Origin of the sequence: Halobaculum rarum, assembly GCF_040025155.1 — an archaeon.
In the GTDB taxonomy this organism is placed as follows: domain Archaea; phylum Halobacteriota; class Halobacteria; order Halobacteriales; family Haloferacaceae; genus Halobaculum; species Halobaculum rarum.
On sequence record NZ_CP157275.1, the window covers coordinates 998,862 to 1,052,392 of the forward strand.

The following is a 53,531-nucleotide window of genomic DNA, read 5'->3' on the forward strand; positions in this document are numbered from 1 at the left end:
CGAAGACGCAGGCGGCGCTGTTGGAGGCGATGGAAGAGGAGCAGGTGACCGTCGACGGTACCACCTACGAGCTGCCGGAGCCGTTCTTCCTCATCGCGACGCAGAACCCCGTCGAGCAGGCCGGCAACTTCCCGCTTCCGGAGGCACAGCTCGACCGGTTCACGGTGAAAACGTCGATGGGCTACCCCGATCTCGACGGGGAGATCGAACTCCTGCGCCGGCGTGCCGGCCGCGGCGAACAGGACCCCAGCGTCGAGCCGGTGCTCGACGAGGAGCGGGTGCTCGGCGCCCGCGAGGCACCCGAATCCGTCCGCGTCCACGACGACCTGCTGGAGTACATGGCCGCCGTGACGCGCGCCACCCGGGGGGACCGCCGCGTCGCGGTCGGGGTGTCGCCGCGGGGCACCCAACGCCTCTTCGAGGCGGCCCGCGCGGCGGCGACGCTCGACGGGCGAGCGTTCGTCACGCCGGACGACGTGAAGCGCGTCGCGACTCCGGTACTCGCGCACCGGCTGGTGCTCACGCCGGACGCGAGCGTCGACGACGTGGCGAAAGTCGACGTGCTCCGGGCGGTGCTCGACCGCATCGAGGTTCCGACTGTCAGCGACGCCGAAGCGGCTGAATAGCCAGGCGAACGCCACACAGTCGAGTTACCGTACCGCGCTCACCAACGCGATCGCCCCGACCAGCAGGAACACCAGCGCGACGACCGGCTGCCCCCCGGCGGCGGCGACGTAGACGCCGAACGACACCGCCGCGGCGACGGCGCCGACGGCGACGGAACCGGCGGCGTGAGTCGCGACGTTTCTGGTCGCGTCCGTCTCGCGCCCGAGTTGCTCGCCCAGGCCGACCGCGTGCTCGCCCAGATCCCACGACAGCGCCGCCGCGAGCCCGCCGACCAGGAGCGGTCCCGGTCCGGCGCTCGAGAGCCCGCCGGCCAACAGGACCCCCGCGACCAGCGCCGTCGCGCCCGCGCCGAGCACGCGACGCGACCCCGCCAGCGTGCCGATCGTGACGAGCGCGACGCCCGCGACCGCGACGCCGCCGCCTGGCAGGGATACCAGCCCAAGCGCCGCCGCGCCCACCGCTGCCGAAAGCGCCGCCAGCGCGACGCCGAGCCGTGGCGGCTTCCGCGTGACCGTCATCGCGACCACCGCGCGTCCGCGCGTTCGAGTTCGGTCGCCAGCGACGCCTCCCCCCAGTCGAGCACGCGGATCCCCGCCGAGCGGAGCCGCGAGACGCGGTTCGCCCGCTCGACGCCCGCGAGTCGGTGCCCCGGCGTGTCGTCCGCCGTCGGGTCCGGTGAGATCACCGTGACAGCGTGGCCGTAGGCGTCGAGCCGTCGGGCGACCGTCGCGGCGTAGTCGTCGGGCAGCGGCGTGCAGAACAGCACCTGCGCGTCCGCGGGGAGCCACCGCCGGAAGCGACGCACCCACGTGGTCGGGAGGAAGCGCTCGTCGCTCGGCGTCGGCGCCAGCGACGGGTGTGTCGCCAGCAGCTCGCGGGCGCGGGCGGCGTGGTCGTCGCCGACCCCGGGGTCGAGCCGACAGTCCCCGGGGGCGAACGCCGCGACGCCGACCCGGTCGCCGCTGTCGAGCAGGGCGGGCACCGCCTGCGCGGCCGCCTCGACGCTCCGCTCGACGGCGTTGGGCGACTCGGGGTCCGGCGCGAGGTACGCCTCCTCGCGGGCGTCGATGCAGACGACGACCGTCGCCGCGCGCTCCTCGCGGAACTCGAGCGTCGACAGCTCGCCCGTCCGGGCGTACCGCGCCCAGTTTACCCGCTTTGCAGGGTCGCCGTGGCGGTACTCCCGCGTCGAGTGGAACTCGATCCCGGCGCCCCCGACGTCCGTGGGCACACGCCCCGAGTAGACGGTCGTAAGTCCGCGCAGCGGAAGCGACGCGGTCGCCTCCAGCTCCGGCGCACACCGCAGCGCCGTCGCGCCCTCGGCGTCGATACGGGCGTCGCGCTCCCTGGATCCGCTCGGGTTCCGCGCGAGCACGTGGACGGGGTCCCACTCGTGGGCGCCGCGGATCGCCGTCACGCGGTAGCTGAACGTCGCCGTCCGCCCCGGCCGAAGCGCGGTCCCGAGCCGCGCCGGGTCGTCCGTCGCCAGCGCGGCGGGGACGCCGTCGACCACCCGGAGGTCCGGGAGCACACCGTCGCCGTCGTTGCGGACGCGCAGCGTGACCGTCACCTCGTCGCCCGGATTGGGGGTCGGATCCGACAGCTCGCGCTCGATCGTCACGGCGAGGTCGGGCGCGGCGTCGCCGCGGGCGTACGCCGCGAACGCGACGCCCAGCGCGCCCACCAGCACGAGCGGCGGGTGGCGCAGCAGGACGCCGAGCCCGACGGGCACGAGCGCCAGCGCGGCCATCCCCGTCCACCGCCCGGTGGGCACGACGCCCTTCGGACGGATCTGTCCGAGCGGGTCGACGTTGCGGCCGTTGGCGCCGGTCGACTCTCGACCGCCGGCGGCGCCCGTCACCGGCGCACCTCCGCGAGCGCGTCGCGGGCGGCGGCGACCCGGCGACGACCCGCTCGGCGGACGCCGGCGAGGACGTACCGGGGGACGCTTCGGGCGCGTTCACCCCCGGTGGCGTCAGAGGCGACGCTGTCACCGTTGTCGACCGCAAGGCCGCCGGCGTCCGCTCTGGCGGTCGCCAGCGCGTCGACGGCGTGGACGACCCCGTAGCGGAACTCCGCGTCCGCGCCGAGCAGCCGTCGCAGGCGCGCCCCGGGCGGCGGCGGCACGTCCGAGCCGAGGAACCACGCGGCGACGGGATCGTCGGTCCAAGTGCCGTCGTCGACGGCGGCCGAGACCTCGCCGTCGGCGTAGTCGCCGCGGGCGCGCAGCGTCTCCTCGGCGACCCGGCGGAGGTGCTGGTGGAACTCCCGGCGGCGCTTGATGCTGGCGCGGGAGAAGCCTCCTCGGGTGAGCAGCTCGTCGTCGGCGTCGCCGGGGACGGGTACCTCGTAGCGATCCTCCGGATCGCCCGTCTCGATCGCGCGGTGTTCGGCCGTCCGCGCCTCGTTGGCGTACCGGAGCCCCTGCACGAGCGCGAGCACGCCCGCGCCGGTGACGAACACGTACGTCAGGTCGAACAGCCCCGCGAGCCCCCGCTGTGCGACGACCACGAAGCCGAACGCGACGGCCGCGACGCCGACCGCGGCGACGGCCCTCATTCGCCGTCACCTCCGCGAATTCGGTCGTCAGCGGAGTCGGCCTTCGGCGAGTCCGCTGCGTCCGGTGAGTCCGCTGTGTCCGGTGGCTCCCCGTCGGCGTACGCCTCCTCGATCCGCCGGAGCGCGGCGACGGCCTCGCGTTCGCGGTCGGGGGTCGCCGGCTCGTCGCCGTAGCGGACCGCCTCGAACACCTCGGTGAGCGTGGTCACGTCCTCGCGGGCCATTCCGGCGTCGACAGCGGCGGCCGCGAACTCCGCCGGCGTCGTCGACCGGGGGTTGTCGACCGCCAGCGCGCCCGTCATCTCGCGCCACGCGCGGTACACCTCGTTCTCGAGATCGGCGTCGGACTCCAGCCTGTCGGCGGCCTCCCCCGCCCGGGCGCCGACCGCCTGCCGGCGCTCGGGGACGGGTGGCTCCGGCGGCTCCCCCGCGAGATCGTCCTCGTCGTCGCCGGTGGAGACGAACAACAGGAGGACGCTCCCGAGGATCGCGACGACCAGCAGCAGTCCGACGAGGGCCGTCGGCGCCGAGAGCGCCTCGCCGGCGGCGTTGGCGCCCGAGGATCCCCCGCCCGCCGGGAGCAGCGAGGTGTTCTCGACGGCCGACTCGGTGGCGCCGAGGGCGACCGCCGTCGGGTTCGATCCGCACGAGATGAGCACGAGGTACAACACCCCGAACGGGAACAGCGCCGCCGCGACGAACAGGCCGCTGATGAACCACGATCTCGTCGTCCGGTACATCGACGCGAGGAACAGCCCGACGCCGCCGAGGAGGGCGAGCTGTACTCCCGGTTGAGTGAGGAACTCGACGCAGACGCTCAACTGCAGCCGAGCCTCCCCGGTCGGCTCGTCGCCGCCGAGGTCGATCGCCCCGTCGCTGTCCGCGCCGATACCCGCGTCGTCCGGGGCGGTGCCGGCCCCGAAGCCGCCGGCGGCGCTCGTCGTCGCGGAATCGAGCGTCGCGGCGGCGACGCCGAGCGCGAGCACCGCAAGGAGGGCCAACGCCGCGGTGACCAGCGTCCGTCTGTCCACGATGTGGTCCGGTAGCGCGTGCCCCGATTAAGGGATTTCGACGCCAGCGGGCGGACCGGCCCGAGCGTCGTCGCTTGCATGGCGACCCCGTCGCGGAATCGGCCCGGTCAGTACGTCAACAGTACCTGGAGCGCCTCCGCCGGCCGACGGTCGAGGAGGTCGTACGCGTCGGGCGCCTCGGCGACCGGGAGCCGATGGGTGACGAGCCGGTCGGTGTCGATCTCGCGCAGGCGGCGCCACGCCGTCGCGAGGCGGCGCCCGACGGTCCACCGCCCGCGACGCTCGGGCGCGAGCGTGCTCACCTGGCTGGCGCGGATGTCGATCCGGCTGCGGTGAAATCGCCCGTCGAGCGACAGTTCCGTCGGCTTGGTGCCGTACCACGACCCGACGACGACGCGGCCGTCATAGCCGGTCGCGTCGACGGCGTCGTCGAGCGCCGCCGGGTTGCCCGACAGCTCGTAGGTCAGATCGGCGCGGCCGGGCCAGCGCGACTCGTCGCGGTCGTCGGCCCCCGTCTGCGGCGTCGCCGTCACCGAACCCGATGGCTGGGTGGCCGACGGGTCACCCGCGCGGTCGCTTCCCGGCCCGTCCGCGAACAGGGACGCGGGGTCGACGGCGTCCGGATCGACGCTCCGGTCGGCACCCATCGCCTCGGAGCGGTCGCGTCGGCTCGCGATCGGGTCGACGGTCACCAGCTCCGCGAGGGGGAACGACGACAAAAGCGCCGTCGTGAGCAGTCCGATGACGCCCTGCCCGAACACGACCGCGCGCTCGCCGATCGCGGGCTCGCCGTCGAGCGCCAGCGTCACCGCCGTCTCGACGTTCGGGAGGAACACGGCCCGCTCGGGCGGGATACCCTCGGGCACGCGACTCACCGCGTCGACCCCGACGACGAACTCGCTGGCGTGCGGGTGAAACGCGAGCACCGTCTCGCCGCGCCACGCCGGGTCTACCTCCGGACCGACGGCGGTCACGGTGCCGACGGTGGCGTAGCCGTACGGGAACGGGTACGAGAACGACCCCGACAGCGACGGGAGCGTCTCGTCGACGGCGGTCTCAGGATTCATCTCGCCTCGATACAACAACAGCTCCGTTCCGGGACTGATCGCCGACACCGTGGCCTCGACGACGAGTTCGCCGGGCCCCGGGTCGGGCACGTTCGTCTCTTGTACCGCCACTTCTCCGGGACCGGTGAAGTAGACCGTCCGTCCCGTCACGAATCACCACGCCCCCGATGTGGCGAGGGTGTTGCGGGCGAGACCGACAGACGCGCTCGCCGGGAGCGCGTCCCGTGCTGCGTCCTGCGCTGTCATCTTCCATACCAGGGACTACATCCCTATAATTGCTCGGGCGAGATCGCCGGACAGACCGGCGATAGTGTCGTCAGTCCTCGTCCTCGCGGTGGCGAACCGTGAGTACCGGAACGTCCGAGAGGCGGACGACCTTCTCGGTGACGCTGCCGAGCAGGTAGCGACCCAACCCCGTGCGCCCGTGCGTCCCCATGACGACGAGGTCGATCCCCTCGTCGTCGACGTACTCGAGTATCTCGCGGTGGGGAACGCCGGTCCGCACCGCGGTGATCGCCGTCACGTCCGCAGCCTCTGCGCGTTTGGCGACCTCGTCGGTCGACTCCTGTGCGCCGTGTTCGAGCGTGTCGTAGAGCGACCCGAGCCCCTCGTTGACGGTGTAGATCGGCTCGACGACCGCGAGCGCGTGCAGCGTCGCGCCGTACGTCTCGGCGAGGTCGATCGCCCGCTCGATCGCCCCGTCGACGGCCGTGCTCCCGTCGGTGGGAACCAGAATGCGTTCGTACATGTACACATCGACGCGGGCGAACACGTTGGATCCAGTGGATGGTTCCTGAAATGTGGTGACCGGCGTTACCTGACCGTACCGAGATTCGCGAGGAATGCCGCGTACACCACCAACAGCACGACCCCCTCCCAGACGGTGAGCTCACGGTCTTGCGTGATGAAGTAGTACAGCAGCGTCGCGAGCACCATCACCGGGAGGGCGTACCTCCGGACGCCCTCGGGGACCGCGACGGGCGCGATCAGGCTCGGGATACCCATCACGGCGAAGGTGTTGAACACGTTCGACCCGAGGACGTTGCCGACGGTGATCTCGACGGCGCGCGAGCGGCGTTCGTCGACGCGACGGCGAGCCGCTCACGCGAGGTCGCTGAACGCCGCCTCCGCGCCGACTGCGTCCAAGTGGTTGTCGAGATCGGTTCGGATCGACTCGAGGTCGTCACACAGCGTCTCGTACGCGGTCGTCGAGGTCTCGCCGGCGATCTCCAGTGCCGCCTTCTTCGACGCGAGCGCGAAGAACTCCTGGCTGCGCTCGTCGTAGGAGGCGCGCTCGATCAACACCTCGACGAGCCCGATCAGTTCGGGCCGGTCGACCGGCTTGGTACGGTAGTCGTCGAACGGCATCTCGACGATGTCGGCCGTCGGCTCGACCGCGGTGAGCATCGCGACGCGACAGTCGATCTCGGCCGCACACAGTTCCCGGAGCACGTCCTCGCCGTTCATCCCCGGCATCCGTCGATCGACCAGCGCCACGTCGACCGAGCCGTCGGCGACGGACAGCGCCTCCTCCCCGTCGGTCGCCGTCCTGACCTCGTATCGGTCCTCGAGGTACGCGCTGTACAGCGAGACCAGCGCCGGCTCGTCGTCGACGAGGAGGACGGTCGCGTTCTCGTCGTCGTTCACGGCTCCCCCAGCCTCCGTCGTCTCGGCTCGATCATCGGTGAAGCCATACGGTGGCTGGCTTGTCGCCCCCACAAATAGGCACCCGTCGAAGTATTAGGGATGATAACGAACTGAATCGTCCGCGGAGCGGTTCCCGACCGAGACGGCTCGGGGAGCCGATGTCGAACGGTGCGTCTCCGGACTGCGTTGCGAGGGCGAGGGTCGATTTCGTATCGCAGTCAACAGTGTATAACCGCCGGAGGAGCGAGCGATACATGGCTGTCGGTGGAGTGAAAACGGTACTTCCAAAAGCTGAAACAACCGTCAGATCGGTCTAATAGCCCTAGAACGGCGCTTCCGGACCCGCACCGTCGGTCGAATCGGAGCCGACCGCATCCGTGTCGGCGTTGAGCGTCTCCGCGAGTTCGCCCCGTTCCTCCAGTTCCGCGAGGATGTCGCTGCCGCCGACGAACTCGCCGTCGACGAACGTCTGCGGGATCGTCTCCCAGCCGCTTTCGGCCTCCAAGGCCTCGCGGAAGGCGTCGAGATTTTTGAGAGTGTCCACCGTCGCCACGTCGCCGCGGTACTGGCTGATCAGCCCGATCGCACGCTTCGAGTAGCCACACTGGGGCATCCGAGCGGTCCCCTTCATGAACAACACAACCTCGTTATCGGCGATCGCGTCGGCCGTGCGCTGGTGCGCCGCCTCGGCGTCGATTCCTTGGCTTGCTGGATCGAACGTCATGGTACCGTCGTGTCGGGGCGACCGGATAGGGGTTGCGCCGTGGTTCGTCAGTAGTCGCCGAGCACGCCGAGGCGACGCGCCCGCCGCGTTGCGTACTGGAAGACGACGTAGCCGCCGGCCAAGTAGCCGACGGCGACGCCGACGAGCAGCGCGAGATCCGCGAGCGGGAACTCCCACAGCCGGACGCCGTCGACCATCGCCCGCTGGAGCATCGCGCTCCCGTGGGCCAGCGGCAGCGCCCGCAGCCACGGCTGGTCGAGCACCGGCGCGGAGACGAGCACGACGAAGCCGAACTGGAGGAGGTTCAGCCAGTTGCCGACGCGCTTGTACAGGACAGTGACCCCGCCGGCGGCGAATCCCAGCCCGAGCACGGAGACGATCGCCAGCCCCGCGACGACGACGACCGTCAGCGGCGCGATCTGCAGCGACGTGCCCGTCGTGACGAGCATCACCGCCAGCACGACCGCGGAGGTGAGGAACGTCCGGATCACCTTGGCGACGCCCTTCAGCAGCGCGACGGGGGCGAAGCCGAACGGCGTGGTGACGTGCCGCTCGAGGGTCCCCCACTGCACCTCGCTTGCGATGTCGTTGGACACCGACGAGTACGCGCCGACCGCGAGGATCCACAGAAAGTAGCCGACGACGATCCCCTCCAGCGAGTCAGCGAGCGCCTGCCCCGCCAGCAGCCGGCCGCCGAAGAACAGCAGTCCGAAGAACACCAGCGAGATGACGATCCCGCCGATCGCGTTCGCCGGATACCGGACGAATATCAGGAACTCTCTGTAGAGGACCGCCCGAGCGAGATCGAGATATGTCGCCGGACGCGGGTCGTCGCCGGCGGCGGCGCCGTCGTCGACACCCGTGTTTGCGGCCGTCATTGCGCGCCCCCGTCGTCGCCGATCGCCGCTGCCTGCTGGTTCCCCGCCCGTCGAGCCTCGGGGTCCAGTGCGGGCGGAGTGGACTCCGTCGTGCCACGCTCGCCGGTCAGGCGGACGAACACGTCCTCGAGGGTCGGCTCGACCGTCTCGACGCGGTCGAGCGTCACGTCGGCCACACGCAGCGCGTCGAACAGGTCGTACACCGCGTCGCCGTCGGTGCGGACCGTCAGCGTCGGCGGGTCGGCACGCACGTCCGCGTCGGCGACATCGAACCGCCCCCGGAGGTCGTCGATCGTCGCCGGCGAGAGGTCGTCGCTCGCGACGCGCACGCGATAGTCGGCGACGGCGCCGAGCAGCCGCTCGACCGCGTCGTCGGCGACGATCGACCCCTCGGACATGACGATCACGCGGTCGCAGACGTCCTCGATCACCCGCATGTCGTGGCTGCTCACCACGACCGTGAGGTCCTCCTCGTCGGCGAGCCGGCGGATCTCTCGTCGGAGCGTCCGCGATCCCTCCACGTCGAGCCCCAGCGTCGGCTCGTCGAGAAACACCAACTCCGCCCCGCCCGCGAGCACGCTCGCCAGCGACACCTTCTGTTTCATTCCCCGCGACAGTTCTCGGACGGGTGTATCGGCCCTGTCGGCCAGGTCGAGCCGGTCGAGCAGGCGGGCGTGACGGTCGGCGACCGAGTCGGGAGCGACGCCGCCGATCGTCGCGAAGTATCGGAGGTTCTCCCTGACCGTCAGCCGCCAGTAGTCGTTGCGCGCGCCCTCCAACATCGCGTCCACGTTCGCGTAGGTCGCTCGCCGCCCGTCGCCGGCGTCCCGGCCCAACACCCGGACCGTCCCCTCGTCGGGGAGTATCGTCCCGAGGATCGACTTGATCAGCGTCGTCTTCCCGGCGCCGTTGGGCCCCAGCAGGCCGACGACCGAGCCGCGGTCGACGGTGAACGAGACGTCGTCGACCGCGCTGACTGCGTCGTCACCGGAGCCGAACCGTTTGGAGAGCCCCTCGACAACCAACGCGGGCGTCGCGTCAGGATCGGGGTCGCGTCCGTCCCGCGTCGTCGATGCCATTGTCAGGAATAGTCGTGCGTGGCGGATAAGGGGTGTGGCGACGGCGGAGACGCCCCGCATGTCATGGACCTCCGACCGCCGTTCGGGGGATCGCAGCGATCCGAACTGGCAGGAATAATTATGTCAACAGTACCTAACTATCGTGTGTCATGCGAGCAGCAGTCCTGCGCGAGCACGGCGAACCGCTCGACGTAACCGAAGTCGACGACCCGGAGCCGGACCCGAAGGGTGTGGTCGTCGAGGTCGAGGCGTGCGGGATCTGTCGGTCGGACTGGCACGGCTGGCAGGGCGACTGGGATTGGTTGGGCATCCAGCCCCAACCCGGTCAGATCCTGGGTCACGAGCCTGCGGGGCACGTCACCGCCGTCGGCGAGGACGTGACGAACTTCGCCGAGGGCGACCACGTCGCCGTCCCGTTCAACCTCGGCGACGGCACGTGCATGCAGTGCCGAACCGGCCACGGGAACACCTGCGAGAACCCGATGCCGCTGGGGTTCGTCGAGCCGGTTCCCGGCGCCTTCGCCGAACTGGTTCACGTCCCGGCGGCCGACCACAACCTCGTCCATCTCCCCGACGGCGTGGGCTCCGTCGATATGGCGGGACTGGGCTGTCGGTTCATGACTGCCTTCCACGGGCTGGCCCACCGGGCGCCCGTCGAGGCGGGCGACTGGGTCGCCGTCCACGGCTGCGGGGGGGTCGGCCTCTCGGCGGTCCACGTCGCCGACGCCCTCGGCGCGAACGTCGTCGCCGTCGACCTCGACGACGACAAGCTCTCGACGGCCGAGGAACTGGGGGCCGCCGAGACCGTCAACGCCGGCGATACCGACGACGTGCCGGAGGCGGTGCAAGCGCTCGCGGGGGGCGGCTGTCACGTCTCCGTCGACGCGCTCGGTATCGCCGAGACGTGCCGCAACTCCGTGCTCAGCCTCGGCACGCGCGGCACGCACGTCCAGATCGGGCTCACCACCTCCGAGGAGAAGGGGATGGTGGAGCTCCCGACGGACGCGATGGTGATGAAGGAGATCGAGTTCGTCGGCTCGCTGGGCCTCCCGCCGACGCGCTACGACGAGATCTTCCGGATGGTCGCCCGCGACAAACTCGATCCCAGCGCCGTCATCAGCGAGACGGTGTCGCTGGACGACGTGAACGACAAGCTCTCGGCGATGACCGACTTCGGGACCGAGGGGATCCCGGTGATCGACGAGTTCTGAGGGGGAGAAACCGGGTCGTCGGCACCCAAATCACGGGCGATTTAGTATCGGCCGTGTGAAGGTTCACCAGTGCACGCCGACGAGATCGATCCGCAGGCCCGAGCGGCGGTCGAGCGACAGGACCGCTTCCCTCTCCCGCACAGCCGGTACGGGTTGAAGCTTCTCCGACTCGTCACCCGCCCCGTTACGTGGGTGCAGAACCGGAACCCGCCGAGCGTCGGCGCCGTCGCCGATCGGTCGATCCCCGGCCCCGACGGGGACCTCGACGCCCGCCTCTACCTCCCGGACGACGACGGCCCGTTCCCGACCGTCGTGTTCTTCCACGGCGGCGGGTTCGTCCTCGGGAGCATCGGGACGCACGACTGGCTGTGTCGCCACCTCACGAGGGAGAGCGGCTGCGCGGTCTGTTCCGTCGACTACCGCCTCGCTCCCGAGCACCCCTTCCCCGCGGCCGTCGAGGACACCTACGCCGCCGTCGAGTGGGCGGCCGCGAACCCGGGCGCCGTCCGAGGAACCGGGACCGTCGCGGTCGCGGGCGACTCCGCCGGCGGGACCCTCGCGGCCGCCGTCGCCCTCATGGCTGCCGAGCGTGACGGGCCCGAGATCGCTCACCAGACGCTCCTGTACCCCAGCGTCGGCGTCAACCCGGATCAGGCATCGATGCGCGACCACACGGGGATCGTACTCGACGAGGCCGACATCGAGTGGTTCGGCGACTGCTACTACGGGAACGACATCCACCGGCGCAACGCGTACGCCGACCCGACGAACGCGGGCGACGTCTCCGGAGTCGCCCCCGCGACCGTCGTCACCGCGGGGTTCGACCCCCTTCGCGACGGCGGCCGGGCGTACGCCGAACAGCTCGTTCGTGACGGCGTCGCCACGCGCTACGTGAACTACGAGGACATGGTCCACGGCTTCATGACGATGCGCGGCGTCGATCGTACTCACGAGGCGATCGCGACGGTCGCCGACGAGATCGCGGACGCGCTCGCCGACGGGTGACCGCCGGTCGACCGGCGCGCGAGTCGCCGTAGCGGTCGGATCAGCAGGCGCCGTCCCCCGCGCCCGCCGCCGCGCCGGCGCGCGCACAGCTGGCGGCGCTCCCGCGATCGAGGCCCTCTCCGGCCCGCACGCGGAGACTCAGATTTATGCGATCCGGCGTGTTATTTGTTCACATGGCCCCGCCGTCGGAGTCACGGGACGCGTCGACGTTGGCGCCCGACGACGCGTTCACGCTGCTGGGCAACGAGACGCGGATCGCGATCCTCCGTGCACTGTGGGAAGCGTACGAGCCCTACGAGGACGGCAACGCGGTGCGGTTCTCGACGCTGTACGACCGCGTCGGCGCCGACGACAGCGGCAACTTCAACTACCACCTCGGGAAGCTGACGGGTCATTTCGTCCGCCGCGTCGAGGACGGCTACACGCTCGCGGCGCCCGGGTTCGAGGTGATTCGGGCGCTCGTCGCCGGCGGTGCAACCGAGACGGCGACGCTCGACCCGTCCGAGGTCGACGCGACCTGCCCACGGTGTGCGAGCGCGCTCGCCGCCTCCTACGAGGACGGGACGATGTGGCTCCGATGTACCGGCTGTGTGGGGTACTGGCCCCGCCGCGACGGCACGGTGTTCGGCTTCGGCCTCCCACCGGCCGGCCTTCGCGACCGCGACCCAGACGAGGTGTTCGCCGCGACGGTCGCCTACTCCGTCCGGCGGTTCGAGACGATGGTCGACGGCGTCTGTCCGGAATGTGGCGGTCCGACCGACGCGTCGCTGTCGGTGTGTGCCAACCACGACGCCAGTGACGGGATCTGCGACGAGTGCGACGTGGCGTTCTGCGGCGTCGTCCGGTTGGAGTGTTCGGCCTGCCGCTTCGCGTGGCGCAGCCCCAGCTACGCGCCGGCGTTGAGCCACCCCGCCGTCGTCGCCTTCTATCACGACCACGGCGTCGACCACAACCCAGCCTCCTGGCCGGCGATCCGTCACGGTCTGGAGTGGCGCGAGGAACTCGACTCGCCGGACCCGCCGCGCGTCCGGCTCCACCTCGACCGCGACGGCGACGAACTCGCGATGACGGTCGACGCGAACGCCGTCGCCGTGGTCGCCGCCGACCGCTGACGACCCCGAGATGTCCGCTCCCGTACAGTAGCCATATACGGAAACCGACTGGACAGTAGCGTATTTCTGCGCGAAGTTATACTCCAGTCGGGGGTATCCCTCCACGAGGGACAGCGCGGCAGGGATCTCCTGCGATCGCCGCGAACGACCCGAGCAGTCGGGGCGGGACGACCTCGCCGCGCGAGTCCGCCTACGGAGGACCACAGATGACCCTGACGACGGTAGACCGGTACGACGATGATCGGGTGAACGAGACGGGTGGCCATGCGGTGGTCGTCGGCGCGAGCGTCGCCGGCCTCTGTGCCGCGCGCGTCCTCCACGACGCGTTCGAACGCGTGACGGTCGTTGAGCGCGACGCGCTCCCGGACGACCCGACCGGTCGTCGAGGCGTGCCACAGGCCACACAACCGCACCTCCTGTGGGAGGCCGGCCGACGGACGCTCGACGACCTCTTCACGGGGTTCAGCGAGGACCTCCACGCCGCAGGCGCCCCGGCAGTACGGGCCCGACGAGACCTCCTCCAGTACAGCGAGGGCGACTTCCTCGCCCACGGCGCCGACGATCTGACCCTCTACACGGCGACCAGACCCGTGTACGAGCACGTGCTCCGGCGGCGCGTCGTCGCCCTCGACGGCGTCCGGATCCGCGACCGCTGCCACCTCGTGGAGTACCACACCGCCGGCGGCGGCGCGAACGTCGACGGCGTCGTCGTCCGCGGTCGGAGCAAGGCTCGGGATGAACGAGACACCAACGGCGAGAGCGACGTCGGCAGCGATGGCGACAGCGACGACGGCAACACTACCGCCGGCGGGACGACGACCATCGACGCCGACCTCGTCGTCGACGCCACCGGCCGGGCGAGCAGGACGCCGTCGTGGCTGGCGACCCACGGGTACGATCGGCCGGCCCTCGAAGAGGTCGGGATCGACGTGGCCTACGCGACGGTCACCGTCGACAGACCGGGCGACGATACGCGGGCGATCGGCGTCCTCGCGGAGGCGCCACGCACCCGAGGCGGTGTCGCGCTCCCGGTCGAAGGCGACCGGTGGCTCGTGAACCTCCACGGCGTCCACGGCGACCACCCGCCGACGGACGAGGCGGGACTCCGCAGGTTCGCGGGGACGCTGCCGACGCCCGAGATCGCGCAGATCCTCGACGGCCACGCCTGGGACGGGGCCGCCGTTCGGGAGTACCGGTTCCCGTCGAACCGGCGCTACCGCTACGCGGACCTCGATCGCTTCCCGCGCGGCCTCGCGGTCGTCGGCGACGCCGTCGCCAGTTTCAATCCGATCTACGGCCAGGGCATGTCGGTGGCAGCTCTGGAGGCGCTCGCGCTCCACGAGGTGCTCGGGGAGGCCACGGCGGGCGGAACCGAACCGGGAGCGGGCGTGCCGCTTGCACTCCGGGTGTTCGACCGCGCCGCGCCGATCGTCGACACGGCCTGGGGGATGGCGGTCGGGGCGGACTTCGGCTACTCCCAGACCGGTACTCAACACCGCTGCGGCGACCGCCGGAGACGGTTTCGACGCCCGTTTCGATGACCTCCGCGTCGACTGCGACGGCGTCGTCGACCGCCTCCGACTGCTGAAGGTAGTCGTACCCGCCGAAGCCGGCGGCCGCGAGTCCGATGACCAGCAACGCCAGCGCTCCGCGAGTTGTACTCGGACCGTTGATCGACAGCGAGCTATCACCGGCCATGCGATACCGACCTCCGGACGGGCGAACAAAGCCGATATGCAACTCCCGGACTACGCGGTGAGGGCGACTCGAATGGGGACACACACGCCGGTGCAAGCGATAAATGATGGTCGTTACGGTCTACTTGAGGTAGACATCCGGCGCCTCAAGACACGTCCCGTGTCTATTGCAGATCTGACGAATGCGTGGCGACGTGAACCGTCAGGGAGCGATCCGACGAACATCATCGGGTGAACGACCAATCGGATCCGTCCCGAACGGCCGAGTATGGCCCACGCCGATCCCGACGCTGCCGACGACGACGCAGGCACCGGAACCGACACCGAACCCACGATCGACGCTGACAGCGCTCGCGTACTCGACGTACGCGAGAGCGACTCGCCGCCGTTCGAGCGAATCACGAGCGCGCTGGGGGAACTCGATCCGGACGAGACGCTGGTGATCGTCAACAGCTTCGAGCCCGAACCGCTGTACGCTGAACTCGACCGCCGCGGGTTCGCCCATCGGGCGACGCAGCTCGGCCCGGACGAGTGGCGGGTCGCCGTCGAGTACGAGTGACCGCCACATCGGAAGATGTTCGGGGCGAGGACTACCCCGACAGCGGACCGACGGTGGATCGCATGCCAGCCGAGACGCTCGACATCCGTGAGATTCCGCCCGCGAAGCGACACCCGACCATCCACGACGCGTTCGCCGATCTCGACGCCGGCGAGTCGCTCGAACTGATCAACGACCACGACCCGCAACCGCTGTTCTACGAGTTCCAGGCGGAAGTCGACGACTTCGACGCCGACGGCTACGAGGTCGAACAGCGCGGCCCCGGCGAGTTCGTCGCCAAACTGCCGAAAGAATAACTCGGTCGAAACCGGGGTCGGAGGGGTCGACCAACCGCACGCCCGCCAGCCTCTCAACGCCGCCGGCCCGCTCGTCGCCCCCTGTCGAGACGGACCACAGCGCGTTTCCCGATCCGAGTTGACCGGAAAATGTGCGATCTGCCCTCCCCACTCCGTCCGCACACTCGCGCTCCGGCCCGCTCGCGATCCTCGCCTCGAACCTCCTAGCCCCGGTCGGCGTCCTCGTGCTCGGGTGGTCGACGACGGTCCTGCTCGGCGTGTTCGTCATCGACGTGATCGCCGGCGTCTGGTGGGCCGTCGTGAAGGTCCCCTTCGCCGCGAAGCGCCCGAACAACGCGATCGACGACGACTCGCGGCTGTTCGGACCGTTCGAGACGAAGCGTGGCGAAATCGCGCTTCCCGGCCCGCTCCCGCCAGTGTATCTCCGGAACCTCCCGACGCTGGCCGTCGCGGCGTGCGCCCTCGCTCCGCTCGAAACGGCCGTCGCGTTCGTGATGTTCGCGCTTCCGGATCCGACGATCACCGACGCCGTGGCCGGACAGTTGCTGCTCGGCGGACTGGCCGTGGTCGCCGGGCGCGGGTACGAGACGTGGGCGGACTACCTCCGCGGCGGCGGGTACCGCGACCACTCCCCGCGGTCGGTGTTGCTGCGCCCGTTCATGCACCTGTTCGGCGTCGGAGCGCTGCTGTTCGTCGCCGGGGGGCTGGCTGGGTCGGGACGTGCGGGAGATGTCGTGCTCGGACTCGTCGTCGCGGGAAAGCTCGCGTTCGATCTCCGGACGCTGCAGATCGAACGCGATCCCGACCGGCGAGGGTGGTTCTACCGACTCTACGGGAGCGCCGAGACGGAGATCGAGCCGAAGCCGGTCGTGGTGCCGGACGGCGAGCCGCTCGCCACGATCCGCCCGACCCGCCGCGTTGCGGTCGTCGACGCCGCGTTCCGCGGGATTACGTACTCGCTGTCGAGCCCCGTGCTCGTGGTGTGGGCGGTCGTGATCTTCTTGGCAGGTATCGGGGCGTGGTCGCTGGTGGGCTGGCCGGCGCTTGCGCTGATCGCGTTCGTGGGGCTCCGGACGCTGGGACGCTATCTCGCGTACGGAAGCGTCGAGTACCGTGTTTACGACGGAGTGCTCGTCGTGTACGACCGACTGCTCAGCGAGCCGCAGGCGCGAATCGAGGGAGCCGCCGTGACCGACGCGAGCATCAAGCGCGACCCGGTCGACCGCGTGTTCGACACCCGAACGCTGGCCGTTAACGGGACCGACGACGACACCGGACCCGATGTCGGTCTGACGGTGCCCGACCCCGAGGAGGTGAACGACGACGACCCGAACGCGAACCGGTCGCTGCGGGTCGTCCACGTCGCGGATCCGACACCGGTGGCCGAGGCACTCGGCGCCGCGTGGCATCTGGAGCGGTGACCCGGACCACCCATCGGCCGAATCCGCGTCGTGTGTGAACAGTCGCCGAAAGCTTTACCGAGCGGTAAGCGAAACGGGAGGGGACGAAGACCCTGCGGGGAGATCCCGCGGGACGGAACACCACAATGTCCGACACCGACACCGATTCACCATCGACACAGGGGAAGATGCTCGAGGGCGTGAAAGTTCTCGATCTCTCGACGTTCGTAACCGGCGGGTTCAGCTCGGCGATGCTCGCCAACCTCGGGGCGGAGGTGATCAAAGTCGAGCAGCCGGGGTACGGCGACGCGATCCGTCACTCGGGGCCGCCGTTTATCCAGGGCGAGTCGCCGTACTACTGGACGGTCAACTACGGCAAGCAGAGCCTCGAACTCGACTTGAAGAACGACCGCGCGAAGGAGGCGTTCTACGAACTGGTCGAGCACGCCGACGTGGTGGTCCAGAACTACCGACCGGGCACCGCCGAGCGCCTCGACATCGACTACGACACGCTCTCGGAGTACAACGACCAGCTCATCTACCTCGCGATATCCGCGTTCGGCCAGACCGGGCCGTGGGCGAAGCGCTCGGGGTACGACCTGCTCATTCAGGGGATGAGCGGGCTGATGAGCGTCACCGGCGAGGAGGGCCGCCAGCCGGTGAAGGTCGGCGTGCCGATGACCGACCTCATCACGGGGATGTGGGCCGGCTTCGGCGCAATGGCGTCGCTGTACCGCCGCGAACAGACCGGCGAGGGCGAGTACATCGACCTGGGGATGCTGGAGGCGACGCTTCCGTGGCTCACCAAGCAGGCCGGCATGGTCTTCGCCGGCGAGGAGCCCAAGCGCATGGGCACGAAAGACCCCGTGCTCGCGCCGTATCAGACGTTCGAGACGAAGGACGGGTACATCAACGTCTGCATCCTCAACGAGAAGCTGTGGCACGAGCTATGCGAGGTGATCGACCGGCCGGACCTCCTCGAAGACGAACGCTTCGCGCAGAACGCAGACCGCGTGGAGCATCAGGACGCCCTCGAGGCCGAGATCGAGGCGACGCTCACGGGGAAGACGACCGACGAGTGGATCGAGATCATCGCCGAGGAGGGGGGCGTCCCGGCCGGCCCCGTGTACGAGGTTGAGGAGGCGCTCAACAACCCGCAGGTCGACGCTCGCGGCGCCGTCTCGGAGATCGAACACCCCGAGTTGGGCGAGATCCCGATGATCGAGCACCCGCTGAAGTTCGCGAACGGCGAGAGCGGCTTCGACCGGGCGCCGCCGCTGTTGGGCGAGCACAACCGCGAGGTGTTCGCGGAGTTGGGCTACTCCGAGGCGGAACTCGACGACCTGGAGGCGGCGGGCATCTTCGGCGGTACGGACGACGCGGACGGCGATGCCGACGGCACGAACGGCGATGCCGACGACGCGGACGACGGCGACGACAGCTGATGCCCCAGATCACGCTCCCCGGCGTCGGCATGACCCAGTTCGCGTCGGCCGACCACCGATCGCTCGTCAGTCTAGCGGCGACGGCGTGCCGGCGGGCGGTCGACGACGCCGGACTCGATCGAGGCGACGTGACCTCACTGCACGCGGGCACCGCGCTGGCGGAGGCGCTCGGCCAGCAGTCGGGGCTTGCGAACGCCCTCGCGGGCGCGCTCGGCATCGAGGGCGTCTCCGCTGACCGCGTCGAGAACACGAGCGCGACCGGGGCGACGGCGGTCCACCGCGGGATCGAGGCGGTCGCGAGCGGGGCCTCGGCGGTCGCGCTCGTCGTCGGCGCCGAGCGGATGTCCGCCGCCGACACCTCGGCGGTGACGGACGCGATCAGCCGCCTCACCCACTCCCGGGAGTACGCGCAAGGACTCACGCTTCCGTCGTTCGGCGGGCTCGCGGCCGGCGCGTACCTCGACCGGCACGACGCCCCCCGCGAGGCGTTGGCGGCCGTCGCCGTCAAGAACCACCGAAACGCCGTCGCCAACGAGGTCGCGCAGTTCCGCCGCGAGGTCACCGTCGAGGATGCGCTCGACTCGCCGGTCGTCGCCGAACCGCTCAGACTGTACGACTGCTGCCCGATGAGCGACGGAGCGGCGGCGGTGGTCGTGACGCGCGGCGACCGCGACGAGGTCGGCGACGGCGACAGACAGGACAGCGACGCCGACCGCCCGGTCCGCGTCACGGCCCACGCGAGCGCGACCGGCACCCACCCGGTCGCCGAGCGGCCGGACCCGCTGGCCATCGAGAGCGTCCGCGTCGCCGGCGAGCGACTGTTCGACGCCGCGGGCGTCGGCCCCGACGACGTGGACGTGGCGTGCATCCATGACGCGTTCACCGTGCTGGAGCTGATCGAGTTGGAGGAGTTGGGCTTCTACGAACCCGGGACCGCGTGGAAGGCGACGATGGAGGGGGAGACGGCCATTGACGGCGCGCTCCCGGTGAACCCCGGCGGCGGGCTCAAGGCCCGCGGCCATCCGCTCGGGGCGACGGGCGTCTCGCAGATCGTCGAACTCGTCTGGCAGCTCCGCGGCGACCTCCCCGACGAGCGGCGCGTCGACGGGGCAAGGCGGGGGATCGCGGTCAACGTCGCCGGCTTCGGGAACAACAGCGTCTGTACGATGCTCGAAGCATGACCGGGAACGACCGCGGGTCCGGCTCGGGAGCCGACGCCGGTACCACGACCGACGACCCGCCGGCCGACCACGCGTTCGGCTGCCGAGAGTGCGGACGCCGCTGGTACTACACCAAGCCGCAGTGCCCCGACTGCGGGAGCGAGCTGTCGACCCACACGACAGCGCGACTCGGCGAGGGAACGGTGCAGGCCGTGACCCGCGTCGAGGTGACGCCGGAGGACGTTCGCTCGCCGAATCAGCTCGCGCTGGCCGACTTCGACGGCGTCCGGTTGATCGCGCAGGTCGCCGGCGACGACGACCCGACCGCCGGCGACCGGGTCGCGTTCGCGGGGTCGTTCACGCTCCGCGGCGGCGACGACGCGCGGCAGCCGCGGCTTCGGGTGGTCGAGGACGGTGGATGAGCGCGAGCGTCGAGAACACGGGAAGCGGGACAGGTCGGGCCCGATCAGGTGTCGGACTCGGTGTCGTCGGACCCGTCCGCGTCGACGCCCACGGCGAGCAGCGAGTCGACGACGAACTCGTCGATGGAGCGCCACGCCTGCTCGGGGGCGTCGTCGTGGCCCAGCGAGAGCTTGCGGCCGCGGGCGGCGTGGATGATATCGGTGATGAGCTGGCCCGCCCGCTCGGGGTCGGTCTCGCGGAAGACGCCCCGTTCGATGCCGTCCTCGACGACCTCGGTGATGCTGCCGCGGATCCGGCCGTAGTGCTCGTTGAAGATCTCGCGGTGTTCCTCGTCGTTCTGGGCGTGGGTGAACAGCTCGTGGTACACCTTCATCCGGTCCCAGTGGGAGAACTCCTCGAACCCGGGGCCGAACAGGCACTGGTGCACGCGGGCCTCCAGTTCCTCCCGCGGCGGGGCGTCGCCGTCGACCTCGACGCTGCCCTCGTACTGGTCGATGATGTACTCGAGGAAGCTCGACATGAGGTCCTGCTTCCCCTCGTAGTGGTAGTGGATCACCTGCCGCGTCATCTCCATCTCCTCGCCGATGTCGCGCATGCGGAGGGCGGAGTAGCCGTGCTCGCTGAGGGCGCGGAACGTCGCCTCCATGATGTCCTCGCGGGTGTCCGCGGGAACGGACCCCTCGTCCGACTTGCTCATTGCCGGGAGATTGCGCCGAGCCACATATAGCACTTTGTCTCGAACGGCGTCGTCTATAGTTTACCAGATGGTAATACTTTCATACCCCCACACCCATGTTGCCGTTGCACATGACACAAACGATCATCAAGGACGGCACGATCGTCACGCTCGACCCGGACATCGGCGAGGTCGACGGCGGCGACGTGCTGATCGAGGACGGCGAGATCGTCGAGGTCGGCGAGGACCTCTCGGACGCCAACGCGGACGTGATCGACGCGTCGGGGAAGATCGTCTTCCCCGGGCTCGTCGACTCGCACATTCACCTCGCACAGACCCAGGTCAGGGGCATCGCCGGGGACTGGTCGCTCATGGGCGAGTACTTCGACCACATGCTCGGCAACATCACCGGGCTCTACCGGCCCGAGGACATGTACCTCGGCGGCCTCTTCGGCGCCTTCGAGAAGCTCTATACGGGGACGACCACGGCCCTCGACTGGTCGTACCCTAACACCCTCGAACACGGCGAGCGGGCCGTCGACGCGCTGAAGGACGCCGGACTGCGCGCGGTGTACACCTACGGCCCGCCGGGCGACGACGCGGCGAAGTGGTGGTACGACAGCGACGTCGGCCTCCCCGAGGGGAACATCCGCGAGCTCTACGACGAGCAGATCCGCGACGACGACCTGCTCAGCTTGGCGCTCGGGCTCCGAGGGCCGGATTTCTGTATCGACGAGACCGCCCGCAGCGACTTGGAACTGGCGCGAGAGCTGGGGGTGCTCTCGACCATCCACATGGGTGCCGCGCAGTGGACCTCCTCGGAGTACAACCCCGAGTACCAGGGCTTCGGCGCGATCGAGGACATGCTCGGCCCCGATGTCAACGTCGCTCACGGGAACCACTTCTCCCAAGAGGACATCGACCACGCCGTCGAGCAGGGCGTCTCCTTCTCGTCGACGCCGGAAGTCGAGATGCAGATGGGCCACGGCATCCCCGTCACGGGGAAGGTGCTCGAAGCGGGCGGGCGCCCGACGTGGGGCGTCGACGTCTGCTCGAACATCAGCGGCGACATGAGCAGCCAGATGCGGATCGGGATGCAGGTCCAGCGCATGTTCCGCAACCAGGACATTCTGGAGGGCGGCGAGGAGGTCGTCGACGTCGATCTCACCGCACGCGACACGCTGGAGATGGCGACCATCGAGGGCGCCCGCGCCCTCGGGATGGCCGACGAGATCGGGACGCTCACGCCCGGCAAGCGCGCTGACGTGGTGCTGCTCGACGCGAGCAACTTCATGACCGCGCCGTCACACTCGCCGGTGCAGACGATCGTCTTCCAGTCGGACCCCTCGCACATCGACACCGTGCTCGTCGACGGCGAGCCGGTCAAGCGGGGCGGCGAACTGACGAACGATCTGGTCGACACGGAGTTCGATCGGTTCATCGAATCCGGCCACCGGCTCATCGAGGCCGCCGGCATCGACCTCTGAGGCGCGGCGCGACGACAACACACCACGAGACCGCATTCACAGCACACAGATGCGATTCGGACAATACAGCACACCCGAGGACGACGCCGCGTGGACCGGCGTCGCGCTCGGCGACGACGGCGACGACGACACGATCGTTCGACTCCCCGAGGCCGGCGCGGCCGCGGGCGTCGAGATTCCCGCGGCGACCGTCGACCTGCTCGCGAGCTGGCAGTGGCGACGGAAAGCCGAGATGGCCGTCGAATACGCCGAGGAGACCGGTACCGGCCTGTACGACGCCGCCGAGGTCGACAGACACGCGCCCGTGAGCGACCCCGAGAAGGTAGTCTGCGTGGGCTTGAACTACCGCGACCACGCCGAGGAAGGCGGCAACGAGATCCCCGAGACGCCGGTGTTGTTCTCGAAGTTCCCGACGACCGTCGCCGGGCCGGACGACGCGATCGGGTGGGATCCCGGCCTCACGGGGAAGGTCGATTACGAGGCGGAACTCGTCGTCGTGATCGGTGAGGAGGCCCGCCGCGTGAGCGAGGACGAGGCGATGGACCACGTCGCCGGCTACCTCGTCGGCAACGACGTGTCCGCCCGCGACCTCCAGCACGGCGACGGCCAGTGGGTCCGCGGGAAGAGCCTCGACGGGTTCGCCCCGACCGGTCCGGAGCTGGTGACGGCCGACGAGATCGACGACCCCCACGACCTCGACATCTACGCCGAGGTCAACGGCGAGCGGCTGCAGGACTCCTCGACCGACCAGCTCATCTTCGGGATCGACGAGCTGGTTTCCTTCTGTAGTCAGGCGTTCACGCTGAATCCCGGCGACCTCGTCTTCACGGGGACGCCGCCGGGCGTCGGCGTCTACCGCGAGCCGCCGGTGTTGCTGGAGGACGGCGACACCGTCACCATCGGCGTCGAGGGACTGGGCGAGCTGACGAACGACTGCGAGTATCGGTGAAGCGAAGCGGTACGGTAGTGCCGTACCGCTACCCGAGCAGCGATTCGCTGCACCGGTGTCAACCCGGGCCGAACTGGCGACCCGTCTTTCGACTACTCGTCGAACCCGAGCACGCGCTTCGGGTTCTCCCACACGACCGTGCGGATGTCCTCGGTGTCGATGCCGTAGCGGTACAGCTCGAACATCGCCCGCTTGATCGCGTACGGGTCCGTTCGGAGGACGTTCGCGCAGTCGGTGTCGATCATGATCCGCTCGGGGCCGTACTCGTCGATGGCGTCCGCGACGGTCGCGGCGTCGACGCCAACGAGCCACGAGTGGCCGATGGTGTAGCTGAGATAGCAGTCCGTCTCCTCCATCAGGTACGCCGTGTTGTTCTCGTCGGCGTGGGAAGCGATCACCCGATCTTCCGCGAGGCCGGCGTCGTGGGCCGCCGCCACGTCGATCTTCACCGCCTCGAGCGCGGGGTTGTCGCCGTCGATGACCGGCTCGGTCCCGAGTCCGGGGTTCTTCTCGTACCCCGGCGTGCCGAGTTCGGGACGGTACGAGCGCTTCGCCGGCGGCGACGTGTTCGGGGTGTGGAGGATCACCGGGAGGTCGTGGTCGTCGGCGATCGCCATCTGCGCCTCGACGACGGCCCGCTGCTCGTCCAGGTCCCACGCCTCGACGTGCTGGCTCGGGGTGACGCCGGTCTCGCCGACGACCGCGACCTCGTCCAGTTCGCAGTACTCGTCCATCGCCGACAGCACCGCGTCGGGGTCCTCGATGCGGACGCCGGTGTGGACGCCGAGCCCGAGCTTCGCCTCGAAGAAGTGGTTGCGCTCGATGGCCGCGCGGCGGTTGATCGCGTCGTCCCAGAGGTAGCGGATGTCCGACGCCCGGACGGGCTTGTACGGCGTCCAGTGGTAGCCCGACGAGACCATCACCATCCCCGCACATCCCGAGAGGGCGTACCGCTCGCGGTCCTCGTACGAGAGCGTGTGTGCGTGATTGTGGCCGTCGATCCACGGGGTGTTCAACAGCTCCGTCGGGAGGTCGATATCCTCGTCTATGTACGTCGCGTCCGTCGGGCGGGTCGTGGGGTAGGTGTCGGTCATGAGTAGGTCGTGAAGTGGTCGTCGTTGGGAGTCGGGCCGGTTCGCGGGTGCGCGATCCGCCGGCGGCGACGACCGGCGCGGTTTCGGCGCGGAGTGATGCGCGCTCGGCGCCGATCGGCGGACCGCCGACGCCGGTGCAACGACGATGATCGCGGCGGCACGTAGTGGTTTACAGTTTGGTAAATATTTATTAGCTGGGGTGCGTTGACATCCGGTATGTCACTGTTGATCGGGACCGACGCGGGGTTGTACCGCGTCGACGACGTTCCGTTCGAGCGAGCCGACCCGGAGCGGGTACTGGACTGTGGGGTCGTCACCGCGGTCCGTACGTTCGACCACACCGAGGGCGTGTTCGTGGCGTCGTCGGCGGGCGCGTTCCGGTCGACTGACGGCGGCGACAGCTGGACCGATCTCGGCGTCCCGCTGGGCGACCGCTTCTGGCACGCCGGCCAAAGCGAGGTATGGTCGATCCTGGCGACCCGCGATGGATCGTGGTACGCGGGCACCAACGACCCGTACGTGTTCCGCTCGGTCGACGAGGGCGAGACGTGGTCGGAGCTGAAGGGCTTTCGCGACCTGCCCTCGCGGGGCCACTGGGAGTCGCCGATCGACCCCCACTACGCGCGACTGCGCTCCCTCGAAACCGTGCCGGGGCGCCCCGAGCGCCTCATCGCCGGCGTCGAGGCCGGCGGGATCCACCTGAGCGAGGACGGCGGACGGACGTGGCTCGACCGCCGCGACACCATCGTCGACGACATCCACCAGATCCTCCCCATCTCCGAGGACGTCTGGCTCGCCGCGACGGGCTATCTCGATCACGATCTCGAGAACCTCGGGCTGGGGCACGCGGTCGGCGAGGGCGGCCTCTGGCGGACGACCGACGCCGGCGACTCGTGGAGTCGAGTCGACACCGGGAACGACTTCTCGTACATCCGCCGGGTGTTCGTCCACGACGGCACCGTCATCTTCTGCGGCGGCGAGGAGGCGCCCCCGGCGTGGGTGAACGACGAGCACGAGACCGCGCTGTTCGAGTCGACCAACTTCGGGCGCGACTTCGAGCGCGTGCCGTACCCCGGCGAGCCCCACGAAGTGATCGAGACGTGGACCGTCCACGACGGCGACGTGCTGTGCGGCTCCGGGCTCTTCGACGTGCCCGACGTCCGCGACGACGTGGAGGGCCGGATCATCCGACGCGACGACGACGGCGAGTATCACACCGTCGGGCGCGTGGAGACGAACGTGAGCCGGATCGAGGCGATCTGACGATGGCGATCGACTCCCCCTCACGGCTCGGCCGACTCATGTACAGCGGGATCCTCGCGTACATGGCGATCGACGGGTTCCGAAACAACGACAAGCGCGTCGAGATCGCCGAGGAGAAGGGTGTCCCGATGCCCGACGTCATGGTCCCGTTCTCCACCGGGATGCTGCTGGTGGCAAACGTCGGGATCCTCCTGTGGCGGTTCCCGCGGCTCGCCGCCGGAGCGCTGCTGGTGTTCTTCGCGAGCACGACGCCCGTTATCCACGACTTCTGGGACCAGGAGGGCGGCGAGCGCCAGGGCAACAAGATCAACTTCCTCAAGAACGTCGCGCTGATGGGCTGTGCGGTGATGCTCCTCGATGCTGCGGGCGACGACGCCGACGGCGACGGCGACGACGCCTGAATCGGACGGCGATCACGCGTTCCGCACGGGAGTTCAACGGCGACCGATCGGAGTTCGCGTCGGCTCGCCGGGGTACATCGACCGCGATCCCCGCGACGACCTGGAGCGTTCAGGCGGGTCGCGCGGAGAACCGTTCGGCGATCTCCACAGCGACGGTCGGGTCCGCCTCGAGCGCCTCGAGACACGTCCGACAGACCGGTCGGTTGCGGAACGACCGCGGCGGCGACGCGTCGCTCGCGCGGACGACCGCCTCCGCGCCGGTGCAGGCCAGCCAGATCGCGCATTCGAGCCCCATGTCATGAGTATTGACAACGTGTGACAATAAGGTTGTGTACGCCGCCGTGGTTCGAGACCGGCGCGACGCGGACGGTCGTTCGATTCGACGGCGCGACCAGATACATAAAAACACTGCCCGAGCGCGCCGGCGCCGCACGGCCACAGTCGAGTTACCCGTCGGCTTGCGGTACCGTACTTCGCATGACGAACGCAGCCATCATCGTTCTGGCAGGAACGGACGGACACTCAAACCTCGGTCGCCTCGCGAACGGGCTGGAGGCGGCCAAGGAGTTCGCCGAGAACGACGGCGACGAGCTCGAGCTCATCTTCGACGGCGCCGGGACGCAGTGGATCCCGGAGCTCGAGGACGAGGACAGCGACTACCACGAGCTGTACCAGTCAGTTCGCGACGACACCGCAGTCTGTGACTACTGCTCCGGGGCGTTCGGCGTCGAGGACGCCGTCGCGGAGTCCGGGCTCGTCACGCTGGACGACCACGACGGGCACCCGAGCATTCGGAGCCTCGTCGACGACGACTACGAGATCATCACCTTCTGAGGTCGACGCCGTCAGCCTACCACCCGGCGAACTTGTCGCGGCGGTACAGGTCCAGTTCGCTCACGGTGTCAGTGCCCTCCTGTGAGAGACAGAAGCGGATCCCGTCGGCGATGGCGTCCGGGTCCGTCACGTCCCCGGAGTCGAACTGCTCCTCGAAGGGCTCGCCCTGTTCGCTGGCGAACTCCGTGCGAACCTCGGTGGGGTTGACCACGCTGACGGCGACGCCGTCGGGGCCGACGCTCCCCTCCAGGCTGTGTGCGAACCCGCGTACCCACCACTTGCTCGCGGCGTACACCGGGTTGCCGGGGCGAGGGTACTCGCCGGCGAAGCTGGCGACGAACACCAGCGTCCCGTCGGACTCGCGAAGGTGCGGGAGCGCCGCCCGCGCCGTGTGGAACGCGCCGTCGACGTTGACGCTCATCATGGTGCGGTAGTCGTCCATCGACATCGAGTCGAGGTCGCCGTCGAGACCGACGCCCGCGTTGACGACCACGCCGTCGAGCCCGTCGAACGCCTCCGCTGCGGCCTCGATGAACGCCTCGACGCGCTCGCGTTCGGTCACGTCGACGGCGATCGCCTCCACGGCGACGCCGTGCTCGTCGCGCAACTCCGCGGCGAGGTCGGCCAGTCGATCCTCGCGTCTGGCGCCCAGCGCCAGGTCGACGCCCGCCGCCGCGAGCGTCCGCGCCGTCGCCGCGCCGATGCCGGAACTCGCGCCCGTGATCGCGACCGCGTCGCCGTCGATGTCTCGCATGAACGGGCGGTCGATCCGGAAGCGCAAAAATCGGTCGGCGGCGCGACGGCGGAGGCTGCACCCCGTGGCCGGCGGGTCATCAGTCGTCCGCGGGGACGCCGGTCGCGACGCCGGCATCCGCGACTGCCGGCCGGCTCTCGGCTACCCGCAGCGAGACGACCGCGGCCGCGCCCAGCGCGAGCACCGACGCGGCCACGAACGCCGTCGGGTAGCCCGCGACCGTCGCGACCGCGCCCACGCCCAGCGGGCCGACGACGCCGCCGACCGACCGCGCGGTCGAGGCCAGCCCCATCAGCTCGGACTCGCGGTTCTCGGGCGCCACGTCCGCGACGAACGCGACCGAGCCGGTCCACATCGCCGAGAACGCCACCGCGAGCGTGACGTAGCCGAGGGCGACGACGCCGGCCGCGGCGACGCCGCCCGGCACCAGCACCGCCGCCGCCGCGACCAGGCCGAAGACGGCCGACCCCGCCATCCCGAGCGTGATCATCGGCTTACGCCCGCGATCGTCGACGACGCCACCGAGGTAGTACATCAGCGCGGTCTGCGAGACGGGATTGAACGCCAGCACCGCGCCCATCCACGCCTCCGGGAGCCCGAGCGTCGTCACGATGTAGACGGGCATGAGCGCGCCGACGCCGGAGACGGTCGCCTGCCGGGCCGATAAGCCGAGGTAGAGCCACCCGAGCCCGTTCGTCGAGAGGTGGCCGCGCTCGCCGGCGGCGGGGAGCAGCCGCGAGCGGATCTCCCGCGGGAGCGACTCCGCGTCCGGATCCGGGGTCGTGTCCCCGGGATCGACGAAGGCGACGGCGGCGGTCGCCAGCAGCGACACGCCCGCGACGACGACGTACACGTCGCCGGGGACGAGCGCCCCGAGCACGAGGCCCGCGGCGAACTGTCCGGTTCCGGCACCGGCGGCGGTGAAGGCGTTGTACGCGCCGACCGACTTCCCGCGACCGGCCGGGCCGCCGCGCTCGGAGGCGACCGTCAACATCAGCGGGCTGAAGCCGGCAATGAAGACGGCGTACAGCCCGCGCACGAGCACCTGTATCCACACGGGCTCGACGGCGACGGGAAGCACCGCCGAGGCGGCGTTCGCGACCGCGTCGACCGCGAACAGCGGCGTGAGCGCGAGCGTCGCGCCGAGGCCGGTACCGACGAGGAGCAACTTCCTGCGGCCGGTTACGTCCGCGAACGCGCCCCAGACGGGCGCGAACAGGATGATACCCAGCGAGAAGGCGGTCGCGAGCAGGGACACCTCGAGCGCCGACCCGGTGCGCCCGACGTGGACCGCCAGCGACGTGCCGAGGAGGGTCCCCGCGGTGACTCGCGTGACCGCCGCGAGTCCGACCAGCGCCGTCCCGCGATCGACGCGGGGGCGGCGCGCGGAGGGGACGTTCATACGAACCGAAACATCCCGGCCGTCCAAAGCCCTCGGCTCGCGGCGGACATCGCCGGAAAGCGTGCGGTTCGACCCCACGAGTCGCGTGGGTCGTTGTCACAAATATCGGAACGAAGTTAGGATCCCATATAACCTTCCGAGCAGCCCGGATAAATCGTCTCGAGCGCTAAGGAACAGTCATGAACGGTGCCGACGGCCCCGGATCCGAACCGCGAACGGTCGTGAACGCTCCGTGAATCGAGCGAAGCGCCGTCAACGGTCTGGCGGGTATAGGTGGTCGCGAGTCCATGCGTTGAATACGCCCGACCCATGTCCACGACCGACCGAACACCCTCCGTTTCCGTCCCCGACGCCGACGACGTGTCGGCGCCACAGTTCGCCCGCCGAACGATCGCCTCCGCCACCGCGGCGCTCGACGGGGCCGCACGCGCCGCCGAGGCGATCGCCTTCTGGCTGGCCGCCCTCCTCCCGCTGGCGTATCTCCCGGCGCTCGCCTCCGGCGCCACCTCGACACGGCCCCTCCTCGTCGCCGCCCTGGTTCTCGCCCACGTAGCCGCGCTGGCGCTCGGTCGCGGATACGCGACCGATGCGACCGGCGCAAGCGAACCGGCCGGGCGCTGACCCGACGACTGCCGACTCTCGGTCCCGTTCGGTCCCTATTGGTCCCCGCCCGCTCCCGACCGCAGCCACCCCCCGGCCACAGTCACTCCCGACTATCGCGGTCGAGTCGACGCCGTTCCTCTCGGAGAACCCGCTCCCACACGCCGAACAGCGCCGAGTTCAGCCGGTAGCTCGCGTCGATGTCTCTGACCCAGGCGTCGTCGAGGAACAGCAGGCGCTGGAACCGCCGTACGTCGGGGGAAAGCGACTCGCGGCCGCCGGTGTAGTAGGCGGCGGACTCGCGGAGCGTGCGGTCGACCAGGTCCACGGGCACCGCGATCCCGGCGGCGTCGGCGACGTGCGCGAACCACTCGGTGTGCAACACGGCGTCCGCGAGCACGAACGACCGCTCGAACGCCTCGAACCCGCCGGCGTCGCGCACCGCGGCGACCGCGTCGCCGTCGATCGCGAGATCCGAGGGAGCGGTGTACGCGGGCTCAGGCGGCGACCCCGAGCACACCGTCCCGTTTCCATCGTCGCTACCGGCGGCGACCCGCTCGCGAAACGGGGCGGCGATCCGCCGGAGGCGACGCGCAGCCAGCGCGACCGGCGCGGCCAGCGCGATACGGTACCACCGCGGCGTGTACGCCAGAAACGGCCGGCCGAACGCGGCGTCGCCGAGATACGTCGCGGCGACGACCCGCGCGGTCTCCGGCGGGAGATCCGTTCTCCCCTCGCGCAGCGCCGCGACCGTCCCCGCCGGCTCGGCGACCGGGTCCGCGCCCGTCGCGTCCGCGCCGGTGCGATCGAATCCCATCCCGTCGGCGACGCGGTCGGTGTACTCGGCGCCCGCGCGGTACCACTCGGCGAAGTCCGCGACCTCGCGGGCGGCCAACAGTCGAAGCAGCGTCACTGCCGGATACAGAACCCCGGTGACTGTAGCTCGCTCGGTCACTCCGCGAGCTGATCGTCGAGTCCCCACTCGTCGGCGCGGGCCCGCGCCTCCGCTCTGGCCTCCCGTCGAACCGCCTCGACGCGCTCCTCGTCCGCGAGGAACGCCGCCAGCGCGTCGTGGTCGCCGCCGGCGGCGCGGCGGTCCGCCGGCGCGGCCTCGCGGGTCCGCTCGGCGAGGGCGTCGTCGCCCGCGAGTTCCCGTGCGGGCGCTCCGGGCGCGACGCGGAACGGCTCGCTCCCGTCGGTCTCCGGGTCGTGGAGCGGGTCCAGCGCGTCCGCGGGGAGCCGGTAGCGCTCCACCCGGACGGGCGTCGCCCCCGCCAGCGCCGCCAGCGCCGCCGGACCCTCGGCGTCGCCGCCGGCGTCGTACGCCAGCACCGGCACTCCGGACACCAGCGTGAGGACGGCCTCGCTCCCGCCGGCGCCGAGCAGCGCGTCCCCGGGTTCGAGCCGGAGGTAGCCGGTGAGTTCGTCGTCGAGCGACGCCGCCAGCGGCGCGGCGAAGTCGGTGGCGACGCGGGCGCCGACGAGATCGCCGCGGGGGAGTCGCCCGTGGACCGGCGCGGCCGCGGGGGGCGTCGATCCGCCGGTCATGGCCGCTCGGGGACGACCGCGCTCCGGAACCGGTCGGCCACGTCGCCGGCGGCCTTCGGCTCGGGTTCGATCCCGGCGGCGGCCGCGCGGTACGCCCCGGCGGCGTCGCTGTCGGGTGCGTGCGCCAACAGCGGCTCGCCGGCGTCGCGAGCCGACCGGGCCGCGTCGCTGTCGGGGACCGAGCCGAGCGTCGGTCCCTCGAAGTAGCGCTCGGCCTGCGCGCCGACCGAGCCGAGGTCGCCGCGGACCTTGTTGAACAGGACGCCCGCGATCCCCGTCCCGTAGGAGGCGGCGTACTCCTGCACCTTCAGCGCGTCCGAGAGCGAGGGGATCGTGGGCTGGGTGACGACGACCACGCGGTCGGCGAGGACGATCGGGAGGACGGCGGACTTCGAGGCGAGCGTCGCCGGCGAGTCCAGGAGGAGCACGTCCGTGTCGGCGGCGAGTTCGGCGACGACCTCCCGCAGGCGAGCCGGGTCCGACCGCTCGAACCCGGCGAGGCTGGTGCCACAGGGGACGACGCGCATCCCGTGGCGGTCATAGCAGGCGTCGACCACGTCGACCGCAGCCCCGTCGGGGCCGCGCGCGTCGGGCGCAAGGAGATCCTGAAGGGTGACGGGGGCGTCCGCGAGCCCGGCGTGAAACAGGAGGTTCGCCATGCCCGTGTCGGCGTCGACGACGGTCACGTCGTACCGCTGTGCGAGCGCCATCCCGAGCGCGAGCGTCGTGGTGGTCTTGCCGGTGCCACCCTTCCCGCTCGCCACCGCGAACGCCTCGACCATACTCCCGCTGTCTCGGGTTCGTACAAATACGTTCGGGTCGATAGGCGTGAAAACTACGACGCGTCGGCGGCCAGGGGTCAGCGGTAGCCGAGCGCGTCGAGGCGGCGTCCGATCTCGTCGGGTACCTCGTCGCCGTCGCCCCCGTCGTCGCCGGCGGCGTCACTAGCGTCGGAGAGGAGCGCGAGGCGGTCGTCCGCCGCGCGTTCGAGCGACCGCCGCGTCTCGCGCGGAACCGCGTCGCGTCCGACCGGTTCGTGCTCTCCGGGGTCGCGCTCCCGATCGAACACGCGGACCTCGCCGTCCGGCTCGCGGATGTACGTCCACTCCTCGGTGCGGGCCGAGACGAGCGGCGTGCCGTCGCCGAGGCGGCGGGGAATGGGCTGGCTCGTCACCGACTCGCCCCGCAGGGCGATCGAGGTGACCGGGCCGCGCTCCGGCGGGGTCGCCTCCGTCACCGTCGGGAGGAGGCTCTCGCCGGCGAACGCCGTCGGCGGTTCGAGCCCCAGCGCGTCGCAGACAGTCGGCGGGATGTCCCGCAGCGGCACCGGCGCCGACTCGCGTCGGGCGGGCGCGCCGGGATGGTCGACGACGAACGGGACGCGCACGAGTTCGTCGTACAGCTTCGGGTAGTGCGCGAGGTGACCGTGGTCGAGGAACTCCTCGCCGTGGTCGCCCGCCAGTATCACGGTGGTCTCCTCGCGCAGACCCGCCGCCGAGAGCTCCTCGAGGACGCGCTCGACGGACTCGTCCACCTGCCGGGCGGCGGCGTCGTACAGCGCCCGCAGCGTACGGAGCGTCCCCTCGTCGACCTCCTTCCCGAGTCCGGCACGGAGGTGTCCCAGCAGCGTCTGGAACGACCCGACCTCGCCGTCGGTGACCGCGCGAACGTGTCGCGGCGCGGGGACGTACGGCGTGTGGGTGTCCATGTAGTGGAGCCACAGGAAGAACGGCCGCTCGTCGTCGGCCGCGGCGTCGTCGACGGCGTCGAGCGCTCGACGTTCGAGCGCGTGGAGGTGGGAGGTGTCGACCGCGTGGCGTCGCTCGTGCCCACGCAGTTTCGCGGCGGCGCTGCCGAGCGGCCAGCCGAGGTACTGCACCCAGCCGTTGACCGTCGGGTGCGTCGCGAGGAACCGGCCGACCGGCGTGCGAGCGCCGTCGAGGAACGACTCGAACGTGTCGAACCCACGGTCGTAGCCGTAGTACTCCGTCAGAAAGCCGTTCCCGGCGTTGACGCCGGCGGTACGCACGCCCGCCGCCGACAGCGCCTCCGCGAGCGTCGGGTCCGAAGCGGGGCCCGGCGTCGATGCGTCGGCGAAGACGGGGCGGGCACCGAGGAGGTCCGGGAACGAGAACGGCGTCCAGTTGCCGCCCGCGACGGCGGTTTCGAACGCCGTCCCGCGGCGAGCCAGCTCGCGAAGCGTCGGCGTATGGGGGCCGAGTGCGTCGGCACGCAGCGAGTCGACCGTGATCAGGAGGACGCCGCGTGACGGGGAGTCGCCTGCAAGTGTCACGATCGCTCTAGGAGGGAACCGCGCGTAAGCGTTACTATCGCTGCGAGACAGGCACGGAGGCGGTCAGCGGCCGGTTCGGCGATCGAGCGGATCGCTCGACTCGTCCGCGATCGCTACCTCGCGCCGTCGAACCGGAGCACGCGCGTGTCGACCGCCGCACAGCGCGGACAGCTGTGCCGGTAGACGAGCCGCCGTTCGCGGTAGGCGGTCCGCCAGTCACCGCCGTCGTCGGTGTAGCCGCACTCCGGACAGGTGGGTGTCTCGCGGAGGCGGTCGCGGTACACGTCGAGCGCGGTCGCGCCGGCGGTTCGTCGAGCTGCCATGTGGTAACACACCGCTCGGGTGGGATTGAGCGTTCGTACCAGTTGGCTACCAGAAAAAGCCGGAGCGATCGAGCCGCGAACGGCCGCGTTACGCGACACCGAACAGTTCGTCGACGGCGTCGCGGGCCGCGTGAACGGCTTCCTCGGCCACCTCGTCCGCGTCCGCCTCGGCGTCGGCCGGCGGGTTGACGTACACGTCCACGTCGAGCACGCCGTCCTCGAACGAGACGGTCACGTCGAAGTCGCGGAGATCGGACTGCCGGTACCGCGCGAGCACGACCCCTTCGGCCGCCTCGGAGGCGGTCTCGACGACCTCCTCGTCGGTCGGCTCGGGGCGGTCGTCGCTCACGGCTTACGCGCCGCCGGCGCCGGGACCGCCGGGGCCCATGCCCGCCGGGCCGCCGCCCGCGCCGCCCTGCAGCATCTGCTGAAGCTCCTCCTGGAGCTCCTCGAACTGCTGCTGGACCTTCTCCTCTTGGGAGTCGAAGCGCTCGGCGCGCATTCCCAGCGTGTCGACCTTCTCCTCGAGGTCGTCGTAGGCGGTCTCGTAGTCGGTCTCGACGAGGATCTCGCCGATCTCTCGGTACATCGTCGAGTCCTCGTCGATGTCGTCCATCGCGTCCAGCGCGGACTGCGCCTCCGTCAGCGAGGTCTGCGTGGACTGTTTCTGCTCGGCGAGCTGCTGGGCCTGCTCCTGCAGGTCCTGCAGTTCCTCGATCTTCTCTTGTGCTTCCGGCGGCAGATTACCCTGCATACACCGACGGTCGGGCTTCGGGGTGAAAAGCCCGGTCATTGGGAGCGAGGCGTGAAGGAGCGAGCGAAGCGAGCGACTGAGCGCCTCGTGAGCAGCGGAGCGGTCTCTGGGCCGCTCCGCCCACAAGGGAAGCGTCCCGGACAACGGCGGTCACAAATCGTAAAGCGATTTTGTGCGCTCACGAGACCGAAGCGATCACCTACTGCTCCGCCATCGCTGCCACCGTCTCGGCCGTCTCGACGAGTCGGGTCCAGGTGTTGACGCCCGCCCGGAGCGCGACGAGGTCGCGCGCGCGGACGGTCACCTCGACGGTGTCGCCCGCGCGGTCGACGGCCGCCGCCGATCGATCGTCGTCGATCCCGCCGACCTCGACGCCGATCGCCTCGTGAACGACGCGAGCGCGTCGCTCGTGGGGATACGGAAAGCGAAGAACCGCGCGGTGGTCGAACGCGTCGGACACGGGCACGGCGCCCGGATCAGTTGACCTTGACTTCCTTCACGTCGGGCGCGCGCTCCTTGAGGAGCACGCGGTGTCCGCAGTACGGGCAACGCACGCCGCCGTACTCGTCGAGCTCGACGTCGCGCTTGCACCGGGAACACTTGTAGCTCATCTGTGTGAGAGGGGTCGCTGGTGGTTACTCGTCGTCGCTCTCGTCTTCGAGCGCGGCGCGGATGCTGCGGCGGACCGAGCGGCCGCCGGGCGTCTCCGGCCGGTAGGCGCCGCCGGTGAACGTCTCGCCGGTCTCCTTGTTGACCCACACGCCCGTCCCGAGGCGCTTGACGGAGTCGCCGTCGACCGTCGCGTTCTCCATCTCCGACTCGATGTCCGACACGCGCTTGCGGGCGACACGCCCGTATCGCGCGCCGAAGCGGCCGGCGCTGCCGACCTTCCGCGCCTTCGTCTGTTCAGCCATATGAACGCGACTTCGCCGTTGGGCGTCAAAAACCCCGCGAATTCCGCCCGTCACGTCGAACCCCGACCCCGTCCGTTCCTCGCGCCACGACGGAGCCAGATCGCACGGGTCGACTCAGGAGCGCCCAGTCACCGCGTGGCACACATTTATCTCCGTGGCTGGTCGGTACGATCGTAGGAGACCGCCGGAATGCTCATCGCCGAATTCACGCTGTCGACCCCAGTCCTCCGTGACGCGCTCGCGGCCGCCCCCGAGGTGACGGCCGACCTCGAGCGGACGGTCGAAGGAGACACCACGCGCATCGAGTTCTTCGCCCGCGGCGAGGATCTGACCCGCTTCGAGAACGCCCTCGGCAACGACGACTCCGTCGAGGACGTCCGCGTGCTGGGCGAGGGACCGGACTTCCGGTTCTACCGGGCGACGCTCGCGCCCGAGACGACACAGCGGACCGCCTCTCACGTGTTCGCCGACACCGGCGCCCGCCCGGTGTCCGCGAGCGGCGACCACACCGGGTGGGACTTCCGCGTCCAGTTCCCCGACCGCGAGGCGCTGGCGACGTACCGCGACAGCTGCCGCAAGCGCAACGTCTCGTTCACCCTCCACGCGCTGTACGAGCGCGCCGACCCCCGTCCCGAGGCCGACGATCACGGCCTCGCCGGCGATCAGGGCACCGTCTGACCCTATCGATCGCCGTCCTCCCCGAACCCCGACTCCTGCAGCACCTCGTTCAGGTCGTCGCGGACGCGCTCGCCCGTCTCCCGGTCGCCGGCGGTCGTGACGACGCGGTTCTCCTGCACGCTCGACCCGTCGCGCAGGAGCATCCGAACGTTCCCGTGTTCGTCGGCTCGCGTCACCTTCGCGCGCAGGCCCGTTCGCGACCCGGAGCCGCCGGCGTCGATGGGTCCCGGGATCACCTTCTTGACGTGGGGGTGCTCGGCGGCCGTGAGGATCGCCTTCATCCCGGTCCGCTTGCCGATGAGCGTCGAGTGCGAGCCGCCGATCTTCGCCTCCGGCGGGGCGTCGACCACCTCCAGCGCCGGCTCCCCGCGGCGGGCGAGCACGGCGCCGACGGGGTCGTCGTCGGGGACGCGGTAGAACTCGTAGTGCAGTTGCGCGCGGGCCTCGCGAAGCGGGCCGCGCTCGCCGGCGGCGTACACCGTCCCCGGTCGCTTGCGGCGCACCTCGTCGGCGACACGGCCGGCGAAGTTCCGAAGCTGCACCGACGCGGTGCGTTCGCCGTCGTCGGAAACGGTCGTGATCGTCGTCTCGCCGAGCACCAGCGATTCGGGGTCGAAGTCGTCGGGCGGGTGCTCGGGTTCGAAGCCGAGCATCGTGAGCGTCGCGCGGTCGGCCCCGAAGTCGATCACGACGCTCTCGCAGTTGGCGGTGTCGCACCCGAGACAGTAGTCCCCGGGCTTGCGGAGGGACGAGCCGCACCGCCGACAGTTCATGTCGGGGAAACGGTCGGCGACCGGATAAGCGCGTCCGTTCGCCCCGTCGCCCGAGCGCTCACGTCGTCGCGATCTCGACGAGGTTGCCGTCGGGGTCGCGGACGTACACCGACGTGATCGGCGCCACCGCGCCGGTTCGTTCGATCGGCCCCTCGACGATCTCGATCCCGCGCTCGCGCAGGTCGGCCTCGACGGTCTCGATCGGCGTCTCCGTCAGCAGGCAGAAGTCGCCGGCGCCGACCGTCGGCTCCGACGCGACCGGCGTCACGTCACCGTCGGTCGGGTGGAGGTTGATCTTCTGGTCGCCGAACCGGACGGCCTTCCGGTCGTCGCCGAACGTCACGACCTCCGCCCCCAGCGACTCGTAGAAGTCACAGCTCGCGCTCACGTCCGAGACGGTGAGCACGAAGTGGTCGATCGCCGTGGCGTTCATTGTCCCCCCTCTCGCGCGACTGACTGGCGTGCCATGGGACCTGTTCGCGGAGCCGACAAAAAACACTCCGGGGTACCGACGGGCGCCGCGGGGCGCCGGGGGCCGCCAGGGGCCGCCGCGGGGCGCCGCAGACTGTCGCCGAATGCCGTCCGTCGACCAATACGTTTTCTCGCTCGGAGTTCGAAGCCCCGCCGATGAGCGAACAAGGCGCGGTACTCCGCGTCGATCCCCACGTCCACTCCGACGGCTCCTACGACGGCCACGACCCCGTCGAGCTCGTCCTCGAACACGCGGCCGACATCGGGCTCGACGGCGTCGTCGTGACGGACCACGACGCCATCGAGGAGTCGCTGCACGCGGCGGAGATCGCCGACGAGTACGGCCTCGTCGGGATTCCGGGTGTCGAGGTATCGACCGCGGCCGGCCATCTGCTCGCGATCGGCGTCACGGAGTGTCCCCCACGGGGACTGCCGTTCGAGGAGACGGTCGAGCGGGTCCGCGACGACGGCGGCGTCGCGGTCGTCCCGCACCCGTTCCAGCGCAGTCGACACGGCGTCCGCAAGCGGAACCTCGGCGAGTGCGACGGGATCGAGGTGTACAACTCGATGGTGTTCACGGGCTACCGCAACCGCCGGGCGCGGACGTTCGCGGCCCGCGGTGAGTACCCGATGCTCGGCGCCAGCGACGCCCACTCCATCAGACACGTGGGCCGGGCTTACACCGAGATCACCCTCCCGTCGGTCGACTCGGAGACGTCCCCCGAGACGATCGACGCCTCAACCGTGGTGGAGGCGATCCGCGCCGGCGACACCGACCTCCGGGGCAGGCGGACCCCGATCCACCGGAGCACCCGGCAGTACGCGAAGGGGTCCCTCCGGAAGGCGACGTACCACCTGACGGCCGCGCTCCCGTACGTGACCCCTCGACCGGCGTCGCTGGGGAACAGCTGAGTCGGTCGCCCTCCTCGACCGTGACCGACCCGTTCCGTTCGCTCCGTCAGCCGCCCCCGCGAACGACGTGTCCGTACTTCAGCAGCGCGACGAATATTCCTCCACCGAGGGCGTTCCCGACCGTCGCCAGGACGAGGAACACGAGGTAGTCAGCCGGCGAGATCATCGGCGACATGAACAGGCCGAACAGCACCTCCACGTTGCCCGCGATCGAGTGGGGGAGGTGGAGGATCCCGATCGTACCGGTGACGACGAAGATGATGATCAGCCGGCTCACCGTCTCCTGTGCTGCCGCGATCAGCCACGCCAGCAGCCCCATCAACCAGCCCGCGAAGACCCCGGCGACGAGGAGCCACTGGAGGTCGTGGGAGACCAGTTTGAGCGCGATCGCTTCGAACGCTTCCGGCGAGACGACGCCGAGTCCCGGCATCAACTGGACCGCCAGCAGCGTGAACAGGAATCCCCCGACGATGTTTCCGAGGTACACCAGTCCCCACAGCCGGAGCAACTGCCGGACCGACGCCTGCCCGTCGAGAACGGGGATCACCGCCAACGTGGTGTGTTCGGTGAACAGTTCCGATCGGCCCAGAATGACGAGCATGAAGCCGATGGAGTAGACGCTCGCCACCAGCAGTTCCGTCGTGAGGTCGCCGAACCCACCCGGAGAGAGCGTGAGTATCACCGCCATCAGCAGCGGGCCGAATCCGATGTCGAGCCCCGCCGAGAGGCCCGAGAGCAACAGCCCGAACCGCTCGCGGTTCATCTCGTGGACGCCGCTCTCGATCAGCGAATCGAGGACGCTTCGCGTCGACGTCTGTTCCCCCGTCTCGGTCTGTTCCGTCTTCGAGTCGCTCACGGTAGTTCCGCCTACCGATCCGTTTCCGCCGGCGGCATTTGAACACCGATCGCGACTCCGGCCGGGCGGAAACGGACGCGTCGCCGCCGGCGACGCACCTGGGCGACCGAGGCCCGACCGCTACAGTCGCTCCGGATCACACTTCAGATACTCCCGCAACAGGACCGTCGCGTACGAGCCGGACGGCAGCGCGAACTCGAACACCGGGTCCCCCTCCTCCTCGGAAACAGTCAGATCGGTCGGAAGCGCCACCGCCCGGCGGGTACCGCTCGAGGCGAACTCGCCGGGCAGTTCGAAGTCCCCCGGTTCGACATCCAGCTCTCGCAGGACCTCGCGTTCGATCTCGCCCGGCTCGTCGTCCCCGAGTTCCGTCTCGGTTCCCACGAGCGGTGCGGTGACGAACGCCCGCCCGCGCTCGCAGTGGCGCGCGAGCGTGTCGACGCGACCCTCGGTCGCCCGCTGGAGCCGGTCCATGTCGGGCTTCGGGAACGGCACGTCGCGCTCGACGAACGCGACCACGTCGCCCGCGACGGGGCGCGTGAACGGCAGCCCGCGCCGCAGGCGTTCACTGAGAATCCGGTTGAACACGTACGACTGCGCGGCGTTGACGAACAGCCGCTGGAGGTTCGACGGCACCGCCTCAAGCGCCTCGCGCCAGTCGGCGCCCTCGTCGAGCCGGTGGAGCATCGAGCGCTCGTAGCGCAGGCGGCCCGGCATCGCATCGAGCGCGGCGCTCCAGTCGGGGCTGTCCGCGTCGGCCTGGTCCTCGACGACCTCGCGTGCGCGCTGGGAGTCCTCGGGTTCGGTGTCGTAGGGGTTGCCGCAGTACGCGAGCACCGCGCCGCGCCAGTCGTCGCGGATCGCCGCGAGGCCGACCTCGTGGGTGATCGGGCGGTGGCTCCCGAAGCGCTGATGGCCGAAGTAGTTCGGAACCGCGACCTCGACCGACGTGTCACCGTCGGGGAGTTCGGCATCCGCCGCGTCGTCGCCGGCGGCGAACGCCCGCAGGTCGCGGGTGATCGGGTCGGCGTCGCCCTCCGTCTCGCGCACGCGGATCGCGAACTCGTTGCCCGCGAGGTCGCCGAACGTGAGGTCGCGCCCGACGCGGCCGAGGACCTCGATCTCAGCGCCGTCGAGATCCGGTATCTCCTCGGACTCGGCGTCGCGAACCGTGAACAACTGGGTCGTGACCGCGTGTTTGTCCTTCGTGCCGGCCCACGAGACGCGCTCGCGGCTGGCGCCCATCGCTTTCGAGAGGGCGCTCGCGAAGTCGTTGGTGTCCCAGCGTCGGAGGGTCGCGCGCAGGAGGAGGAACGGGTACGAGCCCGCGTGCGCGTCGAGCGGTTCGGGGTCCATCCGCTCGCGCTCGCGGACCCGGAAGTCCTCGGGGGCGACACGCAGGCGGCCGCCGATGCCGTCCGCGTCGCTGACGTAGTAGTCCACGCCGGTAGCTCGCTCGCGGGGGTGAGCCTCCCGCATCAGTACAGCGAGAGGTCGCCGGTCACCTTGTCGACGATGGCCTCGTCGCCGGGGCCCACCGCCAGCGTCGTGACGGTTCCGGGGTCGAGTTGGGTGTGCCCGGCGTCGCGGATGACCGCGTTCGGGAGCCCCTCGCGCTCGGCGCGGTCGGCCAACTCGAAGATCTGCGACTCGCCGGCGGCCTTGAGGACGACCTTCTTCTGGCCCTCGCCCTTCCACGCCTTGCGAGTTTTCGAGCCGGTGTCCTCGTACGCCGACAGCGACGCGTGCGCGACTTGCGCGGCCAGCTTCCCCGTCCCCATCCCCAGGTCGGTGCGGACGACGATGGCCTGCTTCATGCTCATACGTCGCGCTGGGCGGGGGGCGCGGAAAGCGCTTCGGGAGCGTGGTCGAGAGACGGGAGTCGGTGCTGGAACCGCTGATCACCAGCCGGCCCCGCCCGACCGGCACCGGCCCCATCGACGGGGGATAAGCGGGCGCCTCGAATGTGCCCGGCCCGCACATGCCGCGGGGGTTCAACCGTCCAGCCGCCCTATTCGCGCGTGTGAGCATCAGAAACGACGACAGCGGCGACAACCGACCGATGACGGGCTCGTTCGCCGACCACGGGATCCGCGACGGGCGCGTTCTCCTCGCCGGCGCGGTCCGGACGCTCGGCACCCCGCCCGAGGAGACCGCGGTCGTCGACGACCTCCTGCTGGCGACGGTCACGGCAGCCTTCCGCGAGTCGTTCGTGGCCGCGACCGGCGAGCGACCCCCCGCCGACGTCGAGGCGGCGATCGACGACGCGGTCGCGTGGACGCGCGCGGAGAGCGACGGGGAGCGGCTACACCTCCGGAACCGCCTACTGCCGGAGTTCTACCGGCGGCTCGACCGGTTCCACGACGCCTACCACGGCGACGGCCGATCCGTCATGACGGTCTGAGGCCGGCCGACCGGCGGGGACGACAAGACGTTTCACGGAGCCGGGAGAGCCGCCGACGATGGCAGGTCCTCGCACGCCCCTCCTCCGCCCGGACAGCTACTTTGAACGCCACGATGACTCCCCGCCGTTCGCCCACGCGGCCGCCGCCGTCGCGCTCGTCACGATCGTCACCGCCGGCGGGCTGGCCGTCTTCCTCGGCGAGTTCGCCGCCGCGCTCGACGTCCCGATCACCGTCGACAACCCGGCGTACCCCGGCGAGATGTTCTGCGAGGACTCGATGTTCGACGACACGCCCGCCGGCTGCAGCGAACCGAAGGAGGTCGAGCGGAGCCTCGGCGCGCTCGTCGCCGAGGAGCTCTCGTGGCTCCCGCCGGCGGCCGTCGTTCTCGTCCCGGTGTTCTGGCTCGTGCAGGGCGGCGTCCTCCACGCCGCGAGCGCGCTCGCCGACGGCGAGGGCGCGTTCGCCGACACGCTTGCGGTCGCCGGCTGGGGGATGGTGCCGAGCCTGGCGCGACTCCTCGGCGTCGGCGCGCTGATCGTCTATCGCCTCCGGACGACCACGGTGCCGGGGACTCCGGACGGGGCGATCGACGCCCTCCGGGCGGCGATCGGCGGCGTCGAAGCCGTCGGTCTGCTCGCGGCCCTCGTGGTCGCTATCTGGGCGGGCGTGATCCGGACCTACGGGCTGGCGGACGCTCGCGACCATTCGATCGGGACGGCCGCAACGATCGTCGGCGTCCTCACCGCGATCGGGCTGGTGTTCGAGCTGTTTTGAGCGGCGGCCGGCCCGCAATGAGAGAAGCTTTAGGCCGCCGGCGGCCGCGCCTTCGATAATGATACTCTCGGACACCGATATCCTCGCCCGGCTCGAGGAGGGCGACCTCGCGATCGACCCGCTCGACGACATCGACACGCAGGTCCAGCCCGCGAGCGTCGACCTCCGGCTCGGCCCGGAGTTCCTCGAGTTCCGCCGAACGAACATCCCCTGCATCCACCCGAACGACGTCCGCGAGGTCGACGAGTACGTCGAGGAGACGCACGTCCCCGAGGGCGAGGACTTCATCCTCCACCCCGGCGACTTCGTGCTCGGGACGACCAAGGAGACGGTCGCCATCCCCGACGACATCGTCGCCCATGTCGAGGGGCGTTCCTCGCTGGGCCGGCTCGCGATCGTCGTTCACGCGACCGCCGGCCTCTGTGACCCGGGATACCGAGGTCAGATCACTCTGGAGCTGTCGAACCTCGGGAACGCCCCCGTCGCCCTCTCGCCGGGAATGCGCATCTCCCAGCTCACCTTCACGGAGCTGAAGACGCCCGCAGACCGCCCCTACGGCGCCGAGCGCGGCTCGAAGTACCAGGGACAGTCGGGACCGCAGGCGTCTCGCATCGGCGACGACCCCGAGTTCGCGGCCGACCACCCCGCCGGCGGCGAGGACGGACCACTCGACGGCGCCGGAGAGTCCGAGCGATGAGGTTCATCGAGGAGGTCGTCGTCGACGAGTTCCTCCCGACGGTCCGGGCGATGCTGGCGGAGGCGCTGCGCGAGCGCGACCTGACCCAGCGGGAGGTCGCCGACGCGCTCGGCATCAGCCAGTCGGCGGTGTCGAAGTACGCCCACGGCGACGTGGCGACGAACGACCGCGTCGCCGCCGACGAGCGCGTCCGCGAGACCGTCGAGCGCGTCGCCGCGGGGCTGGCGTCGGGCGACCTCAGCCGCGTCGGCGCGCTCGTCGAGCTGGAGGTGCTGATCAGGCGGCTGGAGGCTGGCGACCTCCTCGCGGAACTGCACGAGGCGTCGATGCCGGAACTGGCGGGCGCCGACTACGACTTCGCCGTCCACGACCCCGACAGCGGGCTGCGCGACCGCGAGCGGACGCTCTCCTCGCTTCGCCGCGGCGTCCGCACGCTCACCGCGGCCTCCGGGTTCGCGGGGCTCATCCCGAACGTCGGGTCGAACCTCGCGGAGTGCGTGCCCGACGCCGTCGACATCGACGACGTCGCCGCCGTCCCGGGTCGGATCTTCGACGTGAAGGGGACCGCCCGAGTGCCGAGCGACCCCGAGTTCGGCGTCAGCGAGCACGTCGCGGGCGTGCTGCTGTCGGCACGGGCGGCGGGCGTCGACGCCCGCGCCGCGGTGAACGTCCGATACGACCCCGACCTCGTGGCGGCGCTGGCGAACGCCGGCGTCGACGCCACCGAGTTCGAGCCGAGCGATCACGGGGAGACCGACGCCGGCGGCCCGGACGATCCCGTCCGGGCTGCCGTGGCGGGCCGGTTCGACGACGGACAGATCGACGACGGACAGATCGATGACGACGGAAGGACCGGCGGCGACGAGCGGACCGACGGCGACGCGGCTGAGAGGCTCAGTGACGTGTTCGCCGTCTACCAGACCGGCGGCGTCGGCGTCGAGGCGGTGTTGTACCTCCTCGGTCCGGACGCGCCGACAGTCGCCCGGACGGTCCGGGATCTCCTGTAACCGTGTCCCCTCGGTTCGGTCTCCCGGAGTCCGCGACGCCACAGCTGTCCGCCCCGGAGTTCTACACCCGTCTCGCCCGCGCGTACGACGCCCTCGCCAGGCGCGGACCGTTCGTCGCGACGCTCCGCCGGGCGCTCGCGGACGCGCTCGACCCCGATCCCGGCGCTACGGTCGTCGAGTTCGGCTGCGGAACGGGGGCGAACCGACCGTACATCGCGGAGCGGATCGGGAGCGACGGGACGTACGTCGGCGTCGACTTCGCGCCCGGCGTGCTCCGTGTCGCCCGCGAGCGAGACCGGGAACTCGGAGGAGCGAGCGACAGCCGCGGAGCGTACGTCCGCGGCGATGCCACCCGGCCCCCGTTGCGTGACGACGGCGTCGACGCCTGCTGCGGGGCGTTCGTCGTGGGGATGCTCCCGGATCCGGCGGCGGCGGTTCGCACGTGGGCCGACCTCGTCGGTCCCGGCGGGCGAATTGCCCTACTGGATCTCGCTCGGACGACGCGTCCCGGCTGGCGAGCGGTGAACCCGGCGTTCGATCTGTTCGTCCGCGCTGGTTCGCCGCCGGGAACCGCGCGGTCGCTGGAGCGGTCGCCCGCGACCGTTCAGGACGAGCGTGTCGCCGCCGCCCATCGGGCGCTCCGGGAGGCGTGCGCGGACATCGAGTACCGGACGCTCCTGGGCGGGTTCGCGCGGGTGAGCGCGGGAACCGTCGAGTGAGGAGAGGACGAATATACCGCCCCGTCCCGTGGTCGGCTCCGTTACCCGCGGTTCGCGCGGGCCTCGCGGACGCTCGCACCGTCGCGCACGAGGTCCTCACAGTTCGGGCACACCCGCGGCCCGGCCGCGTCGTCCGGCGCGAACACCCGAGCGTAGCGCTCCGTCACCGTCCCCCCACAGTTCTGGCACGTCCGTCCCATACGGTAGCGATACAACTCCACGGACATAATTTATTTCCTCAAATGCAGAATGTATTAGTACGGTCGCCGGTCGAACGGGACAGAACTGACTGTTCCGGCGCCACACGGCTTTAGCGTGTGGCGGCTCATCGTTGATCACGACTAATGAGCGACGCGACCAACATGCTCGTCGACGGCGAGTGGCGCACCGACGTGCGCCGCGACACCGGCGACACCGGCGAGTTCGAGCGAAGCGAGACGAGCTTCCGCGACTGGATCGACGGCTCGGTGCCGGAGCCCGGGGCCGACCCCGTCGACAACCCGGAATTCCCGGCCGAGCCGGATCGGTACCACGTGTACATCTGTCGGGCGTGCCCGTGGGCCCACCGCGTCGCGCTGACGCGCTCGCTGAAGGGGCTGGAGGACGAGATCTCGCTGTCGCTAACGCAGCCCGAGCGCTACGACGACGGGTGGGAGTTCTCCGAGGAACAGTCGGACTCCCTCTACGGTGCCGACTACCTCCGTGAGATCTATCAACGCGCGGACGACGAGTACACCGGACGTGTGACGGTGCCGGTGTTGTGGGACAAGAAGGCGGGGACCATCGTCAACAACGAGAGCGAGGAGATCATGCGGATGCTCGACACCGCCTTCGACCACCTCGGCAACGGCGTCGACCTGTGGCCGGAGGGCTACCGCGAGGAGGTGGACGAACGGATCGCCGACATCTACCCGCGCATCAACAACGGCGTCTACCGCGCCGGCTTCGCGAACACGCAGGAGGCGTACGACGAGGCGGTCGAGGAGCTGTTCGAGGCGCTCGACGAGTACGACGACCTGCTGGCCGACCGGCGCTACCTCGCCGGCGACCGCCTCACCGAGGCGGACGTGTCGATGTTCGCCACGCTCGTGCGGTTCGACCACGTGTACCACACTCACTTCCGGTGCAACCGCCGCGGGATCCACGAGTACGAGCACCTCTGGGAGTACACGAAGGACGTCTCCCAGACGCCCGGCGTGGCGAAGACGGTGAACATGGCCCACATCACCCGCCACTACTACGGCTCACACGAGAGCCTGAATCCCAAGCGGTTGATCCCGACGGGGCCGGACATCGACTTCACGGAGCCGCACGACCGCGGCGACCTTCCCGGCGGGCCCCCGGCGGAACTAGCGGCGGACACGACTACCGAGTAACCTTCGGATATCACGTCTGATTTTTCGAGGATCGAACTCAAGTACGAGTCCGCGGGTGGGTTCGATAGCTCCGATCAGGGAGCGGAGAACCACACACAATGTTCGAATTCATCACGGACGAGGAAGCGCGCGGACAGGTTGGTATCGGGACGCTCATCGTGTTCATCGCGATGGTGCTGGTGGCGGCGATCGCCGCCGGCGTCCTCATCAACACCGCCGGCTTCCTCCAGAGCAAGTCACAGGAAACAGGTCAGCAGTCGAGCAAGCAGGTCAGCGATCGCGTCCAGGAGGTCGCCACCGTCGGCAACGTGAGCGGTAACCAAGTCGACATCGTGAACGTGACCGTCACGCAGGCGCCCGGTGCCGGGGAGATCGACATCTACAACGCGACAGTCACCTGGATCGGTCCCAGTGGAACCGACCAGTTGGTCGCGAACACCAGCGGGGAGTACGACAGCCTTTCGGGAAGCCTCCAAGAGAACGAGTTCTCCTACCAGACGGTGAAGGACTCAGACGGCTCGGACAACGTCCTCAACGACGCCGACGACCGCCTGAACCTCGTGTTTGACACCGGCGCGATCAACGGCGCGCTCGGCGAGGGCGAGGAGGTCACGATCAAGATCAACACGATGGCCGGCGCGACGACGAGCATCCGCTTCACGGTCCCCGAGTCGCTCGGGAACAAGGAAGCCGTCGAGCTGTAACCGGACAGACGCCGTTCTTGCGATCCTTTCTTCGACCCGCGTGACCGGCGCGAGCCGTGACCGCGCACAGCCACGCGACGGCCGCGTACGTACGGACTGCAGCCACGCGTAGCTTCAACTCCCCCCGCGAGAACCTGGTGACATGCACGAACCGACCGCCCGCGTCCGCGCGTGCGACCGTTCCCGGATCCGCCTGATGTTCGACCTCGCCCAAGAGTTGGAGCGGGAGGGCCGCGACCTCGTCCGGCTCGAAGTAGGCGAGCCCGACTTCGACACGCCCGAGCACGTCGTCGACGCCGCGCTCGACGCGGCCCGCGGGGGTCACACCCACTACACGAGCAACGCCGGCCTCCCCGAGTTGCGGGCGGCCATCTCCGACACCCTCGCACGCGAGTACGACGTGGAGCACGCCGCCGACGAGATCCTCACGACCACCGGCGGGATGGAGGCGCTTCACCTCGCGTTCCTCGCGACCGTCGAGCCCGGCTCGGAGGTCCTCCTCCCGTCGCCGTCGTGGCCGAACTACTGGACACAGGCGAAGCTCGCGGACGCGACGCCCGTCGAGGTGCCGATGCCCGCGCCCGACTACGATCTGGACGCCGACACGCTGATCGCGGAGTTGAGCGGGGACACCTCGCTCGTGGTTCTGTGTTCCCCCTCGAATCCGACCGGCCGCGTCGCCGATCCCGGTGAGGTCCGTGCGGTCGTCGACGCCGCCGCCGAGCACGACGCGTACGTGATCGCCGACGAGGTGTACGCGAAGCTCACCTACGACCACGACCCGACCGGCGTGGCGGCGCTGACGGACCACCCCGACCACGTGCTCACGGTCGGCTCCTGCTCGAAGACGTACGCGATGACGGGCTGGCGCGTCGGCTGGCTCGCCGGCGACCCGACGGTCGTCGACGAGGCGACGAAGGTGCGGGAGTCCACGACCGCCTGCACCGGAAGCGTCGCCCAGCACGCCGCCATCGCCGCGCTCACCGGACCGCAGGAGCCCGTCGAGGAGATGTACGACGCCTTCCGCGAGCGCCGCGACTACGTCGCCGACCGCCTCGCGGACATGGACGGCGTGACCGCGCCCGAGCCGGAGGGCGCGTTCTACGCCTTCTTGAACCCCGACACCGACGAGGCGAGCCTCCCGCTGGCGAAGCGGCTGTGCGAGGAGGCCGGCGTCGTGCTCGCGCCCGGCGACGGCTTCGGCGAGGCCGGCCAGGGGCAGCTACGGCTCTCCTTCGCCAACTCGATGGAACGGCTGGAGGAGGGACTGAACCGGATCGAGGCGGCGCTGTAGCCGGGGCGGGTCGTTCCTTCGGACGGCTATCGCATCAGCTCCCCGCCGTTCACGTTCAGCGTCTCGCCGGTGACGAACCGTGCGTCTCGGAGATACGCCACCGCGTCGGCGATGTCGGCGGGCTGTCCGTAGTAGCCCATCGGGATGGCGTCCAGTTCCTCGGCCTTCTCGGCCTCGGTGCGGTCACTCGTCATGTCCGTCTCGACGTGTCCCGGAGCGACCGCGTTCACCCGGACGTCGGGCGCGAAGTCGCGTGCGTGGCTCTTCGTCACCGACAGCAGCGCACCCTTCGAGCCGGCGTAGTGCACCTCGATCGGCGCGCCGGTGTACGCGAGGATCGAGGAGACGTTCGTCACCGACGGCGTGGGGTCGGCGTCGCTTTCTCGGAGATGCGGGAGCGCGGCCTTCGTGACGTTGAACACGGAGTTGACGTTCACGTCCATCACGCGGTCGAAGTCGGCCGGGTCGAGGTTCTCGGTGTAGACGTGCTGGTCGATGCCGGCGTTGTTGACGACGTGGTCCAGCCCGCCGAGTTCCTCCACCGCGGCGTCGACGAGGCGCGCGGCGTCGTCGGGGTCGGACACGTCCGCCTGTACGACTGCCGCGTTCTGGTCGTGTTCGCGGACGGCCGCGGCCGTCTCGGCGGCGGCGTCGGCGGAGCTGTGGTAGTTGACGACTACGTCGTAGCCGTCGGCAGCGAAGCGCTCGGCGACCGCGGCGCCGATGCCGCGGGAGGAGCCGGTGACGAGTGCAACTGGCATGGGCGGAGGGACGGGGACGCACGACTTGGGCGTTGCCGTCGCGGGGGATACGCCCGCGCATCTATTTCCGTCGAGCGCGTACGCCCGTCCGTGTCGAAGCGACCTCCACGCGGCGCCATCGGCCGAATCCGCGTCGCCGTCGCCAGCGCGCTCCGCCGCGCCGAGCCGCCGCCCCGCGTCGTCGACTGGGCCATCGCGGTCGCCGTCGCCGTCGAGGTCGTCTCCGGCCTCTACTCGTTCACCCGAGGGGCTCCGAGCGGCGCGTGGGTGTTCTGGCTCCACTCGGCGGTCGGGCTGACACTCGCGGGGCTCGTGGGGTTCAAGCTCTACCGCGTCCGGCGGCGCGTCACCGCGCGGGCAGCGTGGGATCGCTTCACCCCGCTCTCGGTGCTGCAGGCGATCGTCACGCTCGCCGCCCTGGGGACGGGCGTCTTCTGGGTGCTCGGCGGCAACGTCCCGGTCCTCGCGTGGACCACCCTCAATCTCCACGTCGGCCTCGGCCTCCTGCTCGTCCCGCTGGTGCTGTGGCACCTCCGCGGACGATTTCACTCCCCGCGCGACGTTGACCTCGACCGCCGTGCCGCCCTCCGCACGGGCGCGCTGCTCGTCGCCGGGACGCTCGCGTGGCGTGCGACCGAGGCGGCCGACCGCACCCTCGACGGGGCGACGCGGCGCTTCACCGGGTCGAAGCCGACGGGCGACCTGTACGAGACGGAGACCGAGGGCGGCGGCTTCCCCGTCACCTCGTGGGTCGCCGACGACCCCGACCCCGTCGACCGCGAGGCGTGGACCCTCTCCGTACGCGGGCTCGTCGAGGATGAGCTGGACCTCCCGTACGACGACCTCGCCGGGGACGCCCCCGAGCGCGAGGTCGAGGCGACGCTCGACTGCACTTCCGGGTGGTACACTCACCAGCGATGGGGGGGCGTCCGCGTCGGCGACCTCCTCGATTCGGCGGGCGCGAGCGACGACGCCCGCTACGTCCGGTTCACTTCGGTCACGGGCTACCGCTGGTCGCTCCCCATCGAGGAGGCGCGCGACGCCCTGCTCGCGACCCACGTTCGCGGCGAGCCGCTCTCGCACGGGCACGGGGCCCCAGCGCGTCTCGTCGCCCCGGGGCGCCGGGGGTTCCAGTGGGTCAAGTGGGTCGAGACGGTGGAGGTGCGCGAGCGGGGCGACCCGATGCAGTGGCTCGTGACGCTCATCTCGGGGTTCGAGTAGTGCGTCGTCGAGGCGCGAGGGGAGCCGAGCCGCCCACCGCCGGATTGTCTCCGATGCACGGGTCCGGATCGTCCACCACCCATCGATGTCAGTCGTCGACGGTCGCGGCGTCCGCCTCGGGCGGGCTGACGAGGTGCGCGTGCCCCTCGGACTCCACCGCGTCCGCGACGCCCGCGGGGAAGAACGGCGCGTCGGACGCGCGGAGGTCCGAAAGCGTCCGCCAGTACGCCTCGTACTCGAACCGGTCGTCCCCGCCGCCGTTGTTACCGTCGTCGCCGTCGACGCCGCGGAACCTGTCCCGATCGTACAGCGAATCGTCGACGAACGTCGCCTTGCGGACGACGGCTAACTCGTGGTGGGACTCGCCGTCGTACTCGAAGCGGTTCTCGACGGTGCAGACGGCCGGCCCGACCTCGATGTCGACGCCCAACTCCTCGCGGAACTCCCGCTCCAGCGCCGCGTCGCTGGGCTCGCCCGGCTCGATGCCACCGCCGATGAAGCGGTGGAAGTGCAGGCCGTCGCGCGTCCCCGGGAGGCGCTGGACGAGGTACGCGCCGGTGTCGGGGTGACGGAGCGCGCCGAGCGCGACGCCGCGGATGTCGGACATGGGATCGTGTGGGTTCCGCGATCGATCCAAATCGGTTCCGGTTCGAGCCGGGGAGAATCCGGTCAGTCGTTGTCTGGTCCGGTCAGCGTGGTCGGGTCCGGTCAGTCGAGGTCGCCCTCGCGGATCGCACGCTCGGCGTCCGCCAGCGCGGCCTCGGGGTCGAACGCCTCGACGATCTCCCGGAGTTCCTCGTCGCTCGCGTCGGCCAGTTCCTCCGCGTGGCGGGTGACGTTCGGCACCGCGCGGATGATGTTGTCGACGATGGGAACCGCGGCGACCTGTGCCGACCGGCTCATCGGATTGAGGTCGATCACGATCTCGGTCTTCCCCATCGCGCCCAGCGCCTCCGCGCGGTCGCCGTCCTCCAGCGGGACGACGACCACGTCGGCGCCCCCGATGCCGTCGGCGTCGACTTTCGCCCGCTCGTGGCTCAGGCCGGGGATCCGGCCGTCGGCCGTGAGTCCCTTCACGTCGTCGGCGCCGTGTTCGCGGAGGTGGTCGGCGATCGCCTGCATGCGCTCGTCGGTGCGGTTGAAGAGGTTCACCTCGATGTCGGCGCCCGTCGCCTCGGCGAGCGCGACGACCTCGCCGGGCACCAGCGCCGCGACGTTGCCGTTCACCGAGAGGACGGGATGCTCAGCCAGCAGGAGGTGTGCCGCGGCCGCGCGGGCGGCCGTGTCCGCCGAGGGGAGCGTCTCCTCGCCCAGCAGATAGTCGAACGCCTCGCCGCGGCCCTCGGCGATGAGCCCCTGTTTCGAGGTGATCCCGAGGTCGACGCCGTGCTCGATGCGGTGGCGGGTGAGCAGCGACTGGTAGCGGGGGTGGTCCTCCGGGATCTCCGACTCGTGCTCCGGATCCGCAGGGACCTCGGGGTCGGCGGTGCGCTCGTCGTTCGCGTCCGTCTCGGCGTCGGCGTCGACGCCGGCGTCGTCGGTCATACCTCCGACTCGTCGTCGGGGGACGAAAAGCGCGTTTACTCGACTCGGGCTACTCCTCGATACGGAGCGTCGCGCCCGTCGGGTGGACCGTACACGCCTCGGCGTCGTAGCCGGCATCCGAGAGTCCAGTGCCGAGCGCGTACACCGTCCGCCCGAGCATCGCCATCGACGCGAGACCGCCTTCCGCTTCCACTGCCTCGACCGCCTCGGCGACGTCCGGCACGAGGAGGCCGGCATCGCCGGCGAACTCCCTGCCGGCCGCGAACAGTTCCAACGCACCGGGCCCGCGCATCAGCCGCGTCAGGGCCGTCTCGCCCGCCTCGCGGACCGGGTCGAGGTCGCCGCCGAGCACCCGCTCGGTGGAGAGTTCGCCGAATGAGACGTACTCGATCCGGGGGCGGGCCGGCACGCCGTCCATACGGCCGTAGCCGGGCGCGCCCGGCTCCAGCCGGACCGGAAGGCCGCCGCGGAACTGCCCGACCACGTCGCCGAGGCCGGTACCCGCGGCGGCCTCGGCCGCGTGAGCGACGCGCACGAGGTCGTTCTCCGAGCGGTCCAGATCGAAGGCGGCGTTCGCCGCCAGCGCGGTCGCGAGCGCGGCCGCCCCGGAGACGCCAAATCCGGCGCCGACGGGTACCTCACTCGACACCTCGACCTCCGCGGCGACGTTCAACTCGGCGAGCACCCGGCTCACCGGCTCCATTTCAGCGGCCACCCCGTCGAGTTCGAGCGACGCGAGGCCGGGGTCGTCCGGTCGCCCCGAGTCCACGGCGGCGACTGGGGCGACGGTCACCTCGACGCCGTCCGAGAGCGCGAGACCGGCGCCGCGCGAGCCGGCGCGAACCGGATCGGGGTCGGGGTACGGCGCGAAGAAGGCGGTAATGTGGCCCGGTGCGAACGCGGTCGCCTCGTCCATACGCGCCCGAACGCCGGGGGGCGAGTATGGGTTTCGGTTCCGGCCGGTCGCGTCGATGTCGGCGACGCGGTGGGGTCCCTCCCGGCCCCGCCGACGCGATGACGGCCGGGACCCGCGCGCTTTTGCCCGTCCATGCGGCTCGTCAACGTATGGATCACGTCGTCGTCGACGACCTCGACAACTCGCTGCAGCCGGCGGCGGTGATGCGCCACCTCACCGACCCGCTCGACTGTGCGGACCTGGCGATCAACTACTACGAACTCGCGCCCGGCGACTCGTTCGCGTTCGCGTACCACAACCACGAGGTGCAAGAGGAGGTGTTCGTCGTGCTCTCCGGGACGGCGACGTGGGTCGTCGGCCCCGAGCCGGCGGACGGCGAGTTCGCGGACGCGGGTGACCCCGCCGAACGCCGGGAAGTCGAGGTCGGGCCGATGGAGGCGATCCGGATACCGCCGGGCCAGTTCCAGCGCGGGTGGAACTTCGGCGAGGACCGGGTGACGGCGCTGGCGCTTGGCGCGCCGCTGGCGTACGGCGAGCAGTTGAAGCGCGACGACTGTCGGGAATGCGGCCGGGAGCGGCCGGTGAGCATCGAGCGCGCTCCCGACGACGAGGCGCAGTTGATCACCGTCTGCGAGGACTGCGGCGCGGAGGTGGCGCGGTGGCGACGCGGCGCCGACGGCGAGAACGAGCGCGTCAGGTGAGTCGACGCGGCGACCGAGGCGGGCGGTGACGACCGCTCAGGGCGAGAGGCGCTGACGGTCGCGCGGGAAGAGCACGGCCTCGCGGATGTTGTCGAGGCCGAGCATCGTCATGAGGAGGCGCTCGGCGCCCATCCCCCAGCCGGCGTGGGGCGGCATGCCGTAGCGGAACATCTTCGTGTAGTACTCGAACTCCTCGGGGTCGAGCCCCTGCTGCTCGAAGCCGGCGATGAGCTCGTCGTGGCGGTGCTCGCGCTGGCCGCCCGAGACGAGTTCCATGCGCGGGTGCATCATGTCGAAGCCGGTCGACTTCTCTGGGTCGTCGTCGTGGTCCTTGATGTAGAACGGCTTGACCTCCGAGGGCCAGTCGGTGATGAAGTAGTGTTCGCCGACCTCCCCTCCGAGCACGTGCTCGGCCTCCGTCGAGAGGTCGTCGCCCCAGCCGAGGTGCTCGTCGAGTTCGCCCGTCGCGTTGACGCGGTCGAGCGCCTCCTGATAGCTCACGCGCGGGA

At 70.5% G+C, this 53,531-nt stretch carries 66 protein-coding genes (2 of these 66 cut by a window edge); 29 read left to right on the plus strand and 37 right to left on the minus strand.

Annotated features, from left to right (window positions below):
- A protein-coding gene (locus ABJD39_RS05280) for an AAA family ATPase (protein ID WP_348612804.1) crosses the window boundary here: on the plus strand, positions 1-626 show its 3' portion. It extends 343 nt beyond the left edge of the window; the window shows 626 of its 969 coding nt (coding positions 344-969); its start codon lies off the left edge, out of view; the stop codon is at positions 624-626.
- Between the two features lie 24 nt (positions 627-650).
- Here the strand turns inward: ABJD39_RS05280 and ABJD39_RS05285 are convergent, their stop codons facing one another.
- The 11 genes from ABJD39_RS05285 to ABJD39_RS05335 all read right to left on the minus strand — a co-directional run bounded on the left by ABJD39_RS05285 (position 651) and on the right by ABJD39_RS05335 (position 9,612).
- Complete coding sequence (locus tag ABJD39_RS05285; protein WP_348612806.1) at positions 651-1,145, minus strand: DUF7519 family protein; 495 nt, start codon at positions 1,143-1,145, stop codon at positions 651-653.
- A complete protein-coding gene (locus ABJD39_RS05290) occupies positions 1,142-2,488 on the minus strand; it encodes a DUF58 domain-containing protein (protein ID WP_431357870.1) in 1,347 nt (448 codons plus the stop codon). The genes ABJD39_RS05285 and ABJD39_RS05290 overlap by 4 nt, the downstream gene beginning before the upstream one ends.
- A complete protein-coding gene (locus ABJD39_RS05295) occupies positions 2,485-3,186 on the minus strand; it encodes a DUF7269 family protein (protein WP_348612808.1) in 702 nt (233 codons plus the stop codon). The genes ABJD39_RS05290 and ABJD39_RS05295 overlap by 4 nt, the downstream gene beginning before the upstream one ends.
- The gene (locus ABJD39_RS05300; RefSeq protein WP_348612810.1) at positions 3,183-4,217 is read right to left on the minus strand and encodes a DUF4129 domain-containing protein; all 1,035 of its coding nucleotides are present in this window, start codon (positions 4,215-4,217) and stop codon (positions 3,183-3,185) included. The genes ABJD39_RS05295 and ABJD39_RS05300 overlap by 4 nt, the downstream gene beginning before the upstream one ends.
- Before the next feature lie 107 nt (positions 4,218-4,324).
- A complete protein-coding gene (locus ABJD39_RS05305) occupies positions 4,325-5,434 on the minus strand; it encodes a zinc-dependent alcohol dehydrogenase (protein ID WP_348612812.1) in 1,110 nt (369 codons plus the stop codon).
- Positions 5,435-5,600: 166 nt separating this feature from the next.
- On the minus strand, positions 5,601-6,032 hold the full coding sequence (locus ABJD39_RS05310; protein WP_348612814.1) for a universal stress protein: 432 nt from the start codon (positions 6,030-6,032) through the stop codon (positions 5,601-5,603).
- A gap of 65 nt (positions 6,033-6,097) precedes the next feature.
- On the minus strand, positions 6,098-6,310 hold the full coding sequence (locus ABJD39_RS05315; RefSeq protein ID WP_348612816.1) for a hypothetical protein: 213 nt from the start codon (positions 6,308-6,310) through the stop codon (positions 6,098-6,100).
- Positions 6,311-6,385: 75 nt separating this feature from the next.
- Complete coding sequence (locus tag ABJD39_RS05320; protein WP_348612818.1) at positions 6,386-6,931, minus strand: response regulator; 546 nt, start codon at positions 6,929-6,931, stop codon at positions 6,386-6,388.
- Between the two features lie 322 nt (positions 6,932-7,253).
- Positions 7,254-7,655 carry a glutaredoxin family protein gene (locus tag ABJD39_RS05325; RefSeq protein WP_348612820.1) on the minus strand — a complete coding sequence of 134 codons (402 nt, stop codon included), beginning with the start codon at positions 7,653-7,655 and terminating at the stop codon, positions 7,254-7,256.
- A gap of 47 nt (positions 7,656-7,702) precedes the next feature.
- The gene (locus tag ABJD39_RS05330) at positions 7,703-8,533 is read right to left on the minus strand and encodes an ABC transporter permease (RefSeq protein ID WP_348612822.1); all 831 of its coding nucleotides are present in this window, start codon (positions 8,531-8,533) and stop codon (positions 7,703-7,705) included.
- Positions 8,530-9,612 carry an ABC transporter ATP-binding protein gene (locus ABJD39_RS05335; RefSeq protein ID WP_348612823.1) on the minus strand — a complete coding sequence of 361 codons (1,083 nt, stop codon included), beginning with the start codon at positions 9,610-9,612 and terminating at the stop codon, positions 8,530-8,532. Before ABJD39_RS05335 ends, ABJD39_RS05330 begins: the two co-directional genes overlap by 4 nt.
- A gap of 149 nt (positions 9,613-9,761) precedes the next feature.
- Between ABJD39_RS05335 and ABJD39_RS05340 the strand changes: the two genes are divergently transcribed.
- The 10 genes from ABJD39_RS05340 (at position 9,762) to ABJD39_RS05385 (ending at position 19,919) form a co-directional block, all read left to right on the plus strand.
- Entirely contained in the window at positions 9,762-10,823 is a 1,062-nt protein-coding gene (locus ABJD39_RS05340) for a zinc-dependent alcohol dehydrogenase family protein (protein WP_348612824.1), read from the plus strand.
- A 69-nt stretch (positions 10,824-10,892) separates the two neighbouring features.
- Positions 10,893-11,828: an alpha/beta hydrolase gene (locus tag ABJD39_RS05345; protein WP_348612826.1), complete on the plus strand. Its 936-nt coding sequence runs from the start codon at positions 10,893-10,895 to the stop codon at positions 11,826-11,828.
- Positions 11,829-12,001: 173 nt separating this feature from the next.
- A complete protein-coding gene (locus tag ABJD39_RS05350) occupies positions 12,002-12,940 on the plus strand; it encodes a DUF7351 domain-containing protein (protein ID WP_348612828.1) in 939 nt (312 codons plus the stop codon).
- A 206-nt stretch (positions 12,941-13,146) separates the two neighbouring features.
- On the plus strand, positions 13,147-14,481 hold the full coding sequence (locus ABJD39_RS05355; protein ID WP_348612830.1) for an FAD-dependent oxidoreductase: 1,335 nt from the start codon (positions 13,147-13,149) through the stop codon (positions 14,479-14,481).
- A 424-nt stretch (positions 14,482-14,905) separates the two neighbouring features.
- A complete protein-coding gene (locus ABJD39_RS05360) occupies positions 14,906-15,196 on the plus strand; it encodes a DUF2249 domain-containing protein (RefSeq protein WP_348612832.1) in 291 nt (96 codons plus the stop codon).
- A gap of 62 nt (positions 15,197-15,258) precedes the next feature.
- Entirely contained in the window at positions 15,259-15,492 is a 234-nt protein-coding gene (locus ABJD39_RS05365; protein WP_348613707.1) for a DUF2249 domain-containing protein, read from the plus strand.
- Positions 15,493-15,623: 131 nt separating this feature from the next.
- Positions 15,624-16,913, plus strand: coding sequence for a DUF6498-containing protein (locus tag ABJD39_RS05370; RefSeq protein WP_348612834.1), 1,290 nt, complete (start codon positions 15,624-15,626; stop codon positions 16,911-16,913).
- 125 nt (positions 16,914-17,038) lie between these two features.
- Positions 17,039-18,337, plus strand: a complete 1,299-nt coding sequence (locus ABJD39_RS05375; RefSeq protein WP_348612836.1) for a CaiB/BaiF CoA transferase family protein — start codon at positions 17,039-17,041, stop codon at positions 18,335-18,337.
- Entirely contained in the window at positions 18,337-19,518 is a 1,182-nt protein-coding gene (locus ABJD39_RS05380; protein WP_431357871.1) for a thiolase C-terminal domain-containing protein, read from the plus strand. Before ABJD39_RS05375 ends, ABJD39_RS05380 begins: the two co-directional genes overlap by 1 nt.
- Positions 19,515-19,919, plus strand: coding sequence for a Zn-ribbon domain-containing OB-fold protein (locus ABJD39_RS05385; RefSeq protein WP_348612838.1), 405 nt, complete (start codon positions 19,515-19,517; stop codon positions 19,917-19,919). The genes ABJD39_RS05380 and ABJD39_RS05385 overlap by 4 nt, the downstream gene beginning before the upstream one ends.
- A gap of 44 nt (positions 19,920-19,963) precedes the next feature.
- Here the strand turns inward: ABJD39_RS05385 and ABJD39_RS05390 are convergent, their stop codons facing one another.
- Positions 19,964-20,617 carry a TetR/AcrR family transcriptional regulator gene (locus ABJD39_RS05390; protein WP_348612839.1) on the minus strand — a complete coding sequence of 218 codons (654 nt, stop codon included), beginning with the start codon at positions 20,615-20,617 and terminating at the stop codon, positions 19,964-19,966.
- Positions 20,618-20,727: 110 nt separating this feature from the next.
- Here ABJD39_RS05390 and ABJD39_RS05395 point away from each other — a divergent pair, with 110 nt between their 5' ends.
- Positions 20,728-22,083 (plus strand): amidohydrolase family protein, encoded by a 1,356-nt coding sequence (locus ABJD39_RS05395; protein WP_348612840.1) that lies wholly within the window; start codon positions 20,728-20,730, stop codon positions 22,081-22,083.
- A gap of 49 nt (positions 22,084-22,132) precedes the next feature.
- Positions 22,133-23,032 carry a fumarylacetoacetate hydrolase family protein gene (locus ABJD39_RS05400; protein WP_348612842.1) on the plus strand — a complete coding sequence of 300 codons (900 nt, stop codon included), beginning with the start codon at positions 22,133-22,135 and terminating at the stop codon, positions 23,030-23,032.
- 92 nt (positions 23,033-23,124) lie between these two features.
- Here ABJD39_RS05400 and ABJD39_RS05405 read toward each other — a convergent pair whose 3' ends face one another.
- On the minus strand, positions 23,125-24,126 hold the full coding sequence (locus tag ABJD39_RS05405; RefSeq protein ID WP_348612844.1) for a TatD family hydrolase: 1,002 nt from the start codon (positions 24,124-24,126) through the stop codon (positions 23,125-23,127).
- 216 nt (positions 24,127-24,342) lie between these two features.
- Here ABJD39_RS05405 and ABJD39_RS05410 point away from each other — a divergent pair, with 216 nt between their 5' ends.
- Both ABJD39_RS05410 and ABJD39_RS05415 read left to right on the plus strand, forming a co-directional pair.
- On the plus strand, positions 24,343-25,389 hold the full coding sequence (locus ABJD39_RS05410; RefSeq protein ID WP_348612846.1) for a WD40/YVTN/BNR-like repeat-containing protein: 1,047 nt from the start codon (positions 24,343-24,345) through the stop codon (positions 25,387-25,389).
- 2 nt (positions 25,390-25,391) lie between these two features.
- Positions 25,392-25,790 carry a DoxX family protein gene (locus ABJD39_RS05415; RefSeq protein WP_348612847.1) on the plus strand — a complete coding sequence of 133 codons (399 nt, stop codon included), beginning with the start codon at positions 25,392-25,394 and terminating at the stop codon, positions 25,788-25,790.
- A 109-nt stretch (positions 25,791-25,899) separates the two neighbouring features.
- Here the strand turns inward: ABJD39_RS05415 and ABJD39_RS05420 are convergent, their stop codons facing one another.
- Positions 25,900-26,085 carry a hypothetical protein gene (locus ABJD39_RS05420; RefSeq protein ID WP_348612849.1) on the minus strand — a complete coding sequence of 62 codons (186 nt, stop codon included), beginning with the start codon at positions 26,083-26,085 and terminating at the stop codon, positions 25,900-25,902.
- Positions 26,086-26,267: 182 nt separating this feature from the next.
- Here ABJD39_RS05420 and ABJD39_RS05425 point away from each other — a divergent pair, with 182 nt between their 5' ends.
- Complete coding sequence (locus tag ABJD39_RS05425) at positions 26,268-26,624, plus strand: hypothetical protein (RefSeq protein ID WP_348612851.1); 357 nt, start codon at positions 26,268-26,270, stop codon at positions 26,622-26,624.
- A 16-nt stretch (positions 26,625-26,640) separates the two neighbouring features.
- Here the strand turns inward: ABJD39_RS05425 and ABJD39_RS05430 are convergent, their stop codons facing one another.
- Complete coding sequence (locus tag ABJD39_RS05430; RefSeq protein ID WP_348612853.1) at positions 26,641-27,378, minus strand: SDR family oxidoreductase; 738 nt, start codon at positions 27,376-27,378, stop codon at positions 26,641-26,643.
- 79 nt (positions 27,379-27,457) lie between these two features.
- On the minus strand, positions 27,458-28,780 hold the full coding sequence (locus ABJD39_RS05435) for an MFS transporter (RefSeq protein ID WP_348612855.1): 1,323 nt from the start codon (positions 28,778-28,780) through the stop codon (positions 27,458-27,460).
- Positions 28,781-29,089: 309 nt separating this feature from the next.
- Between ABJD39_RS05435 and ABJD39_RS05440 the strand changes: the two genes are divergently transcribed.
- Entirely contained in the window at positions 29,090-29,401 is a 312-nt protein-coding gene (locus ABJD39_RS05440; protein ID WP_348612857.1) for a hypothetical protein, read from the plus strand.
- Between the two features lie 82 nt (positions 29,402-29,483).
- On the opposite strand, the gene ABJD39_RS05445 is transcribed toward ABJD39_RS05440, so the two are convergent.
- The 10 genes from ABJD39_RS05445 to ABJD39_RS05490 form a co-directional block, all read right to left on the minus strand.
- Positions 29,484-30,293: a hypothetical protein gene (locus ABJD39_RS05445; RefSeq protein WP_348612859.1), complete on the minus strand. Its 810-nt coding sequence runs from the start codon at positions 30,291-30,293 to the stop codon at positions 29,484-29,486.
- A 38-nt stretch (positions 30,294-30,331) separates the two neighbouring features.
- Positions 30,332-30,928 (minus strand): hypothetical protein, encoded by a 597-nt coding sequence (locus ABJD39_RS05450; protein ID WP_348612861.1) that lies wholly within the window; start codon positions 30,926-30,928, stop codon positions 30,332-30,334.
- Entirely contained in the window at positions 30,925-31,710 is a 786-nt protein-coding gene (locus ABJD39_RS05455; RefSeq protein ID WP_348612863.1) for a P-loop NTPase, read from the minus strand. The genes ABJD39_RS05450 and ABJD39_RS05455 overlap by 4 nt, the downstream gene beginning before the upstream one ends.
- Before the next feature lie 77 nt (positions 31,711-31,787).
- Positions 31,788-33,221: a sulfatase gene (locus ABJD39_RS05460; RefSeq protein WP_348612865.1), complete on the minus strand. Its 1,434-nt coding sequence runs from the start codon at positions 33,219-33,221 to the stop codon at positions 31,788-31,790.
- 113 nt (positions 33,222-33,334) lie between these two features.
- Complete coding sequence (locus ABJD39_RS05465; RefSeq protein ID WP_348612867.1) at positions 33,335-33,544, minus strand: HVO_0649 family zinc finger protein; 210 nt, start codon at positions 33,542-33,544, stop codon at positions 33,335-33,337.
- Between the two features lie 88 nt (positions 33,545-33,632).
- Positions 33,633-33,893 (minus strand): DUF3194 domain-containing protein, encoded by a 261-nt coding sequence (locus tag ABJD39_RS05470; protein WP_348612869.1) that lies wholly within the window; start codon positions 33,891-33,893, stop codon positions 33,633-33,635.
- A gap of 3 nt (positions 33,894-33,896) precedes the next feature.
- Positions 33,897-34,298, minus strand: a complete 402-nt coding sequence (locus tag ABJD39_RS05475; RefSeq protein ID WP_345778231.1) for a prefoldin subunit beta — start codon at positions 34,296-34,298, stop codon at positions 33,897-33,899.
- Between the two features lie 199 nt (positions 34,299-34,497).
- Positions 34,498-34,758: a KEOPS complex subunit Pcc1 gene (locus ABJD39_RS05480; protein WP_348612871.1), complete on the minus strand. Its 261-nt coding sequence runs from the start codon at positions 34,756-34,758 to the stop codon at positions 34,498-34,500.
- Between the two features lie 16 nt (positions 34,759-34,774).
- Complete coding sequence (locus ABJD39_RS05485; protein WP_348612873.1) at positions 34,775-34,909, minus strand: DNA-directed RNA polymerase subunit P; 135 nt, start codon at positions 34,907-34,909, stop codon at positions 34,775-34,777.
- 24 nt (positions 34,910-34,933) lie between these two features.
- The gene (locus ABJD39_RS05490) at positions 34,934-35,212 is read right to left on the minus strand and encodes a 50S ribosomal protein L37ae (RefSeq protein WP_348612875.1); all 279 of its coding nucleotides are present in this window, start codon (positions 35,210-35,212) and stop codon (positions 34,934-34,936) included.
- Positions 35,213-35,401: 189 nt separating this feature from the next.
- Here ABJD39_RS05490 and ABJD39_RS05495 point away from each other — a divergent pair, with 189 nt between their 5' ends.
- A complete protein-coding gene (locus tag ABJD39_RS05495; protein WP_348612877.1) occupies positions 35,402-35,890 on the plus strand; it encodes a bacterio-opsin activator domain-containing protein in 489 nt (162 codons plus the stop codon).
- Positions 35,891-35,892: 2 nt separating this feature from the next.
- Here ABJD39_RS05495 and ABJD39_RS05500 read toward each other — a convergent pair whose 3' ends face one another.
- Together ABJD39_RS05500 and ABJD39_RS05505 are read right to left on the minus strand one after the other, a co-directional pair.
- Positions 35,893-36,663: a DUF2103 domain-containing protein gene (locus tag ABJD39_RS05500; RefSeq protein WP_348612879.1), complete on the minus strand. Its 771-nt coding sequence runs from the start codon at positions 36,661-36,663 to the stop codon at positions 35,893-35,895.
- A gap of 58 nt (positions 36,664-36,721) precedes the next feature.
- Positions 36,722-37,096, minus strand: a complete 375-nt coding sequence (locus ABJD39_RS05505; RefSeq protein ID WP_348612881.1) for a VOC family protein — start codon at positions 37,094-37,096, stop codon at positions 36,722-36,724.
- Positions 37,097-37,290: 194 nt separating this feature from the next.
- On the opposite strand from ABJD39_RS05505, the gene ABJD39_RS05510 reads away from it, so the two are divergent.
- Positions 37,291-38,046 carry a PHP domain-containing protein gene (locus ABJD39_RS05510; protein WP_348612883.1) on the plus strand — a complete coding sequence of 252 codons (756 nt, stop codon included), beginning with the start codon at positions 37,291-37,293 and terminating at the stop codon, positions 38,044-38,046.
- 46 nt (positions 38,047-38,092) lie between these two features.
- On the opposite strand, the gene ABJD39_RS05515 is transcribed toward ABJD39_RS05510, so the two are convergent.
- From ABJD39_RS05515 to pth2, 3 genes are all read right to left on the minus strand, one after another.
- Positions 38,093-38,902, minus strand: coding sequence for a formate/nitrite transporter family protein (locus ABJD39_RS05515; RefSeq protein ID WP_348612885.1), 810 nt, complete (start codon positions 38,900-38,902; stop codon positions 38,093-38,095).
- Positions 38,903-39,022: 120 nt separating this feature from the next.
- Positions 39,023-40,381, minus strand: coding sequence for a tRNA pseudouridine(13) synthase TruD (truD, locus tag ABJD39_RS05520; protein WP_348612887.1), 1,359 nt, complete (start codon positions 40,379-40,381; stop codon positions 39,023-39,025).
- Positions 40,381-40,719, minus strand: a complete 339-nt coding sequence (gene pth2 / locus ABJD39_RS05525; RefSeq protein WP_348613709.1) for a peptidyl-tRNA hydrolase Pth2 — start codon at positions 40,717-40,719, stop codon at positions 40,381-40,383. Before pth2 ends, truD begins: the two co-directional genes overlap by 1 nt.
- 206 nt (positions 40,720-40,925) lie before the next feature.
- On the opposite strand from pth2, the gene ABJD39_RS05530 reads away from it, so the two are divergent.
- Genes ABJD39_RS05530 through ABJD39_RS05550 form a run of 5 tightly spaced genes read left to right on the plus strand, consistent with a single transcriptional unit; the run spans position 40,926 to position 44,504 of the window.
- Positions 40,926-41,306 (plus strand): hypothetical protein, encoded by a 381-nt coding sequence (locus ABJD39_RS05530; RefSeq protein WP_348612889.1) that lies wholly within the window; start codon positions 40,926-40,928, stop codon positions 41,304-41,306.
- 58 nt (positions 41,307-41,364) lie between these two features.
- Positions 41,365-42,081, plus strand: coding sequence for a YIP1 family protein (locus ABJD39_RS05535; protein ID WP_348612891.1), 717 nt, complete (start codon positions 41,365-41,367; stop codon positions 42,079-42,081).
- Between the two features lie 58 nt (positions 42,082-42,139).
- Positions 42,140-42,778, plus strand: a complete 639-nt coding sequence (gene dcd / locus ABJD39_RS05540; RefSeq protein WP_348612893.1) for a dCTP deaminase — start codon at positions 42,140-42,142, stop codon at positions 42,776-42,778.
- Positions 42,775-43,785 carry a thiamine-phosphate synthase family protein gene (locus ABJD39_RS05545; RefSeq protein WP_348612895.1) on the plus strand — a complete coding sequence of 337 codons (1,011 nt, stop codon included), beginning with the start codon at positions 42,775-42,777 and terminating at the stop codon, positions 43,783-43,785. Before dcd ends, ABJD39_RS05545 begins: the two co-directional genes overlap by 4 nt.
- A 2-nt stretch (positions 43,786-43,787) precedes the next feature.
- Positions 43,788-44,504, plus strand: coding sequence for a class I SAM-dependent methyltransferase (locus ABJD39_RS05550; protein ID WP_348612897.1), 717 nt, complete (start codon positions 43,788-43,790; stop codon positions 44,502-44,504).
- A 41-nt stretch (positions 44,505-44,545) separates the two neighbouring features.
- On the opposite strand, the gene ABJD39_RS05555 is transcribed toward ABJD39_RS05550, so the two are convergent.
- Positions 44,546-44,704: a DUF7563 family protein gene (locus tag ABJD39_RS05555; RefSeq protein ID WP_348612899.1), complete on the minus strand. Its 159-nt coding sequence runs from the start codon at positions 44,702-44,704 to the stop codon at positions 44,546-44,548.
- 144 nt (positions 44,705-44,848) lie between these two features.
- Here ABJD39_RS05555 and ABJD39_RS05560 point away from each other — a divergent pair, with 144 nt between their 5' ends.
- The 3 genes from ABJD39_RS05560 to ABJD39_RS05570 all read left to right on the plus strand — a co-directional run bounded on the left by ABJD39_RS05560 (position 44,849) and on the right by ABJD39_RS05570 (position 47,878).
- On the plus strand, positions 44,849-45,880 hold the full coding sequence (locus ABJD39_RS05560) for a glutathione S-transferase family protein (protein WP_348612901.1): 1,032 nt from the start codon (positions 44,849-44,851) through the stop codon (positions 45,878-45,880).
- A 98-nt stretch (positions 45,881-45,978) separates the two neighbouring features.
- Positions 45,979-46,584 (plus strand): archaellin/type IV pilin N-terminal domain-containing protein, encoded by a 606-nt coding sequence (locus tag ABJD39_RS05565; RefSeq protein WP_348612903.1) that lies wholly within the window; start codon positions 45,979-45,981, stop codon positions 46,582-46,584.
- Positions 46,585-46,726: 142 nt separating this feature from the next.
- Positions 46,727-47,878 carry a pyridoxal phosphate-dependent aminotransferase gene (locus ABJD39_RS05570; protein ID WP_348612905.1) on the plus strand — a complete coding sequence of 384 codons (1,152 nt, stop codon included), beginning with the start codon at positions 46,727-46,729 and terminating at the stop codon, positions 47,876-47,878.
- Between the two features lie 26 nt (positions 47,879-47,904).
- Here ABJD39_RS05570 and ABJD39_RS05575 read toward each other — a convergent pair whose 3' ends face one another.
- Positions 47,905-48,639 (minus strand): SDR family NAD(P)-dependent oxidoreductase, encoded by a 735-nt coding sequence (locus tag ABJD39_RS05575; RefSeq protein ID WP_348612907.1) that lies wholly within the window; start codon positions 48,637-48,639, stop codon positions 47,905-47,907.
- Positions 48,640-48,729: 90 nt separating this feature from the next.
- Between ABJD39_RS05575 and ABJD39_RS05580 the strand changes: the two genes are divergently transcribed.
- Entirely contained in the window at positions 48,730-49,860 is a 1,131-nt protein-coding gene (locus tag ABJD39_RS05580; RefSeq protein WP_348612909.1) for a molybdopterin-dependent oxidoreductase, read from the plus strand.
- 88 nt (positions 49,861-49,948) lie between these two features.
- Here ABJD39_RS05580 and ABJD39_RS05585 read toward each other — a convergent pair whose 3' ends face one another.
- From ABJD39_RS05585 to ABJD39_RS05595, 3 genes are all read right to left on the minus strand, one after another.
- Positions 49,949-50,467 (minus strand): NUDIX domain-containing protein, encoded by a 519-nt coding sequence (locus ABJD39_RS05585; protein ID WP_348612911.1) that lies wholly within the window; start codon positions 50,465-50,467, stop codon positions 49,949-49,951.
- Between the two features lie 101 nt (positions 50,468-50,568).
- Entirely contained in the window at positions 50,569-51,405 is an 837-nt protein-coding gene (locus tag ABJD39_RS05590; RefSeq protein WP_348612913.1) for a 4-phosphopantoate--beta-alanine ligase, read from the minus strand.
- 49 nt (positions 51,406-51,454) lie between these two features.
- On the minus strand, positions 51,455-52,321 hold the full coding sequence (locus tag ABJD39_RS05595) for a pantoate kinase (RefSeq protein WP_348612915.1): 867 nt from the start codon (positions 52,319-52,321) through the stop codon (positions 51,455-51,457).
- A 149-nt stretch (positions 52,322-52,470) separates the two neighbouring features.
- On the opposite strand from ABJD39_RS05595, the gene ABJD39_RS05600 reads away from it, so the two are divergent.
- Positions 52,471-53,022 carry a cupin domain-containing protein gene (locus ABJD39_RS05600; protein WP_348612917.1) on the plus strand — a complete coding sequence of 184 codons (552 nt, stop codon included), beginning with the start codon at positions 52,471-52,473 and terminating at the stop codon, positions 53,020-53,022.
- A gap of 36 nt (positions 53,023-53,058) precedes the next feature.
- Here the strand turns inward: ABJD39_RS05600 and aspS are convergent, their stop codons facing one another.
- On the minus strand, positions 53,059-53,531 hold the 3' end of the coding sequence (gene aspS, locus ABJD39_RS05605) for an aspartate--tRNA(Asn) ligase (RefSeq protein ID WP_348612919.1). Its footprint extends 832 nt past the window's final position; 473 of the gene's 1,305 nt are visible here — the last part of the coding sequence; the start codon falls outside the window, past its right edge; it ends in the stop codon at positions 53,059-53,061.

Coding starts and splice junctions, on each gene's coding strand:
- ABJD39_RS05335 (WP_348612823.1), bottom strand. CDS start 9,612: ATGGCATCGACGACGCGGGACGGACGCGACCCCGATCCTGACGCGACG.
- dcd (WP_348612893.1), top strand. CDS start 42,140: ATGATACTCTCGGACACCGATATCCTCGCCCGGCTCGAGGAGGGCGAC.
- truD (WP_348612887.1), bottom strand. CDS start 40,381: ATGCGGGAGGCTCACCCCCGCGAGCGAGCTACCGGCGTGGACTACTAC.
- ABJD39_RS05440 (WP_348612857.1), top strand. CDS start 29,090: ATGTCCACGACCGACCGAACACCCTCCGTTTCCGTCCCCGACGCCGAC.
- ABJD39_RS05560 (WP_348612901.1), top strand. CDS start 44,849: ATGAGCGACGCGACCAACATGCTCGTCGACGGCGAGTGGCGCACCGAC.
- ABJD39_RS05380 (WP_431357871.1), top strand. CDS start 18,337: ATGCCCCAGATCACGCTCCCCGGCGTCGGCATGACCCAGTTCGCGTCG.
- ABJD39_RS05310 (WP_348612814.1), bottom strand. CDS start 6,032: ATGTACGAACGCATTCTGGTTCCCACCGACGGGAGCACGGCCGTCGAC.
- ABJD39_RS05390 (WP_348612839.1), bottom strand. CDS start 20,617: ATGAGCAAGTCGGACGAGGGGTCCGTTCCCGCGGACACCCGCGAGGAC.
- ABJD39_RS05430 (WP_348612853.1), bottom strand. CDS start 27,378: ATGCGAGACATCGACGGCGACGCGGTCGCGATCACGGGCGCGAGTTCC.
- ABJD39_RS05425 (WP_348612851.1), top strand. CDS start 26,268: ATGACGAACGCAGCCATCATCGTTCTGGCAGGAACGGACGGACACTCA.
- ABJD39_RS05360 (WP_348612832.1), top strand. CDS start 14,906: ATGGCCCACGCCGATCCCGACGCTGCCGACGACGACGCAGGCACCGGA.
- ABJD39_RS05285 (WP_348612806.1), bottom strand. CDS start 1,145: ATGACGGTCACGCGGAAGCCGCCACGGCTCGGCGTCGCGCTGGCGGCG.
- ABJD39_RS05565 (WP_348612903.1), top strand. CDS start 45,979: ATGTTCGAATTCATCACGGACGAGGAAGCGCGCGGACAGGTTGGTATC.
- ABJD39_RS05385 (WP_348612838.1), top strand. CDS start 19,515: ATGACCGGGAACGACCGCGGGTCCGGCTCGGGAGCCGACGCCGGTACC.
- ABJD39_RS05490 (WP_348612875.1), bottom strand. CDS start 35,212: ATGGCTGAACAGACGAAGGCGCGGAAGGTCGGCAGCGCCGGCCGCTTC.
- ABJD39_RS05500 (WP_348612879.1), bottom strand. CDS start 36,663: ATGAACTGTCGGCGGTGCGGCTCGTCCCTCCGCAAGCCCGGGGACTAC.
- ABJD39_RS05545 (WP_348612895.1), top strand. CDS start 42,775: ATGAGGTTCATCGAGGAGGTCGTCGTCGACGAGTTCCTCCCGACGGTC.
- ABJD39_RS05495 (WP_348612877.1), top strand. CDS start 35,402: ATGCTCATCGCCGAATTCACGCTGTCGACCCCAGTCCTCCGTGACGCG.
- ABJD39_RS05400 (WP_348612842.1), top strand. CDS start 22,133: ATGCGATTCGGACAATACAGCACACCCGAGGACGACGCCGCGTGGACC.
- ABJD39_RS05570 (WP_348612905.1), top strand. CDS start 46,727: ATGCACGAACCGACCGCCCGCGTCCGCGCGTGCGACCGTTCCCGGATC.
- ABJD39_RS05410 (WP_348612846.1), top strand. CDS start 24,343: ATGTCACTGTTGATCGGGACCGACGCGGGGTTGTACCGCGTCGACGAC.
- ABJD39_RS05510 (WP_348612883.1), top strand. CDS start 37,291: ATGAGCGAACAAGGCGCGGTACTCCGCGTCGATCCCCACGTCCACTCC.
- ABJD39_RS05325 (WP_348612820.1), bottom strand. CDS start 7,655: ATGACGTTCGATCCAGCAAGCCAAGGAATCGACGCCGAGGCGGCGCAC.
- ABJD39_RS05350 (WP_348612828.1), top strand. CDS start 12,002: ATGGCCCCGCCGTCGGAGTCACGGGACGCGTCGACGTTGGCGCCCGAC.
- ABJD39_RS05435 (WP_348612855.1), bottom strand. CDS start 28,780: ATGAACGTCCCCTCCGCGCGCCGCCCCCGCGTCGATCGCGGGACGGCG.
- ABJD39_RS05365 (WP_348613707.1), top strand. CDS start 15,259: ATGCCAGCCGAGACGCTCGACATCCGTGAGATTCCGCCCGCGAAGCGA.
- ABJD39_RS05535 (WP_348612891.1), top strand. CDS start 41,365: ATGGCAGGTCCTCGCACGCCCCTCCTCCGCCCGGACAGCTACTTTGAA.
- ABJD39_RS05395 (WP_348612840.1), top strand. CDS start 20,728: ATGACACAAACGATCATCAAGGACGGCACGATCGTCACGCTCGACCCG.
- ABJD39_RS05340 (WP_348612824.1), top strand. CDS start 9,762: ATGCGAGCAGCAGTCCTGCGCGAGCACGGCGAACCGCTCGACGTAACC.
- ABJD39_RS05375 (WP_348612836.1), top strand. CDS start 17,039: ATGTCCGACACCGACACCGATTCACCATCGACACAGGGGAAGATGCTC.
- ABJD39_RS05420 (WP_348612849.1), bottom strand. CDS start 26,085: ATGGGGCTCGAATGCGCGATCTGGCTGGCCTGCACCGGCGCGGAGGCG.
- ABJD39_RS05455 (WP_348612863.1), bottom strand. CDS start 31,710: ATGGTCGAGGCGTTCGCGGTGGCGAGCGGGAAGGGTGGCACCGGCAAG.
- ABJD39_RS05575 (WP_348612907.1), bottom strand. CDS start 48,639: ATGCCAGTTGCACTCGTCACCGGCTCCTCCCGCGGCATCGGCGCCGCG.
- ABJD39_RS05590 (WP_348612913.1), bottom strand. CDS start 51,405: ATGACCGACGACGCCGGCGTCGACGCCGACGCCGAGACGGACGCGAAC.
- pth2 (WP_348613709.1), bottom strand. CDS start 40,719: ATGAAGCAGGCCATCGTCGTCCGCACCGACCTGGGGATGGGGACGGGG.
- ABJD39_RS05485 (WP_348612873.1), bottom strand. CDS start 34,909: ATGAGCTACAAGTGTTCCCGGTGCAAGCGCGACGTCGAGCTCGACGAG.
- ABJD39_RS05465 (WP_348612867.1), bottom strand. CDS start 33,544: ATGGCAGCTCGACGAACCGCCGGCGCGACCGCGCTCGACGTGTACCGC.
- ABJD39_RS05555 (WP_348612899.1), bottom strand. CDS start 44,704: ATGGGACGGACGTGCCAGAACTGTGGGGGGACGGTGACGGAGCGCTAC.
- ABJD39_RS05450 (WP_348612861.1), bottom strand. CDS start 30,928: ATGACCGGCGGATCGACGCCCCCCGCGGCCGCGCCGGTCCACGGGCGA.
- ABJD39_RS05355 (WP_348612830.1), top strand. CDS start 13,147: ATGACCCTGACGACGGTAGACCGGTACGACGATGATCGGGTGAACGAG.
- ABJD39_RS05595 (WP_348612915.1), bottom strand. CDS start 52,321: ATGGACGAGGCGACCGCGTTCGCACCGGGCCACATTACCGCCTTCTTC.
- ABJD39_RS05475 (WP_345778231.1), bottom strand. CDS start 34,298: ATGCAGGGTAATCTGCCGCCGGAAGCACAAGAGAAGATCGAGGAACTG.
- ABJD39_RS05330 (WP_348612822.1), bottom strand. CDS start 8,533: ATGACGGCCGCAAACACGGGTGTCGACGACGGCGCCGCCGCCGGCGAC.
- ABJD39_RS05295 (WP_348612808.1), bottom strand. CDS start 3,186: ATGAGGGCCGTCGCCGCGGTCGGCGTCGCGGCCGTCGCGTTCGGCTTC.
- ABJD39_RS05405 (WP_348612844.1), bottom strand. CDS start 24,126: ATGACCGACACCTACCCCACGACCCGCCCGACGGACGCGACGTACATA.
- ABJD39_RS05585 (WP_348612911.1), bottom strand. CDS start 50,467: ATGTCCGACATCCGCGGCGTCGCGCTCGGCGCGCTCCGTCACCCCGAC.
- ABJD39_RS05600 (WP_348612917.1), top strand. CDS start 52,471: ATGGATCACGTCGTCGTCGACGACCTCGACAACTCGCTGCAGCCGGCG.
- ABJD39_RS05505 (WP_348612881.1), bottom strand. CDS start 37,096: ATGAACGCCACGGCGATCGACCACTTCGTGCTCACCGTCTCGGACGTG.
- ABJD39_RS05415 (WP_348612847.1), top strand. CDS start 25,392: ATGGCGATCGACTCCCCCTCACGGCTCGGCCGACTCATGTACAGCGGG.